The 57,671-nt window shown below is 55.1% G+C and carries 53 protein-coding genes (1 of these 53 cut by a window edge); 7 read left to right on the top strand and 46 right to left on the bottom strand.

All coding sequences use genetic code 11. The features are described from left to right. Positions 1-177, bottom strand: the 5' portion of a protein-coding gene (locus NFU03_RS10575; protein ID WP_251638501.1) for a DUF6509 family protein. The gene continues 135 nt to the left of window position 1, outside the view; the window shows 177 of its 312 coding nt (coding positions 1-177); its start codon is at positions 175-177; its stop codon lies off the left edge, out of view. A 194-nt stretch (positions 178-371) separates the two neighbouring features. Between NFU03_RS10575 and NFU03_RS10570 the strand changes: the two genes are divergently transcribed. Then, complete coding sequence (locus tag NFU03_RS10570; RefSeq protein ID WP_251638500.1) at positions 372-2,069, top strand: M3 family oligoendopeptidase; 1,698 nt, start codon at positions 372-374, stop codon at positions 2,067-2,069. Between the two features lie 45 nt (positions 2,070-2,114). On the opposite strand, the gene NFU03_RS10565 is transcribed toward NFU03_RS10570, so the two are convergent. The 21 genes from NFU03_RS10565 to citZ all read right to left on the bottom strand — a co-directional run bounded on the left by NFU03_RS10565 (position 2,115) and on the right by citZ (position 23,443). Then, positions 2,115-3,092 carry a zinc-binding dehydrogenase gene (locus NFU03_RS10565; RefSeq protein ID WP_251638499.1) on the bottom strand — a complete coding sequence of 326 codons (978 nt, stop codon included), beginning with the start codon at positions 3,090-3,092 and terminating at the stop codon, positions 2,115-2,117. 139 nt (positions 3,093-3,231) lie between these two features. Further along, positions 3,232-3,741: a helix-turn-helix domain-containing protein gene (locus NFU03_RS10560; protein ID WP_251638498.1), complete on the bottom strand. Its 510-nt coding sequence runs from the start codon at positions 3,739-3,741 to the stop codon at positions 3,232-3,234. Positions 3,742-3,840: 99 nt separating this feature from the next. After that, positions 3,841-4,329 (bottom strand): dUTP diphosphatase, encoded by a 489-nt coding sequence (locus NFU03_RS10555; protein WP_251638497.1) that lies wholly within the window; start codon positions 4,327-4,329, stop codon positions 3,841-3,843. Further along, entirely contained in the window at positions 4,320-4,658 is a 339-nt protein-coding gene (locus tag NFU03_RS10550; protein ID WP_251638496.1) for a DUF1294 domain-containing protein, read from the bottom strand. Before NFU03_RS10550 ends, NFU03_RS10555 begins: the two co-directional genes overlap by 10 nt. 121 nt (positions 4,659-4,779) lie before the next feature. Continuing rightward, positions 4,780-5,139: a 50S ribosomal protein L20 gene (rplT, locus tag NFU03_RS10545; protein WP_251638495.1), complete on the bottom strand. Its 360-nt coding sequence runs from the start codon at positions 5,137-5,139 to the stop codon at positions 4,780-4,782. 92 nt (positions 5,140-5,231) lie between these two features. After that, the gene (gene rpmI, locus NFU03_RS10540) at positions 5,232-5,432 is read right to left on the bottom strand and encodes a 50S ribosomal protein L35 (protein WP_251638494.1); all 201 of its coding nucleotides are present in this window, start codon (positions 5,430-5,432) and stop codon (positions 5,232-5,234) included. A gap of 30 nt (positions 5,433-5,462) precedes the next feature. Beyond that, a complete protein-coding gene (gene infC, locus NFU03_RS10535; RefSeq protein WP_251638493.1) occupies positions 5,463-5,969 on the bottom strand; it encodes a translation initiation factor IF-3 in 507 nt (168 codons plus the stop codon). Between the two features lie 532 nt (positions 5,970-6,501). Next, a complete protein-coding gene (gene thrS / locus NFU03_RS10530; RefSeq protein ID WP_251638492.1) occupies positions 6,502-8,436 on the bottom strand; it encodes a threonine--tRNA ligase in 1,935 nt (644 codons plus the stop codon). A gap of 349 nt (positions 8,437-8,785) precedes the next feature. Beyond that, positions 8,786-9,730 carry a primosomal protein DnaI gene (gene dnaI / locus NFU03_RS10525; RefSeq protein WP_251638491.1) on the bottom strand — a complete coding sequence of 315 codons (945 nt, stop codon included), beginning with the start codon at positions 9,728-9,730 and terminating at the stop codon, positions 8,786-8,788. Beyond that, positions 9,730-11,100 (bottom strand): replication initiation and membrane attachment family protein, encoded by a 1,371-nt coding sequence (locus tag NFU03_RS10520; protein WP_251638490.1) that lies wholly within the window; start codon positions 11,098-11,100, stop codon positions 9,730-9,732. The genes dnaI and NFU03_RS10520 overlap by 1 nt, the downstream gene beginning before the upstream one ends. A gap of 17 nt (positions 11,101-11,117) precedes the next feature. Beyond that, the gene (gene nrdR, locus NFU03_RS10515) at positions 11,118-11,609 is read right to left on the bottom strand and encodes a transcriptional regulator NrdR (RefSeq protein WP_251638489.1); all 492 of its coding nucleotides are present in this window, start codon (positions 11,607-11,609) and stop codon (positions 11,118-11,120) included. A gap of 180 nt (positions 11,610-11,789) precedes the next feature. Beyond that, a complete protein-coding gene (locus NFU03_RS10510) occupies positions 11,790-12,812 on the bottom strand; it encodes a glyceraldehyde-3-phosphate dehydrogenase (RefSeq protein WP_251638488.1) in 1,023 nt (340 codons plus the stop codon). A 125-nt stretch (positions 12,813-12,937) separates the two neighbouring features. Continuing rightward, on the bottom strand, positions 12,938-13,531 hold the full coding sequence (coaE, locus tag NFU03_RS10505; RefSeq protein WP_251638487.1) for a dephospho-CoA kinase: 594 nt from the start codon (positions 13,529-13,531) through the stop codon (positions 12,938-12,940). 17 nt (positions 13,532-13,548) lie between these two features. Next, positions 13,549-14,421 (bottom strand): bifunctional DNA-formamidopyrimidine glycosylase/DNA-(apurinic or apyrimidinic site) lyase, encoded by an 873-nt coding sequence (gene mutM, locus NFU03_RS10500; RefSeq protein WP_251638486.1) that lies wholly within the window; start codon positions 14,419-14,421, stop codon positions 13,549-13,551. Positions 14,422-14,431: 10 nt separating this feature from the next. Continuing rightward, positions 14,432-17,059 (bottom strand): DNA polymerase I, encoded by a 2,628-nt coding sequence (polA, locus tag NFU03_RS10495; RefSeq protein ID WP_251638538.1) that lies wholly within the window; start codon positions 17,057-17,059, stop codon positions 14,432-14,434. 87 nt (positions 17,060-17,146) lie between these two features. Next, the gene (pnpS, locus tag NFU03_RS10490) at positions 17,147-18,580 is read right to left on the bottom strand and encodes a two-component system histidine kinase PnpS (RefSeq protein ID WP_251638485.1); all 1,434 of its coding nucleotides are present in this window, start codon (positions 18,578-18,580) and stop codon (positions 17,147-17,149) included. After that, positions 18,577-19,287 carry a response regulator transcription factor gene (locus tag NFU03_RS10485; protein WP_251638484.1) on the bottom strand — a complete coding sequence of 237 codons (711 nt, stop codon included), beginning with the start codon at positions 19,285-19,287 and terminating at the stop codon, positions 18,577-18,579. The genes pnpS and NFU03_RS10485 overlap by 4 nt, the downstream gene beginning before the upstream one ends. Before the next feature lies 1 nt (position 19,288). Next, positions 19,289-19,768, bottom strand: a complete 480-nt coding sequence (locus NFU03_RS10480) for a MaoC/PaaZ C-terminal domain-containing protein (RefSeq protein ID WP_251638483.1) — start codon at positions 19,766-19,768, stop codon at positions 19,289-19,291. A 146-nt stretch (positions 19,769-19,914) separates the two neighbouring features. Then, positions 19,915-20,856, bottom strand: a complete 942-nt coding sequence (gene mdh, locus NFU03_RS10475) for a malate dehydrogenase (RefSeq protein ID WP_251638482.1) — start codon at positions 20,854-20,856, stop codon at positions 19,915-19,917. 127 nt (positions 20,857-20,983) lie between these two features. Further along, positions 20,984-22,252, bottom strand: coding sequence for an NADP-dependent isocitrate dehydrogenase (gene icd, locus NFU03_RS10470; RefSeq protein WP_251638481.1), 1,269 nt, complete (start codon positions 22,250-22,252; stop codon positions 20,984-20,986). Between the two features lie 75 nt (positions 22,253-22,327). After that, on the bottom strand, positions 22,328-23,443 hold the full coding sequence (gene citZ / locus NFU03_RS10465) for a citrate synthase (protein ID WP_251638480.1): 1,116 nt from the start codon (positions 23,441-23,443) through the stop codon (positions 22,328-22,330). 191 nt (positions 23,444-23,634) lie between these two features. Between citZ and NFU03_RS10460 the strand changes: the two genes are divergently transcribed. Next, complete coding sequence (locus tag NFU03_RS10460; RefSeq protein WP_251638479.1) at positions 23,635-24,609, top strand: AI-2E family transporter; 975 nt, start codon at positions 23,635-23,637, stop codon at positions 24,607-24,609. Here the strand turns inward: NFU03_RS10460 and NFU03_RS10455 are convergent. The 8 genes from NFU03_RS10455 to NFU03_RS10420 all read right to left on the bottom strand — a co-directional run bounded on the left by NFU03_RS10455 (position 24,596) and on the right by NFU03_RS10420 (position 34,473). Continuing rightward, the gene (locus NFU03_RS10455; RefSeq protein WP_251638478.1) at positions 24,596-24,979 is read right to left on the bottom strand and encodes an FxsA family protein; all 384 of its coding nucleotides are present in this window, start codon (positions 24,977-24,979) and stop codon (positions 24,596-24,598) included. The genes NFU03_RS10460 and NFU03_RS10455 overlap by 14 nt on opposite strands. Before the next feature lie 62 nt (positions 24,980-25,041). Then, a complete protein-coding gene (gene pyk / locus NFU03_RS10450; RefSeq protein ID WP_251638477.1) occupies positions 25,042-26,802 on the bottom strand; it encodes a pyruvate kinase in 1,761 nt (586 codons plus the stop codon). 33 nt (positions 26,803-26,835) lie between these two features. Continuing rightward, positions 26,836-27,807 carry a 6-phosphofructokinase gene (gene pfkA / locus NFU03_RS10445; RefSeq protein ID WP_251638476.1) on the bottom strand — a complete coding sequence of 324 codons (972 nt, stop codon included), beginning with the start codon at positions 27,805-27,807 and terminating at the stop codon, positions 26,836-26,838. A gap of 37 nt (positions 27,808-27,844) precedes the next feature. Then, complete coding sequence (locus NFU03_RS10440) at positions 27,845-28,801, bottom strand: acetyl-CoA carboxylase carboxyltransferase subunit alpha (protein WP_251638475.1); 957 nt, start codon at positions 28,799-28,801, stop codon at positions 27,845-27,847. Next, positions 28,798-29,661 carry an acetyl-CoA carboxylase, carboxyltransferase subunit beta gene (accD, locus tag NFU03_RS10435; protein ID WP_251638474.1) on the bottom strand — a complete coding sequence of 288 codons (864 nt, stop codon included), beginning with the start codon at positions 29,659-29,661 and terminating at the stop codon, positions 28,798-28,800. The genes NFU03_RS10440 and accD overlap by 4 nt, the downstream gene beginning before the upstream one ends. After that, a complete protein-coding gene (locus NFU03_RS10430; protein WP_251638472.1) occupies positions 29,655-30,317 on the bottom strand; it encodes a FadR/GntR family transcriptional regulator in 663 nt (220 codons plus the stop codon). Before NFU03_RS10430 ends, accD begins: the two co-directional genes overlap by 7 nt. 116 nt (positions 30,318-30,433) lie before the next feature. Further along, complete coding sequence (locus NFU03_RS10425; RefSeq protein ID WP_251638470.1) at positions 30,434-33,514, bottom strand: DNA polymerase III subunit alpha; 3,081 nt, start codon at positions 33,512-33,514, stop codon at positions 30,434-30,436. Between the two features lie 14 nt (positions 33,515-33,528). Continuing rightward, positions 33,529-34,473 (bottom strand): DHH family phosphoesterase, encoded by a 945-nt coding sequence (locus NFU03_RS10420; RefSeq protein ID WP_251638468.1) that lies wholly within the window; start codon positions 34,471-34,473, stop codon positions 33,529-33,531. Between the two features lie 96 nt (positions 34,474-34,569). Here NFU03_RS10420 and NFU03_RS10415 point away from each other — a divergent pair, with 96 nt between their 5' ends. Next, positions 34,570-34,890: a YtpI family protein gene (locus NFU03_RS10415; protein WP_251638466.1), complete on the top strand. Its 321-nt coding sequence runs from the start codon at positions 34,570-34,572 to the stop codon at positions 34,888-34,890. Positions 34,891-34,917: 27 nt separating this feature from the next. On the opposite strand, the gene NFU03_RS10410 is transcribed toward NFU03_RS10415, so the two are convergent. Further along, on the bottom strand, positions 34,918-36,225 hold the full coding sequence (locus NFU03_RS10410; protein ID WP_251638464.1) for a DRTGG domain-containing protein: 1,308 nt from the start codon (positions 36,223-36,225) through the stop codon (positions 34,918-34,920). A 102-nt stretch (positions 36,226-36,327) separates the two neighbouring features. Beyond that, positions 36,328-37,008: a metal-dependent hydrolase gene (locus tag NFU03_RS10405; protein ID WP_251638462.1), complete on the bottom strand. Its 681-nt coding sequence runs from the start codon at positions 37,006-37,008 to the stop codon at positions 36,328-36,330. 108 nt (positions 37,009-37,116) lie between these two features. Between NFU03_RS10405 and NFU03_RS10400 the strand changes: the two genes are divergently transcribed. Beyond that, complete coding sequence (locus NFU03_RS10400; RefSeq protein WP_251638460.1) at positions 37,117-38,211, top strand: M24 family metallopeptidase; 1,095 nt, start codon at positions 37,117-37,119, stop codon at positions 38,209-38,211. Between the two features lie 349 nt (positions 38,212-38,560). Here NFU03_RS10400 and ald read toward each other — a convergent pair whose 3' ends face one another. Beyond that, entirely contained in the window at positions 38,561-39,676 is a 1,116-nt protein-coding gene (ald, locus tag NFU03_RS10395; RefSeq protein ID WP_251638457.1) for an alanine dehydrogenase, read from the bottom strand. Between the two features lie 220 nt (positions 39,677-39,896). On the opposite strand from ald, the gene NFU03_RS10390 reads away from it, so the two are divergent. Then, positions 39,897-40,352, top strand: coding sequence for a universal stress protein (locus NFU03_RS10390; RefSeq protein ID WP_251638455.1), 456 nt, complete (start codon positions 39,897-39,899; stop codon positions 40,350-40,352). Positions 40,353-40,421: 69 nt separating this feature from the next. Here NFU03_RS10390 and NFU03_RS10385 read toward each other — a convergent pair whose 3' ends face one another. The 10 genes from NFU03_RS10385 to ezrA form a co-directional block, all read right to left on the bottom strand. Then, a complete protein-coding gene (locus NFU03_RS10385; protein ID WP_251638453.1) occupies positions 40,422-41,333 on the bottom strand; it encodes a class I SAM-dependent methyltransferase in 912 nt (303 codons plus the stop codon). A gap of 111 nt (positions 41,334-41,444) precedes the next feature. Beyond that, complete coding sequence (gene tpx, locus NFU03_RS10380; RefSeq protein WP_251638451.1) at positions 41,445-41,951, bottom strand: thiol peroxidase; 507 nt, start codon at positions 41,949-41,951, stop codon at positions 41,445-41,447. Positions 41,952-41,986: 35 nt separating this feature from the next. Beyond that, complete coding sequence (locus NFU03_RS10375) at positions 41,987-42,580, bottom strand: RDD family protein (RefSeq protein WP_251638449.1); 594 nt, start codon at positions 42,578-42,580, stop codon at positions 41,987-41,989. A 17-nt stretch (positions 42,581-42,597) separates the two neighbouring features. Continuing rightward, a complete protein-coding gene (gene sppA / locus NFU03_RS10370; protein WP_251638447.1) occupies positions 42,598-43,608 on the bottom strand; it encodes a signal peptide peptidase SppA in 1,011 nt (336 codons plus the stop codon). A 68-nt stretch (positions 43,609-43,676) separates the two neighbouring features. Then, entirely contained in the window at positions 43,677-44,609 is a 933-nt protein-coding gene (gene rarD / locus NFU03_RS10365) for an EamA family transporter RarD (protein ID WP_251638445.1), read from the bottom strand. A 126-nt stretch (positions 44,610-44,735) separates the two neighbouring features. Beyond that, positions 44,736-46,307, bottom strand: coding sequence for an acyl-CoA synthetase MbcS (gene mbcS, locus NFU03_RS10360; RefSeq protein ID WP_251638443.1), 1,572 nt, complete (start codon positions 46,305-46,307; stop codon positions 44,736-44,738). Positions 46,308-46,452: 145 nt separating this feature from the next. Further along, complete coding sequence (locus tag NFU03_RS10355; RefSeq protein ID WP_251638441.1) at positions 46,453-46,659, bottom strand: alpha/beta-type small acid-soluble spore protein; 207 nt, start codon at positions 46,657-46,659, stop codon at positions 46,453-46,455. An 85-nt stretch (positions 46,660-46,744) separates the two neighbouring features. Continuing rightward, positions 46,745-47,950, bottom strand: a complete 1,206-nt coding sequence (gene thiI, locus NFU03_RS10350; protein ID WP_251638440.1) for a tRNA uracil 4-sulfurtransferase ThiI — start codon at positions 47,948-47,950, stop codon at positions 46,745-46,747. Beyond that, positions 47,937-49,082 carry a cysteine desulfurase family protein gene (locus NFU03_RS10345; protein ID WP_251638438.1) on the bottom strand — a complete coding sequence of 382 codons (1,146 nt, stop codon included), beginning with the start codon at positions 49,080-49,082 and terminating at the stop codon, positions 47,937-47,939. The genes thiI and NFU03_RS10345 overlap by 14 nt, the downstream gene beginning before the upstream one ends. A gap of 78 nt (positions 49,083-49,160) precedes the next feature. Further along, positions 49,161-50,858: a septation ring formation regulator EzrA gene (ezrA, locus tag NFU03_RS10340; RefSeq protein ID WP_251638436.1), complete on the bottom strand. Its 1,698-nt coding sequence runs from the start codon at positions 50,856-50,858 to the stop codon at positions 49,161-49,163. A 196-nt stretch (positions 50,859-51,054) separates the two neighbouring features. Here ezrA and NFU03_RS10335 point away from each other — a divergent pair, with 196 nt between their 5' ends. Further along, positions 51,055-51,534 (top strand): GAF domain-containing protein, encoded by a 480-nt coding sequence (locus tag NFU03_RS10335; protein ID WP_251638536.1) that lies wholly within the window; start codon positions 51,055-51,057, stop codon positions 51,532-51,534. Positions 51,535-51,605: 71 nt separating this feature from the next. Here NFU03_RS10335 and megL read toward each other — a convergent pair whose 3' ends face one another. Then, positions 51,606-52,817 (bottom strand): methionine gamma-lyase, encoded by a 1,212-nt coding sequence (gene megL, locus NFU03_RS10330; protein ID WP_398290182.1) that lies wholly within the window; start codon positions 52,815-52,817, stop codon positions 51,606-51,608. A gap of 89 nt (positions 52,818-52,906) precedes the next feature. Beyond that, positions 52,907-54,763, bottom strand: coding sequence for a sensor domain-containing diguanylate cyclase (locus tag NFU03_RS10325; protein WP_251638432.1), 1,857 nt, complete (start codon positions 54,761-54,763; stop codon positions 52,907-52,909). A gap of 364 nt (positions 54,764-55,127) precedes the next feature. On the opposite strand from NFU03_RS10325, the gene rpsD reads away from it, so the two are divergent. After that, positions 55,128-55,730 carry a 30S ribosomal protein S4 gene (gene rpsD / locus NFU03_RS10320; protein WP_251638430.1) on the top strand — a complete coding sequence of 201 codons (603 nt, stop codon included), beginning with the start codon at positions 55,128-55,130 and terminating at the stop codon, positions 55,728-55,730. Positions 55,731-56,538: 808 nt separating this feature from the next. Here the strand turns inward: rpsD and tyrS are convergent. After that, positions 56,539-57,671, bottom strand: a 1,133-nt coding sequence (gene tyrS, locus NFU03_RS10315) for a tyrosine--tRNA ligase (protein ID WP_251638428.1), incomplete at its 5' end; no start/stop codon positions are given.

Genomic DNA, 57,671 nt, shown 5'->3' with positions numbered 1-57,671 from the left:
GGTGATCCGGCTGCGCCCTTCTTCCTGGATGTAGACGGTGCGGATGCCGCCCGCTTCTTCCTCCGCCAACTCGTCCTCTTCGTCGAAGTCGATAAATAGGAAAAACTCATACCTTCTGCCGTCCAGGATGCCTGTCGGGTCGATCAGTTCTGTTTTCGTGTATTGTTTGATTTCCATAAGTAAGTCCGTTCCCCTTATTGTTCATTTTTGCAGTTCCTTCTTCTGTTTTCATCATACCACGATGGCAGGGTGCTGGACACTTATACACCCTCACAAAAAAAGTGGATGATTTGCACGTCTGCCTTTTGCTTTTTGCCGCAATTTCGATAACAATAGAAGAGGTTATCCATTTTACAGAGCGGAGGTACATGATGATTCCATTTGAAGACTACCAATATGCCCGTCCCGAGATGGACGAGATCAAAACCGAATTCACTGAATTGCTGGATAGGTTCAAGAATGCGGCGACATACGAAGCGCAGAACGAGGTAATCTGCGAGATCAACGCAATCCGGAACGATTACTCGACGCAGCTAAATCTTGCATACATCCGTTCGTCCATCGATACGAACGATGAGTTCTATCAGAAGGAACGGGATTATTTCGACGAAGTGAGCCCTGAGTTCCAAGGGCTGACGACAGAGTTTTACAAAGCCCTGATTTCCTCCGGTTTCCGCAAGGAGCTGGAAGAACAGTGGGGAGCGCAGCTGTTCGCCCTGGCGGAAAACGAAATCCGTGCATTTTCACCGGAAGTCCTGCCACTGCTGCAGCAGGAGAACAAACTGACGTCGGAGTATGCCAAACTCGTGGCATCCGCCCAGATCGACTTCGATGGTAAGAAGCTGACGCTTGCGCAGCTCGGTCCCTATACGGAATCGACTGATCGCGATATCCGGAAACAGGCAATGACTGCACAATACTCTTTTTATGAGCAGCACGAAGAGAAATTTGACGGCATCTATGATCAGCTCGTCAAGCTGCGGGACGAGATCGCGAAGAAGCTAGGGTTCTCCTCCTTCACAGAGCTCGGCTACGTCCGCATGTCGCGGATCGGATACGACGCTTCCATGGTGAAGAAATTCCGTGATCAGGTGCGTGACTATATCGTTCCGGTCGCAAATAAGCTGTACGAACGCCAGGCTGCCCGGATCGGTGTCGATTCCCTGAAGTTCTATGACCAGTCGCTCGACTACTTGACGGGGAATGCCGTGCCGAAAGGGTCTCCGGACTGGATCATCGAGCAGGGGAAAGAAATGTACCGGGAACTTTCACTGGAAACCGATGAATTCTTCACATATATGACCGAGAAGAACCTGCTCGATCTTGTCGCGAAAAAAGGCAAGGAAGCCGGCGGATACTGTACGTTCATCGATAACTATGATTCGCCGTTCATCTTCTCCAACTTCAACGGGACGTCTGGCGATATCGATGTGCTGACGCACGAAGCGGGGCATGCGTTCCAGGTCTACTCGAGCCGTAACATCGGCATTCCGGAATACGTCTGGCCGACGAGCGAGGGCGCGGAGATCCATTCGATGAGCATGGAGTTCTTCACATGGCCATGGATGGAACTGTTCTTCCGGGAAGAGACCGAGAAGTACAAGTTTTCCCATCTGAGCAGCGGCCTGCTGTTCCTGCCGTACGGCGTGGCGGTCGATGAATTCCAGCATGAAGTGTATGACAATCCGGAAATGACGCCGGCCGAGCGGAAAGCGGCATGGAAACGGATCGAGCAGATCTACTTGCCGAACCGCGACTATGACGGTAATCCCTATTTGGAAAGCGGCGGCATCTGGCAACGTCAGGCGCACATTTACGAAATCCCGTTCTACTATATCGATTACACGCTTGCACAGATCTGTGCGTTCCAGTTCTGGAAGAAAGACCAGGAAGATCACGAAGCGGCATGGAATGATTATACCCGCCTATGCAGACTCGGCGGCTCCAAGTCCTTCACGGAACTCGTGGAAGCCGCGAATCTGATCTCCCCGTTCGATGACGGCTGTGTCGAATCCGTCGTCGGGACGATCGAGAATTGGCTGAACGCAGTCGACGACAAATCCCTATAATGAAGAACAGCCCGCCTCCTCGTGAAATGAGGAGGCGGGCTGTTGTTATATGGTGAAGACAATTTTGCCGAACTGACTGCTGTCTTCAAGCATTTTGAATCCTTCGAGGGCTTCCTTGAGCGGCAGAACCTCGTCGATGACAGGCCGGACCCCGTGCTGTTCCGAGAAGGCGAGCATGTCGCGCAGTTCTTCCCGGCTGCCCATCATGGAACCGATGATTTCCTGCTGTTTGTTGAACAGCGAGCGCAGATCGATATCGACGGTGTCCTCCGTCGTCGCGCCGAAGACGACGAGGCGCCCCCCGCTCTTCAACAGATCGAGCGACCGGTTGAACGTCGCCCGCCCGACACTCTCGATGACGAGATCGATCGTTTCATCTTTCAATTCTTCCTTCCAATCGGCATTCGTGTCGATCGCCCGGTCGGCGCCGAGCCTGAGAGCCGCCTTGCGCTTCGCTTCACTGCGCGATGTTACGATCACCCGCGCCCCTTTCGCTTTCGCGAACTGGATGATGAAGGTCGCCACCCCGCTTCCTGCACCCGGCAGGAAAACAGTATCACCTTTTTGAACCCGGCCCTGTGTCACGAGTGCCCGGTATCCCGTCAGTCCTGCGAGCCCGATGCACGCCGACTCTTCCCACGACAGCGATTGCGGCCGCGGTTCCAGCTGCTCCGCCGAAATGGCGATCTTCTCTGCAAAGGTCCCGTCGTCCGGCATGCCGAGCGGGCTGAAGCCTTCAGGCGAGGCGGCTGTATTTTTGAACCAGCCGATGGACGGATTGATGAGCACTTCGTCGCCCACTTTCCATCCGGTCACTTCTGCACCGACCTGTTCGATTACCCCCGCCCCGTCGGAACCAAGCACGAGGTCGTCCCCTTTATGGTTCCGCCGTGCCGGTATGTAAAGGTCCCGGCGATTCAGTCCTGCCGTTCTCAGCGAAACGACGACCTCCCCGCTGCCTGCTTCCGGATCCGGCATACTGCCGGCGCGAAGTCCTGACTCTCCATGGATTATAGCTTTCATATTGTAATCTACCATCCTTCCTGCCTGCGCACATGATTTGTGAGAATTTTCTTCACTGTCACTATCATAGCGCATCTCCGCTGAACTCCAAAACAAAACACAACAGACGGCATCATCTGTTGTGTCAGTATCTTGCGATTCAGTTTCCTGCCGGTTTCTGGCAGCGGCATTTCAGCTTGGCGAGCTCGAGCAGCTCCAGGACATCCTTTTTCGGAAGCTGCGTCATGAGATTCAGCATTTCCCGTTCTGCAAGACGGCGGCCTTTGCCGCTGCGGTAGCGGGCTTTGTTGGCTTCATCCAATTTTGAGTATAGTTCATCCGTTTCTTCGTCGGCTTCGTCAGCGAATCCGTCGACGACCAGCGTTTCGCGCAAGCGTTCATACAGCGGCTCCGCTGCGGCACTGTTCGACTGGCTGAATGCTGGTGATTTTTTGGAATCCCCCATGATCAGCTCATCCGTCGATATATTGAAGCGCTCCGAAATTTTAGCAACCCAGGCTGCTGACGGCGCGTTTTTCCCTTTTTCCCAGTCTTTGATCCGGCTGGCGGATGTACCGATTGCGGCTCCGAATGCCATCATCGACAGACCGCGCTGTTCCCTTAGTTCTTTTAACCTGTTTCCAAATGCTTCCTTACTCCACTCGTTCACTGAAAATCCTCCTCTTCCACTCTCTCATTCTATTATTTTTCATTTTTCTTAGTTTGTCAATCTATTATTTTTTCAATAAATCTGTTTCGCTCGAAGATGTCAGTAGCCTGATTTCTGACGTTCATAGTTCTTCTCGTTCTTCTCTAGATAAGACGCCATGATTTCGTCAGGGGTGAAGCCGAGTTTTCCTGCCAGCAGTCCGTACTGTGTCCAAAGTTCCACATAGCTGTCCATGTCCCGCTGTTCTCCGAAAGCGAGTACCGCGCCGTGGGTCCGGATGAACAGCGCCGTCAGCGTATCGTCCGTTCCGGATATCGTCCAGTCGCTGAATGATGTCAGGTCTTTCACGATGCCGAGCGACAGGAGGAAATGGATCGAATCGACGTATTCTTCGAGGATGACCGCCCTCTCGGAAGGTCCTTTCGTGCTCCAGAATTTGAAGCAGCGCGTCTCGTTCGCCAATTCCGACAGCTCCACGAGCAGTGCGAGCAGTTTGTCTTCGAATAATTGCGAAGCCGCCAATCCGTGCTGATCTTGGATGTATGTATCGAGTGATTTCTGCATAGTGAAAAGTTTCGTCAGTTCCACGGGATCTCCTCCTTCAGTTTAATAAGCCAGTGTACCGCCAGGACGCCATCGAGTGACGGCAGCCGCACACCGAATAACAAGAGCAGCAGTGACGCATCGATCAGCGCAAGCAGCAGAAAGCCGATACGGAACGCCGTATGCCGGGTCTTATGGCGGAACGTCTGCATGCCGAAGTACGCTCCGATCCCCCCGCCGGCCAGTGCCAGCAGCCACAGCTGTCGTTCCGGCACCCGCCATTCGCGGCGGACCGCCTGCCGTTTGTCGTAGCCCATCACCGCAAATGCACAGATGGACAGGATGGCGATCCAGCCGATTGCGATCTCTTGCATCCTCTCACCCCTTCTTCTTACTTGTCGGCCGGAATGGTTGAATCTTTACGGCAACTCAAGATTGTGCATAAAAAAATGCCGTGACCGGAAAGTTCCGGAATCACGGCATCGTCAAAGTCTATTATTTAGACAATGATTGTTTTGCTGTTTCTGCGAATTGAGCAAATGCAGCTGCATCGGATACAGCCAGGTCTGCGAGCATTTTACGGTTCACGTCAACGCCAGCCACTTTCAGGCCGTGCATCAATGTGCTGTACGACATACCGTTCGTGCGTGCTGCCGCGTTGATACGTGTGATCCACAGTTTGCGGAAGTCCCGCTTCTTCTGGCGGCGATCCCGGTAAGCATAGTTCAATGATTTCATGACTTGCTGGTTGGCTACTCGGTATAGACGGTGTTTCGAACCGAAATACCCTTTCGCTAATTTCAATACTCGTTTATGGCGCTTGCGCGTCACTGTTCCACCTTTTACGCGTGGCATAGTAATTACCTCCTGCTATTCCATAAGAATAAATTTAGTTTTGTATAGGGTCAGCCGGACTCCATTGGAATCTTCGGCCGGGTCGTGCGGAATTACTTCATGTACGTGATCATTTCACGGATACGCTTGTAGTCTCCAGATGAAATGAGGGAGCCTTTACGCAAGTGACGCTTTGCTTTTGTCGACTTGTTGGCGAAAAGGTGGCTTGTGTACGCACGGCCGCGTTTCACTTTACCAGTTCCTGTCTTCTTGAAACGTTTCGCGGATCCGCGGTGAGTCTTCATTTTTGGCATGATCTGTTCCTCCTAAATCGTTTGTTCAGCTTACTTTTTTTCGTTGATCGGTGCAAGCATCAGGAACATGCTGCGGCCTTCCATTTTCGGACGGACTTCCACAGTTCCGACCTCTTTACAAGCTTCTGCAAACTTGTCTAGGACGCGCTGACCGATTTCTTTGTGTGTGATTGCACGTCCGCGGAAACGGATGGATGCTTTCACTTTGTCGCCTGCTTCGAGGAATTTGATCCCGTTGCGAAGCTTTGTCTGGAAGTCGTGCTCATCGATAGTCGGGCTGAGCCGGACTTCTTTGACCTGGATGATCTTTTGGTTCTTCCGGGTTTCCCGCTCTTTTTTCTGCTGCTCGAACTTGAATTTACCGTAGTCCATGACGCGGGCTACAGGCGGTTTCGCTGTAGGAGCGACGAGGACGAGGTCCAAGTTGGCACGGGCAGCAATGTCAAGTGCTTCGTTGCGGGATTTAATGCCGAGCTGATCACCATTGTGGTCGATGAGTCGAAGTTCACGGGCACGAATCCCTTCGTTCACATACATGTCTTTGCTAATCGTAATCCACCTCCGAATAATATCTCGCGAATACACTGTTTGAGCAGGCTGCACCGTCCGGCACAGCATGCAGAACCGTCGGGCTCAAGCCGCAGCGGTAATGAGGCAATAAAAAAAGCAGACAAATGGTCATTTGTCTACCCGCGTATGCGCACGTGCGTATTTCGGCACGAGGCTTCACTACTGTGCTGACCTCAGCAACTGCCGGATGGCGTCGATGGGGTGAGAAGCGGGCAGCTCCTTCTTGTATCACAAACTGTATTCTTTTACCTTACCTACTTTACCATGGACTGCATTGCATGTCAAGCAGATTAAAATAAAACGAGGACACCCTGCGTATTGTGTGCAAGGTGTCCTCACTGCCAAACGTTGATCTGCGTTCCGGGCGGACGCTTTCCGGGGGGCGAGCGTTGAGCCTCCTCGGTCGCTTCGCTCTCTGCGGGGTCTCAACCTGCTCGCTAATCCCCTCGGAGTCGCCGCCCTGCACTCCGATCAACTGAGTGTATTAGCTAACTACATATCAGTTGCGGTTGGTGTCTTGTTTCAGCAGGGCCAGGAAGTTCTCGTAGGACAAGGATTCGGATTTTTGTTCGCCGTATTTGCGGACGTTGACGGTGCCGGATTCGATTTCCTTGTCGCCGAGGACGAGCATGTACGGGACTTTCTGGACTTGGGCTTCGCGTATCTTGTAGCCGATTTTTTCGTCGCGGCTGTCGAGGTCGACGCGGAAGCCGGCTGCTGTGAGCTGTTCCCGGATGCTGTCGGCGTAGTCGAAGTGGGCTTCCGGCGAAACCGGGATGACTTCGACTTGGACCGGAGCGAGCCATGTCGGGAAGGCGCCTTTGTATTCTTCGATGAGGAAGGCGACGAAGCGTTCCATCGTCGAGACGACACCGCGGTGGATGACGACCGGGCGGTGCTGCTTGCCGTCTTCACCAACGTATGTCAGGTCGAAGCGTTCAGGGAGCAGGAAGTCGAGCTGGACAGTGGAGAGTGTCTCTTCCATACCGATCGCTGTTTTCACCTGGACGTCGAGTTTCGGACCGTAGAATGCCGCTTCACCGATTGCTTCGGTGTAATCGAGCCCCATGCCGTCCATCGCATCTTTCAGCATGCTTTCCGCGCGTTCCCACATCGCATCATCATCGAAGTATTTCTCTGTATCCGCCGGGTCACGGTACGACAGGCGGAACGAGTAGTCCGTGATGTTGAAGTCTTTGTAGACGTCGATGATGAGCTGGACCGTGCGCTGGAACTCTTCTTTGATCTGATCAGGGCGGACGAAGATGTGCGCGTCGTTCAGCGTCATCCCGCGTACACGCTGCAGGCCGGAAAGTGCTCCGGACATTTCGTAGCGGTGCATTGTGCCGAGTTCCGCGATGCGGATCGGCAGTTCGCGGTAGCTGTGGATATTGTTCTTATAGATCATCATATGGTGCGGACAGTTCATCGGGCGGAGCACGAGGTCTTCGTTATCCATGCTCATGACCGGGAACATGCCGTCCTGGTAATGATCCCAGTGGCCGGATGTCTTATATAACTCAACGCTTCCGAGCACCGGTGTGTAGACGTGGTCATAGCCGAGACGTTCTTCCTTGTCGACGATGTAGCGCTCGATGACGCGGCGGATCGTTGCGCCTTTCGGAAGCCAGAGCGGAAGGCCCTGTCCGACTTTCTGGGAGTTCATGAACAAGTCGAGCTCCCTGCCGATTTTGCGGTGGTCGCGTTCTTTCGCTTCCTCGAGCATCTTCAAGTGGGCGTTCAGGTCTTCTTTCTTGAAGAAGGCCGTGCCGTAGATCCGCTGCAGCATCTTGTTGTTGGAATCACCGCGCCAGTAGGCACCGGCGATGCTGAGCAGTTTGAATTCCTTCAGTTTGCCGGTATACGGAACGTGGACGCCGCGGCACAGGTCGAAGAATTCGCCTTGTTCGTAGATTGTCACTTCTTCGTTTTCAGGGATCGCTTCGAGCAGTTCCTGTTTGTATTCGTCGTCGATCTCCTTGAAACGTTTTTGTGCTTCGGCACGAGTGACGATGTGGCGGACGACGGGCAGGTTCTCCCCGATGATCCGTTTCATTTCCTTTTCGAGTTCCGGCAGGTCATCGGCTGTGATCGGCGTCGGTGAGTCGATGTCGTAATAGAAGCCGTTTTCGATTGCCGGTCCCACTCCGAGTTTCGCATCCGGAAATTTGCGTTTGACCGCCTGGGCGAGCAGGTGGGCTGTACTATGGCGCAGGATCTCAAGCGCTTCCGGTGACTGGGACGTGATGATTGCAATGTCCCCATCATGGTCAATCGGTGTCTTCAGGTCGATGAGCTGGTCGCCGAGCTTTCCTGCAAGTGCATTCTTCCGCAGCCCGGGGCTGATCGATGCGGCGACGTCTTCTGTCGTTGTGCCGGCCGGGAACTCCTTTACGGCCCCATCCGGGAATTTCAACTGTACTGATTCTGGCATGTCGATGCACTCCTTTTCTATTTTTGAGAACAAAAAAAGACCCATCCCATAAAGGGACGAGACTTGTTCTCGCGGTTCCACCCTTCTTCCTTCCATCCGGACGCAGCCGGAAAGATGAAGCTTCAAGCGGCTAACGGGCCGGGTCCGTCAGCAGGTACTGCAAGTTCCCTGCTGCTGCTCCAAGGGGGTCGATCGGTGTCGGTTCCTGCAAGGGTCTCAGCTGTTCCCCCGCTCTCTGTCGGCCGTCCAGACGATCGCTGTCCTTTTCTGCGCATTTGTTTCATGTATGGTGATTAGTATAGGGAAGTCACCCGCAAAAAGCAAGTGTTCCGTAAAAAATCTGTCAACTTCACTTGCCGCGGCGGTTTTCGCCGGAGAGGCGGACTGGTGTGCTCGTCATGTGGATCCGTTCCATGATACGGGCGGCTTTGATCGGTTCTTTTTCGCCGCGCTGTGTATACGTCAGGTGGTGTTCGAGCTCGGACATCGTGAAATTCGAAGTAAAGAATGTCGGGAGCTGTTCGGCCATCCGGTATTGCAGGATCGTGCCGAGCACTTCGTCCCGTGTCCAGGCCGACATCGATTCGGCGCCGATATCGTCAAGCATGAGGACGGATGCCCTTTTGACGAAATCGATCTTCTCGTTCAGCGACTGGTCCTGGATCGATTGTTTGATCTCCCTCAGGAATTCAGGCAGATAGACGGCGACGGTGCGGATCTGGCGGCTTGCCAGTTCGTTCGCGAGGGCGCCGAGGATGTAGGACTTCCCGGTTCCGAACGGTCCGTGGATGTATAGCCCTTTCTCCGGCAGCTTCCCTGTCGATTCGTATTCGGTGATGAACCTGCCGGCCTGGTCGACGATATCCAGCCGGCTGTTATCATGGTACAGGTCGATGTCCGGCAGTTTTGCGGCCATGACGTCGCGCGGCATGTACAGGCTGTCGAGCATCTTGCTGACTGCGCGCTTTTCGTCGTCTAGTTCCTTCCGCGGACAGCGGATGTACGTCACGTCGATCATCCCCTGGTTCATGATGAGTGTCGGCTCGAACCCTTTCATGACGTTGATGCAGCCGTCGAGGCTCGGGCAGTCGGCGCATTTGTGGGACGCCGTCGTATATTCGTACAGTTTGTTCAGGCTCCGATCGATGACCTGTTTGTCGATTTCGCCGGAATGCTCCTCGATGAATCGCTGGATCCGTTCATCGGCCAGCACTTCGTTCCGCAGCTGTTCGTAGCGTGCAGCGAGGGCCGGGGCGTTAATGACCCGTTTCATGGCATCTCCTATCCGTTCCATCAGTTCACCTCATTCCGCATCGATTCGAGTCTTGCCATCAATGCTTTCCGTTTGTTCTCGATTTCTTCATCATCTTCAGCGGGCTCCGTTTTCACCGGTTCCGGAGTTGCGTCTTTCTTGCGGAACCAGTCGGGCACTTGTTCTTCCCGTGCCGGCTTGCGGCTTCTGACGGATGTCTGGCTGCCTTCTTTCTTGCGCTGTTCGGACTCATCCAAGCCTTTCCGGGAGAGTTCCATTGCTTTCTCAGCCGAATCGACCTTTTTCACCGCCCAATGGGACGCGATCCGTTCCGCGAAACCGCTCGTGATCTTGCCGTCATTGTTCAAAACGATGTAATGCAGGAGGACATTCACGACCTCAAATGGCAGCTTGTGGACGTTCATAAGCCGTTCGGCCAGTTTGACATCCACCGAAAACGGTTCGGAGCCGATCAGATCATACAGCAGTTCCCTCGGGGATACACGTTTGAAATAGGCGAGGAGTTCCTGCTGTTTCGACATCGGCGGCTGAGAACCTGCCGGCTCGGGTGCGTCTTCCGGTATGTAGGATCTGTTCAATTTCGGTGCCGTATTTGAGATGTTCATCTTATAAAAATCAGTTGCCGCCCGGCGCAGCCGGTCTTCAGGCACTTCCAGCTTGTCATCGAGCGCCATCATGATCACTTTCTGCATATCGAGCGGGCTGAGTGAATAAAGGAAAGCCAGCTTTGCAATGAGCTGCTGCGGAATTCCGGCGACCGCGCTGCGCGGCACCATCTGTTCGGACAGGCCGCTCATCATCAGGCTGAAATCGAAAAAGCTGTCGTCGAACGGCACACCCTCCGATCCGGTTTTTTGGCGGAGCGGCTGGTCGTTAAGCAGCTCGTGGGCATTGCCGTTGACGGGTGTGTAGACGTCGAGGAAGTTCCGGGACACTTCCTTGTATTTTGTCATGTCCAGCTTGTCGACCGCAAAACGGGCACGGAGCTCCCGGTAGGAAGTCTCCCCGATTTTGCTGAACAGGAACGTCGCAAGAAGCGGGTCATGGAAGAACTGATCGGCGTCAAGCGGCGGCAGCAGCTCATAGACGAACGTGCGGCTGTCCCCTTCCATCCTCATATATGATCGAAGAAGGCCGATCGCTTCCAGCGAAATCCGCGCTTGGAAGACGGCGGGCAGCGACATGCTCAGGTGGTTCATCAGATGGTAATGGTTGAATGTACGCGGGATATTCGTCTCCGCATCGGCCCAGAGCGTCAGGAACAGACTGATCGGTTCCGGTCCGGTCAGCGGCTGGTAGAACAGCGAGAGGAGCTGCCGGTCATACTCCGAAAACGAAGCGGACTGCTTCAGCGTATAGGCATCGACTGGCTGTAATTCTTGGTATAGCATGTGTTCTCACCTTCCTGCTAGTTGGACTCTTCCTGCGGCCGGTTCTTCTCGCGCAGCGGTCCTTTCTGCAAGTTCTTCAATTCGTCGATGAACATCGTGATGTTCTGGTAATCGCGGTAGACAGATGAAAACCGGACATAGGCCACTTCGTCAACGTCCGCCAGCCGCTCCATGACCATTTCACCGACATCATGGGAAGCGATCTCCGTGATGCCGCGGCTTTTCAGTTCCTTCTCGATCGAGCGGACGATGTTCTGCAAGTCTTCCAATGCCACCGGACGTTTCTCACAGGCACGGACAAGGCCGCGGAGCAGTTTTTCTCCCGTGAACTCTTCCCGTGTCCCTTCTTTTTTCACGACGATGAGCGGGGCTTCCTCCACTTTTTCGAATGTCGTAAACCGGTACGTGCAGCGTTCACATTCCCGCCGCCTCCGTATCGAACTGTTCTCTTCAGCGGGCCTTGAGTCGATGACACGCGTTCCGTTGTAATGGCATGCTGGACATTTCATGATTCGTTCCTCCGGTTTCCGTTAGTTCATATAGTATAACAGACAGCGCGCTCCGGGAACACCCGGGAAACGTCACCCTTGCCGGGTGGGTCTGCCGCTGTTTCCGTACAGAGGCGACAAAAAACTGCCCTGCCGGCTGCTAGTCTGCAGACGGAAGGACAGTTCACCAGTTGTATTCGATTATGCGCGGACTTCTGCGCGGAGCTCTTTAGCAACTTTCTTCGTCAGGTCGACGACACGGGCAGAATAGCCCCATTCGTTGTCGTACCAGGCGAGCACTTTCACTTTGCGGTCGCCGATGACCATTGTCGACAGGCCGTCGATGATCGCCGAGTCCGTCGTATTGTTGAAGTCGATCGACACGAGCGGTTCTGTCGTGAAGCCGAGGATTCCGTTCAGCTTCCCTTCGGATGCTTTTTTGAACGCTTCGTTCACTTGTTCCGCAGTGACGTCCTGTTTCAGATCGACGACGAGGTCGACGAGCGAGACGTTCGGTGTCGGAACGCGCAGCGCCATGCCGTGGATCTTCCCTTCGAGTTCAGGGAGGACGAGGGACAGCGCTTTTGCTGCTCCGGTCGATGTCGGAATGATCGACTGGCCGCAAGAGCGGGCGCGGCGCAAGTCTTTGTGCGGGTTATCCAGGTTTTTCTGGTCGTTCGTATATGCGTGGACGGTCGTCATGAGACCGTTCTCGATGCCGAATTCGTCATTCAGCACTTTGACGACAGGCGCCAGGCAGTTCGTCGTGCAGCTGGCGTTCGAAATGACATCGTGCTTCGAAATGTCGAGCTTTTCATCGTTTACGCCGATGACGATCGTGATGTCTTCGTTTTTGCCGGGTGCCGACAAAATGACTTTCTTCGCGCCTGCATCCAGATGGAGGGCTGCTTTGTCACGTGCGTTGAAGACTCCGGTCGCTTCGATGACGATGTCGACACCGAGCTTTTCCCAAGGGAGTTTGGAAGGATCCCGTTCTGCAACAAGTTCAACACGCTTGCCGTTCACGATCAATGCATTGTCCGCAATTTCCACTTCTCCGTCGAACGTGCCGTGAGTTGTGTCATACTTAATCAAATGTGCTAACGTTTCCGGCGGGTACAGTGCGTTGATCGCGATCGCGGTTACTTCTTCTTCTGCAATCAGCTGGCGGAATACCATACGGCCGATGCGGCCAAATCCATTAATCGCTACTGATGTTGTCATGAGAAAGTCCTCCCGTATGTATGATGTTATACTGTTTACTCGAATATCCGTAATTAGTATAACACATTTTTCAGACGTGGGAAGACTTTGTGCAGCACTGAACAATGTTCGACTTTTCTGAATGGTCAGCGGATGTTCCAAGCGGCGAGGACGGCATCCACTTGCTCTTCGGTTTCATCTAAGGTGCCGTTATTATAGATGACAGCATCTGCACCAGCTTCCTTCTCCGCCACAGGCAGCTGCGAGGAGATGCGGGCTTCGGCCTCCGCCTTCGTAAGCGCATTGCGTTCCATGAGCCGCCGCAGCTGCACGTCAGGTGATACCGAGACGACGAGGATCTTTTCTGCGTAACTATGGAGCTTATTTTCAAACAGGAGCGGGATATCGAGGACGACGGTTTCGGCACCTGCTTCGATGAATGCCTCTTTCTGGGCGGTCAGCTCTTTCCGGATGGCGGGATGGATGATCGCATTCAGCTGCAGACGCTTGTCTTTGTCGCTGAATACAAGTTTACCGACGTATTCCCGGTTCATGGACCCGTCGCCACGCAGCGATTCCGGTCCGAATGCCTCTTCGATTTGCTTCAGCACCGGGCTTCCCGGTTCGACGACGAGACGCGCAATTTCGTCTGCATCGACGATCGGGAGGCCTCTGGCTTTCAGCATGCGGGCGACGGTGCTTTTACCACTCGCAATACTTCCTGTCAGGCCGATGATCATAGTATCCTGCCTCCTCCTCAATGCTGGCATTTTTTGCAATACGTCGACGTCCGTCCGGCAATCTGGACAGACGCGGTTTCAGAGCCGCATGCCGGGCACGTTTTCCGGCCGTACATCCGGAGCCGGTCCTGCATCGTGCCGGCTTCCCCGTTGATGTTGCGATAGTCGGAGATGGAACTTCCGCCGGCCCGGATGCTTTCCTGCAGCACATCGACGATTTCGCGGAACAGCTGAAGCTTCCGGGCTGCGCTCACTCTGCCTGCGGCCCGCTTTGGATGGATGCGCGTGCGGAACAGTGCTTCGGTCGCGTAAATATTGCCGCAGCCGGAGATGACCCGGCCGTCCATGATGACTTCCTTGATCGGCTTTTTCGAATAGGCCGCCGATCCTGCTTTCGCGAGAAAATACTCTTCCGCTCCGTCGTCGAACGGCTCAGGTGCCATCTGACCGAGCGGCGGGTAGTCTTCCGCACAGCCGAGAAGCCGGAGCTCCCCGAACCGGCGGATATCGGAATAGACGAGCAGCCCGCCGTCTTCCATTTCGAACACGGCATGGATATGGTTGCGGAATTTCTGTTCGTGGATGTCCTCGATCCCGCTCACAGCGAACCAGGCGCCCGTCATGCCGAGGTGGCTGACGAGCAGCAGGCAGTCACCCTCTTTGAGGAGATGGATGTAAATATACTTGCTGCGGCGCTCGATACGGTCGATCGTACAGCCTGCGAGCTGACGGGCGAACTCATCGACGGACAGTCCTTTGACGATTGCTTCTTTTCCTGCTTCTTTCGATCGGATCACCGTATCGGATATGGCGACACGGCGGATGGTCCGGCCGCTTGCTGCGGGTGCCAGCGCCCGGACGACACCTTCGACTTCCGGCAGTTCAGGCATAGCTTCCACCTCACTTTGTTTCGTACCAGCTCGCTCCGTAGGCGGAATCGACTTTCAGCGGAACGTCGAGCTCCAGCGCGTGTTCCATGACGTCCGGAACGAGTTCTTTCAGTTTTTCAAGTTCGCTTTCCGGTGCTTCGAAGATGAGTTCATCGTGCACTTGCAGCAGCATGCGTGCCTCCAGGCCTTCCTCCGTTATCCGGCTGTCCATGTCGATCATCGCTTTCTTGATGATGTCTGCGGCGGTGCCCTGAATCGGCGTGTTCATCGCCGTCCGCTCGGCGAAGCCTCGCAAGTTGAAGTTCGAGCTGTTGATGTCCGGCAGATAGCGCCGTCGGTTCATCATCGTCGTGACATAGCCCCGTTTTTTCGCCTCTGCAATACTGTCATCCATGTACTGCTGGACCCCCGGGAAGCTCGCCAGGTAGGTCTCAATGAAATCGGCGGCTTCCTTGCGCGGGATATCGAGACTCTGGGACAGGCCATAGTCGCTGATCCCGTAGACGATCCCGAAGTTGACCGCTTTTGCAGCACGCCGCATGTTCGGCGTTACGCCGTCTTTGCCGACACCGAACACTTGCATCGCTGTTTTCGTATGGATGTCCTCCCCCGCACGGAACGCTTCGATAAGCTTTTCGTCTTGGGAAATGTGGGCGAGCACCCGTAATTCGATCTGCGAATAATCGGCGGCGAACATGATCCAGCCTGGCTCGGACGGAACGAACGCTGCCCGGATCTTACGTCCTTCCTCCAGGCGGATCGGGATATTCTGCAAGTTCGGATTGATGGAACTGAGACGGCCGGTCTGGGTCAGCGCCTGCTGGTAGCGTGTATGGATCTTGCCGTCTTCGTGGATCTCTTTCGACAGGCCGTCGATATATGTCGACTTCAGTTTGCCGAGCTGGCGGTACATGAGGATATGCTCGATGATCTCGTGTTCAGGCGCCAGTTTCTCCAGCACATCCGCCGCTGTCGAGTAGCCGGTCTTCGTCTTTTTGATAGGCGTCAGACCGATCTTTTCGAACAGGATGACCCCGAGCTGTTTCGGGGAGTTGATATTGAACGGCTGGCCAGCCAATTCGTAGATCGTTTTCTCAAGCTTATCGAGACGCCCGGACAGTTCGCTGCCGATTTTCTGCAGCGTGCCGAGATCCGCTTTCACACCTGTCGATTCCATTTTTCCGAGAATCTTGGCGAGCGGCAGTTCGAGACCGTGATAAAGGTCGTATTGGCCGTTCTCTTCCAGCTGCTTCGAGACCGGCTCACGCAGATTCCATACAGCGGCCGCTTTTGCCCCTGCGTGCTGTGCGAGACGGTCGTCGTCAGGCCGTGATTTCTTAGCCCCTTTGCCGTAGACCGCTTCGTCCTTGTCTATCTGCGACCAGCCGACGGATGCCGCCGCTTCGGACACATCATCGAACGATAAGGACGGATTGACGATATAGGCGGCGAGCGTGAGATCGAAATCGATGCCTGCAATCGGTATGCCGAGACGGGCAAGTGCAGCAAACAGCGCTTTCGCGTCCGTCGTGTATTTCTGTTTATCCGGTGCGGCGAGCCATTGCTGCAATACGGCGCTTTCCTGCAGGACATCGAGCGGGACATAGCTGACGCGCTCCCCGTCCGTCAGTGCAAGGCCGAACAGTTCAGTTGTGAAGTAGTTGTCATCCATCATTTCGAGGTGGACTGCCATTTGATCGGCGATATCGGTTTCCGAGACTTCCCGCAGTGTTTCAACCTCGATTGCCCGCGCAGGCTCCGCGGCTTGCGCCGGCTCTCCCATCTTGTCGAGGAGGGAAATGAATTTCAGTTCCTTGAACACCGCTTTCACCTGTTCGTCATCGGCTCCGTCATACGCGAGTTCGTCAAGACCGATCGCAATCGGTGCCTGGACGTCGATGGTCGCGAGCTGCTTGCTCATGAATGCCTGGGCTTCGTTCTCTGTCAGGTTCTCCTTCAGCTTCTTGCCGCTCACTTCGTCCAGCGACTGGTAGACATTTTCGACAGAGCCGAATTGCTTCAGCAGTTTTAGCGCCGTCTTCTCACCGACCCCCGGCACACCCGGGATGTTGTCGGATGCGTCGCCCATGAGCCCTTTCATATCGATGATCTGCAGCGGTTCGATGCCGTACTTCTCTTCGATGTGGGCAGGTGTGTAGGCTTCCATGTCGGTGATCCCTTTCCTCGTGATGCAGACAGTCACGGAATCGGTCGCGAGCTGCGTCAGATCCTTGTCCCCCGAAATGACGACCGTCTCCGCAGCCTGTTCGCCGGCGGTCCGGCTCAATGTCCCGATGATGTCATCGGCTTCGTAGTTGTCGAGCTCGTACTGTGGGATCTGATACGCCTCAAGCAGCTTGCGCAAGTACGGGAACTGCTCGGACAGCTCGGGCGGTGTTTTCTGACGGCCGCCTTTATATTCACTGAACGTAGTGTGCCGGAAAGTCGTCTTCCCCGCATCCCACGCGACCAGAATATGTGTCGGCTGCTCTTCCTTCAGGATGTTCTGCAGCATCATCGTGAATCCGTAGACGGCATTCGTATGGATGCCGTTGTCGTTGGTCAGTAAAGGCAAAGCGAAAAACGCCCGGTACGCAAGGCTGTTGCCGTCCAGCAATACAATTTTCTTGTTTGTCACGTCACTCGTCCACTCCTTCGTCAAAAAAACGTCGTCTCCTTTCATCTTACCATGCGGGCAGGATGAAAAGAAAACGACGGGGTTCTTCTATTTTGCTGTATTGCCGGCCTGATGGACAGGCAGCCGGACAGAGAACTCGGATCCGCGGCCGACCTTGCTCTCGACATGGATATCGCCCCCGTGGGCTTCTACCAGGTGCTTGACGATAGCGAGACCGAGACCCGTTCCGCCCGAGTCTCTGCTCCGGGCGAGGTCGGCTCTGTAGAACCGCTCGAACAGACGCGGTATCTTTTCCGCTTCGATGCCGATGCCTTCGTCAGCTACGGAAAGGATCAGGCTGTCCGCCTCAAAACGGGCACCGATACGGACAGTCGTCCCTGTTTTCGAATAGGCGATCGCATTGGCCAGTAAATTGACAAGGACCTGCATAAGGCGGCGGCTGTCCCCTTCTATGTTGGCTTTCGCCGGTGCCTCGACTGCCAGGATCATCTCTTTTTCTTCCAGCCTTTTAGAAACGAGCTTTTCCGCTTCACGGATGATGCTGACGACATCTACCTGTTCGACGTCGAGCGTGAAGCTGTGCTGTTCAATTCCCGAAAGTTCCAGCAGATCACTTACGAGCGAGTGCAGCCTCGCACTCTCCTTCTCGATGATCCGGACGAACTCCCTTGCAATGTCAGGCTGGTCAAGCGCGCCGTCCAGCAGCGTCTCTGCGAAGCCTTTGATGGATGTGACGGGTGTTCTCAGCTCGTGAGACACATTCGCCACGAAGTCTTTGCGGATCTCTTCCAGGCGTATGATCTTTGAAATATCATGGAATACGACGATGATGCCGAGCCAGTTGCCGTGCCTGCCGATGACGGGGGCCCCGTAAACATTCAGATGGACCGGCACCCCGTTCTTCTGCAGCCTGATCGGCTGTTCGTGCACCTGTTCGGATAGGAAGACATTCTCGATCAGCTGTTCGGCATCCGGCGGCAGGCCGATCTCCTTATATGATTTGCCGACCGAATCGGAAGACGACGTATGGAACGTCTGTGCGAACACGCCGTTCATAAGGTTGACGGTACCTCCCCTGCCCAGCATGAGGAGGCTGCTGCCGATACTTTCGATCAACGTTTTCAGCCGCTCCTTCTCCATCAATCTCACGACCTGTGTCTCCTGCCCTGCCTGCGCGATCTTGTTGATGGAACTGGCGAGACTGCCGAGATCGCTGAATTCGCTGACGGAGGCACGTGCCTTGAAGTCCCCTTCCGCAAGCTTTCCTGCGACCAGAGCAAGCTCATCGACCGGCTTCGTGAAATGATAGAGGATCCGGGAGACGATGAACAGGCTGACGAGCAGGAACAGCAGGAGGACGACCGTGATAAACAGCAGATAGCGGCGCTCAAGGGCGATGTCGTCCGCCGGTGCGAATATATTGAAGAATTGGCTCAGGACGACCCACAGGACGACTGTGAAACCGATCAGCATGGCGCACGCGGTCAGCAGGATACGTGAAGTATGCCCTTCCGTCTTCATAGGCTTTCCTCGAACTTATAGCCGACGCCGCGCAGTGTTTTGATCGACCTCGGTTTTTTTGAATCGTCCTCAAGCTTCTCCCGAAGACGGCTGATATGGACATCGACGATGCGGGTGTCCCCGTTGAAGTCATAGTTCCATACGTCCTGCAGGAGCTGATCACGGGAGACGGCCCTGTTTTTGTTTTTCATCAGACAGACGAGGAGCTCGAACTCCTTCGGCGTGAATTCGAGCGGCTCCCCGTTGCGCTCCGCTGTATAGCGGCCGGGGCGGACCGTAATTCCGTTCATTGTGATGGCGCTGTCCTGAATGGTGCGGCCGGACGTACGGCGGAGCACCGCTTTCACCCGGGCGGTCAGTTCCCGGGGGCTGAACGGCTTCGTCATATAATCATCCGCACCGATCTCGAGGCCGAGCACTTTGTCGTGTTCGTCCGAGCGGGCGGTGAGCATGATGATCGGTATGTCGATCCGCTGGCGTCGCAGATTACGACACACGTCCGTCCCGTCCATGCCCGGCAGCATGATGTCGAGAAGGATGAGGTCAGGGTGTTGTTCCGCAGCCAGTTCAAGCGCGGTCGTGCCGTTCAGCGCGGTAAGCGCCCGGTAGCCCGCCTGTTCTAGGTTATAACGGATGAGCGTCGAAATCGAAGGGTCATCTTCCACGATCAGGATCGTCTGAGTGGGCTGTTCCGCTGGCGTTTCCATATCAGAAGTTATCCAGCGTCTGTGAGGTGAGCTGGCGGTTCTTCAATGCAGGCGGTGCGATGACCACACTTCCTCGGACGACAGCGGCCCCCGCTTCGTTCTCGGCGATCACAGAAATGACCGCGCGGTTCTCTTCGGGTTCGGTCTGTGTGATCTCCAATGTGACTTCGACGGTTTCGTAATGATGGACAGGGACAGGGAACTCGAGGTTCTGCGCCAGGATGTACGTTCCCGGGCCGGGCAGGTATTTCGAGATCGCGGACGTGATGATGCCGGTCAGCATGAGGGTCGGGACGATCGGACGCTCGACTTCCGTCTGGGCGGCGAAGTCATGCTGGATATAGATCGGATTCGGATCATTCGTCAGACCGAGATACAGGAGCAGATCACGGTCTTCGATTTTTTCGGTAAGTTTCAGTTTTTCCCCGATTTTAATGTCGCTGACGGATCTGCCGACTCGTCTTTTTTTACCAAGTATCAAAAAAAGTCCCCCTTAGTATGTTCTGTCAATCTGGGTTCTGCTCATTCAGGTTCATAGCAGTCCATGTACTCAATAGTGTAGTTAAAGTTTATCATAATGCGGAAAAAAATCGAGCAGCATCCCTCACCGCTGCCCGACTTTTTCAATTACTCTGCCAACACGGCCATGACCTTCCTCACTGACTCCGCAGACTGCTCAAGCGACCTTTTCTCGTCATCGGTCAAATCGAGTTCGATCACTTTCTCGATACCGCCGGCTCCGAGGACGACCGGCACGCCGAGGTAGATTCCTTCCATGCCGAACTCGCCTTCCAAGTATGCGATGGCCGGGACGATCCGTTTCTGATCCTTCAGGACGGCTTCCGCCATCTCGACGAGCGCGGCTGCCGGTGCATAATACGCCGATCCATTGCCGAGCAGGTTGACGATTTCAGCGCCGCCTTTGCGGGTGCGTTCTACAATTTCGCCGATCTTTTCCTGCGTCAGCAGTGATTCAAGAGGAACACCGCCGGCAGCTGAATATCGGATGAGCGGAACCATATCATCGCCGTGGCCGCCGAGTACGAAACCGGTGACGTCTTTTACGGAGACACCGAGTTCCTGCGCAACGAACGTCCGGAACCGCGCTGTATCGAGTACACCTGACTGTCCGATGACCCGTTCTTTCGGAAGGCCCGACTCCTTGAACACCGTATACGTCATCGCGTCCACCGGATTGGTGAGGACAAGGACCGTCGTCTCCGGTGAGTGCTTGACGATCTCCTTCGTGACCGACTTCATGACCTTCTGGTTCGTCTGCACGAGATCGTCCCGGCTCATGCCGGGCTTCCGTGCGATGCCAGCAGTGATGATGATGAGATCGGAATCTTTCGTCTCTGCGTAATCCGACGTGCCGATGATGCTTGCGTCATACCCCTGTACAGGCCCTGCCTCAAGCATATCGAGCGCTTTTCCTTTCGCCGGGTTTTCCATCGCCGGGATGTCGACGAGCACGACATCCGCCAGCTCTTTCTGGGCGATCAGGAACGCTGTTGTCGCTCCTGTGAACCCTGACCCGATCACTGATACTTTCTTCCGTTTCAACGCCATGATGGATGACTCCCTTTCCTTTGTGGAATGACTGAATCTGCATATAGACAAAAAGCAGAGGCTGCCGTAGGAGCTTCTGCTTTTTGTCTGTTACTTATAGTGTACCTGCAGTATCCTTCTCGTAAACTTACAGGTTTTTGATAAGCTCGTCTGCGAACTCGGATGTCTTCACTTCTGTCGCACCGTCCATGAGTCGGGCGAAGTCATACGTGACCACTTTCGAAGCGATCGTCTTCTCGATCGATTTCGTGATCATTTCAGCCGCTTCTGTCCAGCCGAGGTGTTCGAGCATCATGACACCGGAAAGCAGGAGTGATGACGGGTTCACTTTGTCGAGACCTGCATATTTCGGTGCTGTACCATGAGTCGCTTCGAAGATTGCATGGCCTGTATCGTAGTTGATGTTCGCTCCAGGAGCAATCCCGATACCGCCGACTTGCGCAGCAAGTGCATCTGAGATGTAGTCTCCGTTCAGGTTCATCGTCGCAACGACGTCGAACTCTTTCGGACGTGTCAGGATCTGCTGGAGGAAGATATCCGCGATGGAATCCTTCACGATGATCTTGCCTGCCGCTTCAGCATCCGATTGTGCTTTGTTCGCTGCATCTGCGCCTTTTTCGTCCTTGATGCGGTCGTATTCGTTCCATGTGAACACTTTGTCGCCGAATTCCTGTTCAGCCACTTCGTATCCCCAGTTTTTGAATGCGCCTTCTGTGAACTTCATGATGTTCCCTTTGTGCACGAGGGTTACCGATTTGCGTCCTTCTTTGATGGCATAGTTCAGCGCACCGCGGACGAGACGCTTTGTGCCTTCTTCGGATACAGGCTTGATGCCGATACCTGAAGTTTCAGGGAAGCGGATGTTTTTCGCGCCCATTTCGTTCTGGAGGAACTCGATGACTTTCTTCACTTCCGGTGTACCTTCTTTGTACTCGATCCCTGCGTAGATATCTTCTGTGTTTTCACGGAAGATGACCATATCACAGTCTTCCGGATGTTTTACTGGCGAAGGCACTCCTTCGAAGTAACGGACCGGACGCAGGCACGTATAGAGATCCAGTTCCTGACGGAGGGCAACGTTAAGGGAACGGAAGCCGCCGCCGATCGGAGTCGTCAATGGTCCTTTGATAGCGATCAGGTATTCTTCGATCGTATCCAATGTTTCCTGCGGGAGCCATTCACCAGTTTCGTTGAATGCTTTTTCCCCTGCGAGTACTTCTTTCCATTCGATCTTGCGCTTGCTGTCATATGCTTTGTCCACTGCGCTTTCAAGGACGCGGGAAGCCGCATGCCAGATGTCAGGGCCAGTTCCGTCACCGATGATGTACGGAATTACTGCGTGGTCGGGTACGTTGAGAACACCGTCTGTTACTGTGATTTTTCCTTCGTTAGCCATTACAATTCCTCCTTGGGTCATAAGTAGAGGGCCGGTATGAAAGTATACCGCCCCGATCGTTTCTGTTCTTTCCGCTTATCGCTCTTCGATTGGCACGTATTTCTGCATACCCGGTCCGACATACTCTGCACGCGGACGGATCAGACGATTATTTTCGTACTGTTCCAGGATGTGTGCAATCCAGCCGGAAATACGGGATACCGCGAAAATCGGCGTGAAGAGATCATGGTCAATCCCAAGTGAATGATATACCGATGCCGAGTAAAAATCAACATTCGGCGGCAGGTTCTTTTCCCCTGTCACGATCGATGCGATCTCTTCGGACATGCGGAAATATTTACCTTCGCCGCGCAGTTCTGTCAGTTTTTCTGACATTTCACGCAGGTGTTTCGCACGCGGGTCGCCTTTGCGGTAGACACGGTGGCCGAAGCCCATGATCTTCTCTTTGTTCGCGAGTTTGTCGTGGATATACTTGTCCACGTTCTCTTCGCTGCCGATTTCCATGAGCATCTTCATGACCTGCTCGTTCGCACCGCCGTGCAGCGGTCCTTTGAGCGCGCCGATAGCGGCTGTCACGCCAGAGTACATGTCAGAAAGAGTAGCGACACAGACGCGGGCTGTGAATGTGGAAGCATTCAATTCGTGGTCGGCGTGAAGGACGAGCGCCTTGTCGAACGCTTCGATTTCCACGTCTTCCGGCTTTTCGCCTTTCAGCATGTACAGGAAGTTTGCTGCGAAGCCGAGTGTTGTGTCCGGCGCAACCGGCTCGAGTCCTTTACGGATTCGCGCGAAGGCTGTCACGACAGTGGCGATCTTCGCCTGGAGCTTGATGGCCTTCAGGTAGTTCGCTTCCTTGGACATATCTTCGGCTTCGTCGTCATATAACCCTAACATGGAGATCGCTGTGCGCAATGCTGCCATCGGATGCACTTTTTGGATAGGATACGTTTTAAAGTGAGCGAGAACTTGTTCAGGCACGGACATGTTATCCGCCAATTGCTGTTTCAATTCAGCAAGCTCATCTTCTTTTGGCAGACGCAGGTGCCATAGAAGATAGACAACCTCTTCGAAACTCGCATTGTTCGCCAGATCGTCGATGTCATACCCGACATATGTAAGGGTATCATCGATGATGGAGCTGATCGAGGACTGTGTCGCCACGATTCCTTCTAAACCTTTAGTAGATGTCATGAAACTCTCTCCTTCAGTCAGCAGCCGCTGCATCCTCGGTTTTACCATCCGCCGGTTGGGAACTACGGCTGTTCTGAGTATATTGGTTCCGCCTAAAACGCTTACATCTGTCATTATAGTAAACTTTGTCGGTTTTGTGAATGATAATGCACACAATTCACTGGAAATCTATGCAACAGGAGTGGTCGATGATGCAAAAATGGAGTGTTTCCAAGGTCTTTTCACAATACGTCGTCCCGTTCCTGCCTGCTCTGGCGGCGGGTGTTTTCCTGTTTGCTGTGCCGCCTGCGGGAATCGCTATCATTTTAGCGTATTTCGCTGCGCCGCTGATGAGGCTGTTCCATGACGGGTTCAAAATTCCGAGGACGCTTTCGACCCTTCTTTCGATGGGGGTGATGATCGGGGCGATTGCCGGGCTGTCGTTCATGGTGACGCAAAGCCTGATGGATACACTGGCGGCGGCTGAGCGGCACCTCGAGCCGCTGACAGGAAGCCAGGACTGGTCGGGCGTGGCGATCTCGTTCCTGAGGGATCATGTGCTCACTGCGGGCTATGCGCTCGTCGAGCATGCCGTCTCATTTTCTGCGCTGCTGTTCCAGCAAGTGTTCACGCTGTTCATCTTCCTGGTGGCGTTTTTCTTTGCGCTGCGGGAAACAGGAAAAGACCGGTTCTGGTTCCTCGTCTACTTTCCGAAGACGATGCGCTGCCAAGCGCACCGCCTGTTCAAGAAAGCAGGGGAACTGGCCGGCCAGTTCTTTTCGATAGAGGTCAGGCTGTTCTGTCTGACCTTCCTGCTGCTGGTGATCGGTTTCTTCGCCCTGTCGTTCTCCTCCCCGGTCGGCACGGCGTTCTTCATCGCGCTGTCCGACAGTCTCCCCTTCCTCGGGATCGGTCTGTTCCTGTTTCCGATGATCCTGTTCTACTTCTACACAGGTGATCTGCTGTACGGGTCCGCACTGCTTCTGCTGTACTGCCTGGCTTTGCTGAGCCGGCAGTTCGGCGAGTCGTACTTATGGGCATCCGCTTTCAGGGTGCAGCCTGTCCATGCTTTCCTGATCACGGCGAGCTCCTTTTACCTGTTCGGTCTTCCCGGTATCCTGCTGACCCCGTTCCTCATGCACATCGCCATGAAAGTGAAAGGCCACCCGGGGTTCACCGGACGATGAGAGTTCCTTTTTTCATCTTCCTGTAGATCAGGCGGATGATGAGCGGACGGATAAAATGGCGCGGCCAGCTGAACAGCAGAAGGAGACCTGTAATATCGGTGATGAACCCAGGCATGAGCAGGAGGATGCCGCCGAGGAAGATCAGCAGTCCGTCGATGATCGCAGGACCCGGGGCATCCCCCATTGCTAGACGCTGGCGGAATTCGGTGATCGCCCGGAAGCCCTGCCGTTTCGCCAAGTACGCCCCGCCGATCCCGGTGATGAAAATGATCGCGATTGTCGGGACGACCCCTAGATGGCTCCCGGCCGTAAGCAGCAGTGCGAGCTCAGCTGCCGGCACTGCGATGAATAGAAGTATCAACCATTTCATGAGCTTGTCTCCTCTTTTGCGAAAAACCGCTGTCCCTGCATGAAGGGAAGCGGTTTTCATAATTATAGGACCTTTGCATGCCCTTTATAGATGACGCCAGTTTCGGCATCCATCGTGATCTCTTTGTTGTGCTTGATGATATCTGTGGCATTGTGGACACCGACGATGACAGGAATGCCGAGGTTGAGGCCGACGATGGCCCCATGGCTCGTCAAGCCGCCTTCTTCTGTGATCAGGCCGGCACATTTCTCCAGCACAGGAAGCATATCACGATCAGTCGAATTCGTCACGAGGATCGCTCCCTCGAGATTGTTCGCTTCCGCTTCTGCTGCCGTCCGGGCGACGACTGCCCGTCCGTAAGCGACGTCCTTGCCGATCCCCTGGCCTTTAGCCAGCATGTCACCGATGACATGGATCTTCATGAGGTTCGTCGTTCCTGCCTCACCGACCGGGACGCCTGCTGTGATGATGACGACATCGCCGTGTGTGACGTATTTGTGCTTCACACTCTGTTCGACCGATTCGTCAAGGATCGAGTCGATTGATGTGACCCGGCTGCCGACGATCGGATACGCCCCCCAGACAAGGGTCAGGCGGCGGGCAGTCGCTTCGGAAGAAGTCACGGAGATGATCGGGCATCCCGGACGGTATTTTGAAATCATCCGTGCCGTCGTGCCGCTCTCCGTCGGGGCGATCACTGCATTGACTTTCAGGTTGATGGCCGTATAGGCAGCTGCCTGGCCGATCGCATCCGTCATATTACCGTGTTTTTCACGACGGCGTGTCGTGATGAACGAACGGTAGTCGAACGATTCCTCGATTTTCCGTGCGATGCGGTCCATCGTCTCCACGGATTCCACCGGATACAGCCCTGCAGCTGTTTCCCCGGACAGCATGATTGCATCGGAACCGTCGAAAATGGCGTTTGCCACGTCACTCGCTTCGGCACGTGTCGGACGTGGGTTGCGCTGCATCGAGTCAAGCATCTGCGTCGCCGTGATGACAGGTTTACCAGCCCGGTTGCACTTTTCGATGAGCTGTTTCTGGATGACCGGGACTTCTTCCGGCGGGATCTCGACTCCGAGGTCACCGCGCGCCACCATCAGGCCGTCAGATACTTCGATGATCGCATCGATGTTGTCGACGCCTTCCTGGTTCTCGATTTTCGGTATGATGTGCAGCGAGCCGCCGCCGTTATTCTCCAGCAGTTCGCGGATCTCGAGCACATCTTCAGGACGTCTGACGAACGAAGCGGCGATGAAGTCCAGACCGTGTTCGATGCCGAACAGGATATCCTGCTTGTCCTTTTCCGTGATACCCGGAAGCTGGACGGAAACCCCCGGGACGTTGACGCCTTTTTTGTTCTTCAGTTCACCTGAATTAACAACGACGGTGTGGATCAGACCGTTTGCGTTATCTTTTCCCGTCACCCGCAGCATGATGAGACCGTCGTCGAGCAGGATCGTGTCATCCTTGTCCACGTCGTCGATGAGCTGGTCATACGAAATCGAGAACCGTTCATTCGTGCCCACCACTTCCGTCATCGAAACGTCGATCGAATCTCCGGTCTGCAGCTCGATTCGTCCGTTCTCCATCGTATGTGTCCGGATTTCAGGACCTTTCGTATCGAGCAGGATGCCGATCGTCTTCTTCTTGGCCGCGGCAGCTTTCCGGATTGCCTGGATGCGGTTCAAATGTTCTTCATGATCACCGTGTGAAAAATTCAGCCGTGCGACGTTCATGCCGGCGTCGATCAGCTGCTCCAGCTTTTCAGGTGACTCACTGGCGGGTCCGATAGTACAGACGATTTTCGTTTTTCTCATTGTGCATGACCACTTCCTTTTCAAATGATAGCGTTAGATCGATAGTTCTTTCGACAGTGTATACATGCCCTTGTCAAAGTCACTGAAACCGTCGTCCGTCTTTTCGAAGACGTGTTCAAGTGCGTATTCGATCACCTGGTGGTTTTTCATGCCGATTGCGGTTTTGACATTACCGCGCAGCAGGGATTCGACCGCGCGCGCGCCGAACTGGCTCGCAAGCACCCGGTCCCTCGCTGACGGGGAGCCGCCGCGCTGGATATGGCCGAGCACGGAAACCCGTGTGTCGACTTTCTCTTCTGTGATCAGCTTTTCTGCCAGCTCCGCCGCGGACATCACGCCTTCCGCAACGATGATGATGCTGTGCTTCTTGCCGCGCTCCGTCCCGCGCCGCAGCCGGTTGAGAATCTTCGGCATATCATATTTCTCTTCCGGGATCAGGATGGTCTCCGCGCCTCCGGCAAGTCCTGCCCAAAGCGCCAGATCCCCTGCATTCCTGCCCATCACTTCGATGATGAAAGTCCGCTCATGCGAGGTCGCGGTGTCCCGTATCTTATCGATGGCGTCGATGACCGTATTGAGCGCCGTATCGAAGCCGATCGTGAAATCGGTACCGTTGATATCATTATCGATGGTGGCAGGCACGCAGGCGACAGGCATGCCGAGTCTGCTGAGTTCGAGCGCCCCTCTGAATGATCCGTCGCCGCCTATGACGACAACACCCTCCACTGCATGGCGTCGCAGCTGTGCCATCGCCTGTTCGCGTCCTTCCGCTGTCAGGAACTGAGGACAGCGGGCTGAGCGGAGCATCGTCCCGCCGCGCTGGATGATATCTCCGACCGAGCCGAGCTGCAGCAGTTCGATCTTGCCGTCGATGAGACCTTGATAGCCGTTGAATACACCTGCCACTTCCAGTCCTTCGTAAATCGACTTCCGGACGACTGCACGCAGGGCCGCGTTCATGCCGGGGGCATCACCGCCGCTCGTCAGTACTGCAATCTTCTTCATAAGATCCGCTCCTTCCATCATGATGCGTCAAACTGTGTCACTGTTCAGTAAATACCCCGATTTTCCGGAATTTATCATATCGGTCCTGCACGAGGGCATTCCTGCCGAGACTCTTCAGTTCGTCAAGACCCGCCTTCAGTGTTTTCCGCATAGACTCCGCCTGCTGCTTCGCGTCACGATGCGCACCGCCGAGCACTTCCGGGATGATGTCATCGATGATACCCATCTTCAGGAGGTCGGGTGCGGTGATCTTCATAGCGACAGCTGCTTCTTTTGCGTATGCTGCGTCCTTCCAGAGGATCGAGGCCGCGCCTTCCGGTGAAATGACCGAGTATGTCGAGTGTTCGAGCATGTAGATCCGGTTCGCAACGCCGAGCGCAAGGGCGCCGCCGCTGCCGCCTTCACCGATGACGATCGAAATCACAGGCACAGTCAGGCCTGCCATTTCCACGAGATTGCGGGCGATCGCCTCGCTCTGTCCGCGTTCTTCAGCGGCACGGCCGGGGTAAGCCCCTTTCGTGTCGATGAAGCAGACGACGGGGCGGCCGAATTTCTCGGCTTGTTTCATGAGCCGGAGCGCTTTCCGGTATCCTTCAGGATGTGGCATGCCGAATGTCCGCTTGACGTTCTCTTTCGTATCTTTTCCGCGCTGGTGGCCGATGATCGTCAGCGGTTCGCCGTCGAACAGCCCGATCCCGCCGACGATCGCAGCATCGTCGCCGAATACACGGTCGCCGTGCAGCTCGATGAAGTCCTCAAATAGCGCGCCGATGTAGTCGTACGTCGTCGGCCGTTCCGGGTGGCGCGCCACTTGTACGCGCTCCCACGTTTCCATGTTGCCGTATATTTCGTTCTCCAGGTTTTCGAGCCGGCTGTTCAAGTTCCGGATTTCATCTGAAAGGTCGACTTCGTTCGTTTCCGTGAATTCCTTCAGTTCCTGGATCTTCTCACGCAGTTTGATGATCGGTTCTTCGAATGACAGCGTCTTCTTCATAGCGCTGCTCCCCCCTTCGTATGCAGCCGGAGTATCCGGGACAGCATATCTTGGAGATCGACCCGGTGGACGACCGCATCGAGCTGGCCGTGATCCAGGAGGAATTCGGCTGTCTGGAAGTTTTCAGGCAGTTTTTCGCGGACGGTCTGTTCAATGACACGCCGTCCTGCAAACCCGATCAATGCTTTCGGTTCGGCGAGGTTGATGTCACCGACGGACGCGAAACTTGCGGAGACGCCGCCTGTTGTCGGATAGGTCATGACCGATACATAAAGCAGCCCTTTTTCGGCATGGCGGTTCAGCGCCACACTAGTTTTGGCCATCTGCATGAGGGACAGGACACCTTCCTGCATGCGTGCACCCCCGCTGGCTGAGAAGATGAGCATCGGTACGCCGAGTTCCGTCGCCTTCTCTACTGCTCTCGTAATCTTCTCACCGACGACAGATCCCATCGAACCCATGCGGAAATAGGAATCCATGACTGCGATGGCGATCTCGCAGCCGGCGATCTTGCCCGTGCCTGTCAGCACCGCTTCGTTCAGTCCCGTCGTTTCAGCGTCTTTCTTCACTTTCGCGGTGTACGCCGGAAACTCGAGCGGGTTTCCAGTGGCGAGATGATCGTCCATCGATACGAATGTCCCTTCATCCAGCAGGGAGTCGATCCGCTCGTGAGCTGTCATTTTGAAATGGAAATCGCATTTCGGGCAGACTTTCAGCAGTTTCCCTAATTCTTTCGTCGGGATCACATGCTTACATTCCGGACATTTCGTCATGATCCCTTCAGGTACATCACTCTTGGATTTGGCGTTCGGCATGATCGCCTGCTGTTTCTTCGTATTTGTAAATAGATCCCTTAGCATTCGTGTTCGCCCCTTCTTTCTGCATTTACAAGGTCCAGCCAGTCATCGTAATGACCGATGGCCGTCACGCTGCTGCCGTCCATCAGTCCGTCCAGCATCCGTGTGACATAGCCTTGCTCCCCAGCGGTAATTTCGTATTGCGTCGGAACGCGGCTGTATTGTTTCAGTAAAAACCAGATTTTCAAGGAAAGGCGGTTTCCGGCAGCGACGAGCAGCTCTTTCAGCACGTCCTCCCGGATGACCGGCTCCCCCAGTTCCATCTTGCGTAAGAATCCCTGCCATACCGGCAGTCCGCGCAGTTCTGCGTCGGCTGCAATACTTTCGATCGCTGCTGTTTCGTGGATCCGGCGTGTCGCATCTACGTGCTGTAAGGATTGAGGATGCTGCATGATGAAAGCGGACAGGATCTCAACGAGCTGATGTTTTTTGTAATCCGCGAGAAACGTGCCTTCCCCCCGCCTTGTCTCGATCAGGCCTAGCAGTTCCAGGCTCCGTAAGGCTTCCCGTACTGTCGACCTGCCGACTTGCAGGCGTTCTGCGAGCACACGCTCGGAAGGGAGCTTATCTCCGATGACGGCACCCTCTTCTTTAATGATCGTGCGCAGATCATGCACGATATCCAAAAAACGCTTCGATGACGGACTTGATTTTTCCATAGCCGGACTCCTTCTGCATTCTCTGCTTAAGTGGTCAGACCACTTCCCTGTATAAGCATACAAAAAAGGGGGCGCCGCGTAAAGTGATATCTGGGGATCGGCAAATTCCAGTCTGCTCAACCGGGAACGTACAGTTCATCCGCCACGAGCTGGGGGATGCCGTTCCTCAGTTCCGTTTTCCCCCGGCAGACGATCATGACCTGTCCGTCCAGCGCGTGGCTGGAAGAGGCGTACACTTTCGGGAAGAGGGTGACGGACAGGCTTCCGGTTTCGTCTTGCAGTTCGAGGAATGCCATCGCTTCCCCTTTTTTCGTACGGATCCGTTTGCATTCCGTCAGCAGCCCTGCCACTGTGACACGTGAACCGGGAGCTGTTTCTGCGGCCTGACTGAGCGGCAGAGCCGGTTCTTCGAGCGTTTTCCGGAACGCACCTGCCGGATGTTCGGACAGGTAGAATCCGAGCACTTCCTTTTCGGACTCCAGCCGCTCCATCTCGGGCATCGTCCCGGCCGGACTGTATTTCGGACTCGCGATGCTGCCCATCATGCCTGCAAACAGGTCTGCCCCGTCGGTGGGACGGACGAACAGTGCGTGTTTCTTCGCAGCTTCAATCGATGCGAGCAGCACTTCGCGGGGCTGTCCGAACTCATCGAGCGCGCCCGACTTGACGAGCGGCGGGACGGTTTTGTCATTGAACTGCTCGGCGCCGGAAGCTACTGCCAGATCGAAGAGGGTTTTCAGCGGTGCTTTCTGATCTGCAGCTTCGCGCACCGCTTTATAGAACGAATACGGTACGCCTTTCACTGCGTTCAGTCCGAGGCGCACCGCCCCGTTTTCCGTCGAAGCGGACCATTTGCTCTTCGTGATGGAAGGACCGAGCAGCCGGATGCCCTTCGTTCTCATCTCCCCGATGTATTCCATCATCTTTTCAGGCGAGCCGGCGAGTACACTGAGGCACGCTGCGTAAAACGGGGCTGGGTAGTTCGCTTTCAAATACGCGAGCTGGTAGGAGATGAGGGAATAGGCGACCGCATGGCTTTTCGGAAATCCGTAGTCCGCAAACTTGACGATCAGCTCGTAAATACTTGCAGCGGCCTGTTCAGGGAAACCGTTTTTCACCGCGCCAGCCGTGAAATGGGCCTGTTCCTGTTCAAGGATATCCCGTTTCTTTTTGCTGATGGCGCGCCGGAGAAGATCGGCCTCCCCCATCGTGAACCCGGCAATCTGCACGGCAATCTGCATGATCTGTTCCTGATAGACGATGATGCCGTACGTTTCCTTCAGGATCGGTTCAAGTGCCGGATGCGTATAATGGACAGGCTCCCGGCCTTTTTTACGCCGGCTGTAGAGTGGGATGAACTCCATCGGACCGGGACGGTAGAGTGCGTTGACGGCATAGATATCGCCGAACGAATCCGGTTCGACTTCGCGCAGCGCCCTTCTCATTCCCGGTGACTCGAACTGGAACACGCCGAGCATGTCCCCCTGCCGGAACAGTTCGAGCGTCGGTTCGTCCGTCAGCGGCAGCTGGTCAAGCAGTACGTTCCTGCCAGTGTCACGGCGTACATTCCGCCGGATCCGGTCGAGGAGTGTGAGGTTCCGCAGACCGAGGAAGTCCATTTTCAGGAGACCGGCTTCTTCCGCGTCATTCATCGCCCATTGGGTCAGGTAGACGGAATCCCCGCCGCTCTGCAGAGGAACCGTTTCGACGAGCGGGTTCGGGGACAGGATGACACCTGCCGCATGGGTCGATGCATTGCGGGGCAGCCCTTCGAGTGCCAGGGAAGCCTGGAGCCACTTCGATCTGACTTCGTCTGCCTCGATCCACTTGCGGAGGGCGGGCGACTGATCGATCCGTTCGCTCAGTGTCCTGCCATGCGCCGCGGCGAGGTTCTTCGAGACGAACGACAGGTCTTCATTCGAGAAACCGAACACCCGGGCCGTATTGCGGGCCACGGATTTCGCCGACAGCGTGCCGAACGTGATGATCTGGGCGACATGGTTCCTGCCGTATTTCCGGGCGACGTATTCCACGACTTCAAGACGCCGGGTGTCCGCGAAATCCACATCGATATCGGGCATCGTCACGCGGCTCCTGTTCAGGAACCGTTCGAAGATGAGGCCGTATTTCAGCGGATCGACCGCTGTGATGCCGAGGGAGAAAGCGACGAGAGAACCGGCGGACGAGCCGCGTCCCGGACCGACTTCGATCTCGTTCCCTTTTGCATAGTCAATGAAATCTTCAACGATGAGGAAGTAATCCGCATACCCCATCGACGAGATGACGTCCAGCTCGTAACGGAGCCGTTCCTCGTACTCGCCGGTCAGCGTTCCGATCTTGTCCTGCAGACCTGCCCGGCAGCGCCGTTCCAGCAGCGCAGCCGGTGTGTCCTCGTCAGCTACGGGGAACCGGGGCATGAGGAGCCGTTTTTCAGGCAGCTGCACCGTGCACGACAAAAGAAGGTCCGCGGCTCGCTGCAGCCACTCCTCTTTTCCGGTGAACCATGCTGCTAGTTCCGATTCCTCCGGTACGTAACTGTTGCCATGCATATTCACCGGACGTGCCGGGTCGTTCAGCTTGTATCCGTCCCGGATCGCCTGGGCCGTCTCATAACTGAACGCGTCTTCCGGATCGATGAATCTCGCTTCGCTGCAGGCGATGATCGGCAGGCCTGCTGCATCCGCCGCTTCCTCGATCTGCTGTTCCTCCTCTTGGACTTCACCCGCCGGCCTGGCGATGCCGATGTACAGGTCGGCAGTGCCGCAGTGCTCCGTGAATCTTTGGATGTCATCGGGTGAGCGGAATCCTTCCCACGTCGGCGAGGTGAGCGACAGGACGACAGCGCAGTTTTCCGTATATGGCTTGAGCCACTTCTCAGGCAGCGTGCCGGACTCCCGTGTCGCGGCTGCACTGCTCGCCTTCAGGAGCTGCCGGAAGCCTTCGTCATTTTTAGCGTATATGTAAATGAGCGGTTTCCCGCCCGCTTCCGTTTCGACGTGCAGGGACAGGCCGATCACCGGATGGATGCCGTATTTCGTCATCACTTTCCAGAACGATCGGACACCTGACAGCGAAGAATTGACGATCGCAGCAGAAACAGCCCCTCTTCGCTGAAGAAGAGGAGCCAGCCGGTCCAGTTTGATAATGCCGTTCAGGAAATCAGCACCAGTGATCAGCTGCGGGTAAACAAGCGTCATGGTCTGCCCCTCCCTCATTTGTGTTGCGCGCACATCGCTTTCAGCCTGCTGATGACCTCATCGGCTTCATCCCACGAATGGACGGAAGCGCCTGCTGCAAGTGGATGTCCCCCGCCGCCATAGTCAGCCGCCAGTTCATTGATGACCACTTTTTTCGAACGGAGCCGCACGCGGATCTGATCCGGCTCCTCAACGAATATGAGCCATGCACAAATGCCTTTCACGTCTCCGAGGGAGCTGACTAGGGAAGACGTCTCTTCCGGGCGCACGCCGAACTGCTGAAGGATATCCGTTGGGAGTTTGATGTAGGCGGCGCCGTTTTCATCCATCTGGAAGTTCTGATAGACGTACCCCTGCAGATTCAGCATGCTGCGTTCCACTTCGTACATCCCCGCGAAGATCTGCTGACGGTCGAAATCGTGCTTGATAAGCTCGCTTGCGACTTCGAATGTCGTACCGGTCGCACTCGGATACATGAACCGGCCCGTGTCCCCGACGATGCCGGCGAACAGCAGACGAGCCGCTTCGTCCGGCATCGTCCAGCCCTTGTACTCCCGGCCTTCTGCGTACAGGCCGAAGATCATTTCCGAGCAGGAACTCGCATCGGTGTCGACCCACAGGACATCACCGTACGGATCGACGTTCGGATGGTGGTCGATCTTGACGAGGAAATCACCTTTTCCGTAGTCTTGGCCGTCGATACGGTCGGTGTTCGCCGTATCGGTGACGATGACGAGCGCTCCGCTGTACATGTCGTCGGTTACAGCGTCCTGTGATGCGAGGAAGGCGAGCTGCCCGTCGTCGCTTCCGGCGGCATGGACGGTTTTACCGGGGTAGTTCGCTTCGATCAGTTTCTTGAGGCCGACTTGTGATCCGAAAGCGTCGGGATCCGGACGCACGTGCCGGTGGATGATAATTGTGGAATAGCGTTCAATTGTGTCGATGATTTGTCTTTTCATGGTCCGTTCCCCCATTGTTCAAATAATTGCGTTCGCATTTGTATGACGAAGCCGCTACAATAGAAGACGTGTACTATTCTTCTGGAGGGCTGTACTATGCAGACAGTGAATTTCATACTCGTGTTCCTCATCATTGCTTCGGCAGTGTTCTACTTTTACTTCAAAACACGCCAGTTCCGGACGAGCCAAGTGTTCCCGATCCGCAAAAAGATGTTCGCTTCGAAAGCCGGGATGTTCCTCGGCATCATGCTCGTCGTGTTCGGCGTCAATCAGCTGCTGCTGTTCGACGGTGCTATCACTTATGCGGTCGTCGCTGTCTTCGTCGTCCTCGGCGGTTACGTCTCCATCTTCAACTGGAGAGCGATGAAGCATTACAACCGATTTGTCGATGAAGAGACGGAATTGAATACACGCTGATGCCCCGGCATCAGCGTTTTTTTCTGTTCAGCGTTCCAGCAGCTGGTATGTAACGAGCGCTTTGCCGACCATTTCGCCTTCCGCGAAAATGGAGATGTCCATTTTTACGACACGGCGGCTCATGTGAAGAATATCCGGCGTAACTTGGACAGTACTGCCGAGCTGGACATGCTTCATGAAGTAGATGGTGATGTTTTCCGGCACACTTTCCCCTCGCTTGACGAGTTTGATGGCGCGGTTGCCCGTTTCAGCAAGCAGTGTCGTGAGCGCGCCGTAGGACAAGGTGCCGAACTGGTTCGTCAGCTGCGGTATCACATCGAAAGTGATGTTCGGTTTGGTTTCATCATCCGCATGCATCTGGCTCTTGACGATATCGTCGATCGTCTGGCCGTGCTGCGGCTGGCGCTGGGTCATCTGGAACGCTTTCAGTACGTCCTGGCGGCTGAGGACTCCGTCGAGGATCCCCGATTCCGTCACGACAGGCAGCAGATCGATCCCTTCCCAGACCATGCTGTGGCCGGCGGAGGCGACGCTCATCTTGCGGGTCGCCGTTATTGGTGAAGATGTCATGACTTTGCCGATCGGCTCCGTGTCGTGCTTGCCGACGATATCTTTCGACGTCACCATGCCGACGACTCTCCCGTTCCGCTCGATGACCGGAAAAGCCGAGTGCGACGTTTTGCGGCTCACTTCGTTGAACCGTCCGACCGTATCCTGGATGGACAGAGCGATCGTGTTCGCGAGCGGATGCTGGATATCCTCGACGAGCAGAATATCCTTTTCGATCATCTGGTCGGAGATGGCACGGTCAAGCATCGTCGCGACGGTGAACGAGTCATAACTCGTCGAGATGACCGGCAGGCCGAGTGAGTCGGCAAGCTCCTTCACTTCGTCAGCCGTATCAAAACCGCCCGTAACGAGGACAGCCGCCCCTGCACTGAGTGCAAGACGGTGTGCCCTTTGCCGGTTGCCGACGATCAGGAGGCTGCCGGGCTGGATATAGCGGCGTATATCATCCACCTGCATGGCGCCGATCAGGAACTTGGTCAGGGTCTTGTGCAGGCCGCCCATCCCGCCGAGCACGCTCCCATCCACAATATTGACAACTTCCGCAAATGTCAGCCGTTCAATATTCTCCTTCTTCTTCTTTTCGATCCGGATTGTCCCGACACGCTCGATCGTATTGACGAGCTTATTGTTTTCGGCTTCTTTGATGGCCCGGTAGGCTGTGCCTTCGCTGACCGCGAGCGCGCGGGCGATCTGCCGGACCGAGATCTTCTCACCGACGGGCAGTTCTTCGATATGGCGCAGAATCTGCTCATGTTTTGTCGACATGTCGTTCACCTTTTCCTTATGGTTGCCTTAGAGTCTCAGTTTACCATAATTTCACGAAAAAAACCGTGCCGCCCGAGAAATCGCCCAGGCGGCACAGCCATGTTACAAAGTGATCGATTCTCCCGGTGCCATCACTCTCGCCTCCGTGCTGTCCGCGAGGCTGCAGAACGTCTCGGGATCCTGTCTGATTGCAGGGAAAGTATTGTAATGGACAGGTACCGCAAGCTTCGGCTTCAGCAGGCCAGCTGCATACGCCGCGTCTTCTGGCCCCATCGTGAAATTATCCCCAATCGGCAGGAACGCCACGTCGATTGTGTTCCGTCTGCCGATCAGCTCCATATCGCCGAACAGTGACGTGTCGCCGGCATGGTAGATCGTTTTGCCTTCCGCCGAAAACAGGATTCCCGCCGGCATCCCGGTATAGATGATCTGCTTATCCTCCGTCGTATAGGACGAGCTGTGGAACGCTTTTGTGTATTTTACCGTTCCGAAGTAGAACTGATGAGCCCCGCCGATGTTCATGCCGTGCGTGTCGAGTCCCTGCCAGCCGAGCCAGACGGCCAGTTCGTTCGGCGCGACGACGAGCGCACCGCTCGCTTTCGCGATATCGACCGTATCCCCGACGTGGTCGTTATGTCCGTGCGTGAGCAGGATGACATCCGGCTTCTGTTCTTCCGCTATCAGATCCGTCAGTTCGTTCCCTGTGATGAACGGATCGATGAGTATTTCATAGCCCTGTGTCTTCACTTTGACGATCGAATGTCCATGATATGAGATTTGCAATTTATCCGGCACCTCCACTTTGACTTCTTTCCTCATAGACGGATTCACGAAACCTGCCGCAAACCCTCTTTTTTGGTATGATGAAAGATGTAAAGAGGAGGAATTCACTTGAACAGACTTGAAACGATCCAGCAATTTCTAACAGACCACAAGACGGATGCAGCACTCGTCACGACACCTGACAACATCTTCTATTTATCCGGTTTCAGCAGTGATCCGCATGAGCGGCTGCTCGGTGTGATGATTTTCAAGGACGCCGATCCGTTCATCATCTGCCCCCTCATGGAAGTGCCTGATGTGAAGGCAGCCGGCTGGGAATACGAAGCGGTCGGCTACGAAGATACGGACGACGCGTGGGAATTCGTGAAGGAAGCGGCCGGACGCCGGATGGATGGCATCCAGTCGATTGCCATCGAGAAGTCCCATCTGACGGTCGAACGCCTGGAGCGGCTGGAGACGCTGTTCGCAGGGGTTTCGATCAGCCGGCTGGACGAGCAGCTGAATGCAATGCGCAGCCGGAAGGACGAGCAGGAGCTCGGACTTCTCCGTGAAGCGGCAGCCCTTGCCGACTATGCGATCGAAGTGGCGTGCGATCATATTGCGGAAGGCGTGACAGAGCTCGAACTGCAGACGGCGATCGAACTTGCGCTGAAGAAGAAAGGCGTACAGAAGATGTCGTTCGATACGACGGTCCTGACCGGGACGAAAACAGCTTCCCCGCACGGCACACCGGGTGACCGGAAGATCGTCCAAGGCGATTTCGTCCTGCTCGACCTCGGTGTCGTCCATAAAGGCTACTGTTCGGACATTACGCGTACGCTTGCATTCGGCGAACCGTCCGATGCACAGAAGGATATTTACGAAGCGGTCCGACGTGCGAACCAGGCGGCGATCGATCTCGTGAAACCTGGCGTGAAAGCGAAAGACCTCGACAAGGCGTCCCGCGATGTCATCTCGGAAGCGGGATACGGGGAGTATTTCACACACCGTCTCGGACACGGCCTAGGGATTTCCGTCCATGAATTCCCGTCGATCCACGGAGCGAACGACTTCCAGCTGGACGAAGGCATGGTGTTCACGATCGAACCTGGTATCTATGATTCATCGATCACAGGCGTGCGGATCGAAGACGATGTCGTCGTCACCGCGGACGGCGTTGAAGTGATGACGAAGTTCCCGAAAGAATTGACGATCATCCGATGATGCTGCGCAGTCCCCTTTTTAATGGGGACTGTTTTTTGTTGGGGTTAGGTCGATGGCAGGCGATGGGAATTGAGCGGTTGGCTGTGGGAATTGAGCGGTTGGCCGTGGGTATCGAGCGGTTGGCCGATGGTATCGATCGGTTAGCCGTGGGTATCGATCGGTTAGCCGCCAGAATTGAGCGGTTAGCCGATGGTATTGATCGGTTAGCCGATGGTATTGATCGGTTAGCCGCCGGTATTGATCGGTTAGCCGATGGTATTGATCGGTTAGCCGCCGGTATCGAGCGGTTAGCCGTCCTTACAGATACCAAAAAAGCCCTTCCGACTTTTCACGGAAGGGCTTTTCATATTTATCCGAGCAAGGAATCTGCAGAGACGTATTCCAGTGACTGTGCTTCCGCCACCGCTTTGTATGTGACGTGACCCTCGATCGTGTTGAGGCCTTTGCGCAAAACTTCGTTGTCGAGGCATGCCTGCTTGTAGCCTTTGTTCGCGATCTGCAATGCATATGGCACAGTGACATTTGTCAGCGCCATCGTCGATGTGCGCGGAACAGCGCCCGGCATGTTGGCGACGGCGTAGTGGACGACGCCGTGCTTGACGTACGTCGGATCGTCGTGCGTCGTCACGCGGTCTGTCGTCGCGAAGATGCCGCCCTGGTCGATTGCGATATCGACGAGCACGGAGCCCGGTGTCATCGATTTCACCATCTCCTCGCTCACGAGCTTCGGTGCACGGGCGCCCGGGATGAGGACGCAGCCGATGACGAGATCCGCTTCCTTGACGGAATTCGCAATGTTGAACGGGTTCGACACGAGTGTCTGGACGTCCTTGCCGAAGATCTCATCGAGCTGGCGGAGGCGTTCCACCGACAGGTCGAGGATCGTGACGCGTGCGCCCATACCGATTGCGATGCGCGCCGCGTTCGTGCCGGCCTGTCCGCCGCCGATGATCGTCACGTTGCCGCGATCGACGCCCGGTACGCCGGACAGAAGGATCCCCTTGCCGCCTTCCATCTTCTCTAAGTACTGGGCACCGATCTGGGTCGCCATACGGCCGGCCACTTCACTCATCGGAGCCAGCAGCGGAAGGAGTCCGCTTGGCAGCTGGACAGTCTCGTAGGCGATCGACGTCACCTTATTGTCGACGAGCGCCTTCGTCAGTTCCTCTTCGTGCGCCAGGTGCAAGTACGTGAACAGAATGAGCCCTTCGCGCAGGAAGCCGTATTCGGAAGCGATCGGCTCCTTCACTTTCATGACCATCTCCGCCCCCCAGGCTTCCGCAGCGGACTCGACGATCGTCGCGCCGACTTCCCGGTAATCCTCGTCCGAGAAGCTCGAGCCGACGCCCGCACCGGTTTCGATGAGCACTTCATGGCCGGCAGTCTTCAGGTTGAAGACTCCCGCTGGTGTCATCGCGACACGGTTTTCGTTGTTCTTGACCTCTTTAGGTACTCCAATACGCATAGTTAGTTCCCCCTTAGTAATAGTGTCCGGCTGTTCAGTATGTACCGTTCAGACGTTTTCTCAACAAGTGTAGCAGATCGGCCGGCCGTTTGCCGAATATTTTCAACTCACAATTGCTGTTTCAACATTCCGTCTTTTGGCAGTTCAGCAGGAATTCTGCCGAATGATGGCGTATACTAGAATCAGAACGATAAATTCAAAGTGTAGGAGAGTGATCACGATGTCATTAGTGTATAACCAAATCATCGTCGCCGTCGACGGATCGAAAGAATCGGAATGGGCGTTCAAAAAAGCGGTCGCCATTGCGAAGCGGAACGATGCGACCCTCAATCTCGTCAACATTATCGATACCCGATCGTACTCGGCGGTCGAAGCGTACGACCGGTCCATCGCAGAACGCGCACAATCTTATTCGGTCGATCTGCTGGAGGGCTACAAGGAGCACGCTATTGAATCCGGCCTGACACACGTCAATGTCATCGTCGAATATGGTTCTCCGAAAACGATGATTCCGCGTGAGATCCCGAAAAAGATCCAAGCCGACCTGATCATCTGTGGCGCAACCGGTCTGAATCCTGTCGAACGTTTCCTGATCGGCAGCGTTTCGGAGAATATCGTCCGCGCTGCGAAATGTGATGTACTCGTTGTCCGTACTCCTGAGAGCGAAGACAAGTAATCCGGAATCCAAAGAAAAGCTGGCTGCCCACGGGAGAATCCCGTGACGCAGCCAGCTTTTCTGTTCATATTATTCCGCGGCCCACTGTTCCATGTTCGCGAAGAAGGAGACCATCGCCTGCTTGTCCGTCATGTCCGGCACAGCAGCCAGCAGGACGTCAGGGATGGGTGCCTTGTCGCCAGAAGGCTTCTGCAGGATGAGGATGCTCTTCGACTGCGCGGCGTTTTTGAAGAGTGTCCCCGGCAGCTGCAGAACTGCCCGGATGATCGTATGATTTTTCAGGAACGTGTGCAGATTTCCCGACTGGGCCGATTCGAACAAGCCTGACGGCACGAGGAAGATGCCATGGGCGCCCGGCTTCAGGTGCTGCAGCGTCTGTTCGATGAACAGGTGGTGCGCGTAAGCATGGCCTTCAGCAGGCATCATCTCGAAATTCATCCCATTCTCATCATCAGGATAATAGCCGACAGGCAGATCGCACACTGCCAGATCTGCCGGATCCAGGAGCAGCGGACGGAGGGCATCCTGTACGAAGATGCGCACTTCCTGTTCAAGCAGATCCGCCGAAACCGCCATCAGACGGGCGAGCACATCGTCTATCTCAACAGCCGTCGCAGAGGACAGGCGGCCCAGATGGTTCATGACCGTGAACAGCAGGTTGCCTGTCCCTGCTGCGAGGTCGGCAACTTGCACTTCCTCTTTTTCTGACACGAGGAGTGCCGCGATGCGGGCGATCAGCATCCCGATCGCATCCGGTGTCATCTGGTGGTTCGGCTGGACGTTCTGCCGCATCCCTTTTAAGATTGCGAGCTGCAATCCGCGGCGGATCTCTTCTTTCGTGACCGTCCCGTTCGAATCGGGTGCTGTCCTGCCTTCTGCCCAATCACGGCACGCAGTGATGAGCTGTTCCAGGTAGAGCTGGTCCCCGCTGTCGGCAGCTGTATCTAAATACGTGAAGATCTGTTCTGTATTGCTTGTCATCGTCATCCCTCTTCCTGATTATTGCATGTATGCTGCAGACCGGCGGCCGTACCCGCGAAAAACCCATCCGGCGGACGGATGGGTTTTTACACGTTCGGTGCCGGCCTTCCCTTACGCTTTCAGTCGGTTCACGGCGTCGAGCGCTTCCATGTAGTCCGGGTGATCCGTCACTTCACTGACATACTCCGAATACACGACGGTGCCGGTCTGATCAATGACGAAAATCGCCCGCGCCAGGAGCCGCAGTTCCTCGATCACGACTCCGTACGCCTTGCCGAACGACAAGTCGCGGTGGTCGGAAAGGATCTGCATATTGCCTATTTCCTCGGCTGACCGGTATCGTGCCTGGGCGAAAGGCAGATCGGCGGAAATCGTCGTCACTTCGACTTCATCCCCGAGTTCCCCCGCCTCTTCGTTGAACCGCTGGGTCTGCTTGGAACAGACACCTGTGTCGATCGACGGCACGACACTGATCAGGCGGATTTTTCCGTCTGTTGCGTCGAACGTGACGGGCAGCAGATCGTTCCCGATGACTGTGAATCCGGCTGCTTTGTCACCGGCTTTCAGCCGGCTTCCGAGCAATGTGACCGGCTTATTCTGAAATGTTACAGTTGTCATGGTGATTCCGCTCCTTCCATTGTCCATCCATCTTACTAGATGGACTGACCCTCTGGCAACTGATGGCGACCGGCAACTGCCGGCCGATCCTGCAACGGGATTGCTTCGTACAGCCGCTCATGGATCACTTCCGTATCGGCAAACAGATCATGGAGCGCTTCGTTCCGCGGCATGAATACGACGAGCAAGTAGGGGACGACGAGTGTTTTCGAAATATAACGGCCAATCACCTCACGGAAGAGCAGACTGACCCAGCCGAGTGGTCCGCCCGATTTCCGGACGACCCGGATTCCGCAGATCATCTTCCCTGCCGTCTGACCGAAGAACTTCGTCATGAGCAGGAAGTACGCAAGGAAGATGACGAGCAACACTGCTTTGTACGGACTGTACAGCAAAAAGAAAGGATCCGTGATCGGCCAGCCGAAGATCCGGAAGACCGGTTTGACGATCAGACCGCTGATGGCCCCGATGACGATCAGGTCAATGATATACGCCCAGAAACGGATCCAGAATCCGGCTGGTTTGTGCCGGAACCCGGGCTCCCGTGCATCAGGCTCTGCCGATCGGAGGCTCACCGATTCCGCCGGCGGCTGTCCGCTCACGACGGATGTTTCCAATTCATCAGACATACTGCTTCCTCCTTTCCTTACCGCTCACCATACAGATACATCATGCGTGGGGCCTGATATTCCGTCAGCATCTTCTCGATCAGTTCCGTTTCGGCACTCCGTTTAACGAGATCCGATAATTTCATGCCGAACAGCGAAGTCAGGCTGTCCGTGGACGCATACTCAAAGATTGTCGGATTTCTCAGATCCAGGTCGGCCTTCAGCGTCTCAACGACGTCTGGCAACTTGCCGAAATCATCAGCAAGTCCTGCTTCAATCGCCTGCCTGCCGTTCATAATCCTGCCGTCCGCCACTTTTTTGACAGCGTCCGTCGTCATACCACGGCCATCCGCAACGATGCCGACGAACCGCTCATACGAGTCGTTGATCATTGACTGCAGCATGTCACGTTCCGTTTGTGTCATTTTCCGGTTCGGGCTCATGATATCCTTGTACGGTCCGGTTTTGATCGTATTGAAATCGATGCCGAGCTTATCGGCGAGTTCCGCGTAATTCAGGCTTTCCATGATGACACCGATCGAGCCGGTGATCGTCTCAGGATGCACGAAGATCTTCTCAGCCGGGGCTGAAATGTAATAGCCGCCTGAAGCAGCCATGGACCCCATCGAAACGTAGATCGGAATGCCGCGCGCTTCCTGGATGGCGGTCAGTTCGTCGTAGATATCCGACGATTCCATGACACCGCCGCCCGGCGAGTCGACGTGAAGGACGATCCCTTTCACTGATTCGTCATCATAGATATCCGCCAGCTGGCTCATGAATAGCTGATGATTGTAGCCGGGTGCTGCGAACGGAGATGCCGGACCCGTGTCCTGTATGACTCCGCTGACGTCGAGCACCGCGATCCGTTCGGCTGAACTGCCGCTTTCCAATACATTCTCTTCATACATCGGACCGTTCAGCGCAAAGTTGTCTTCGAACAGCGAACTGAAATCCCGGGTGAACAGATAGGATAGCGAGTTGACGCCGATCGAGATGATGACGAGTGCAGCGGCGCAGACGAGCGCGATCCATCGTTTTGCTGTCATTATGAAACCTCCTCCATTTCTCCACTCTTATACGTATGATTCCCGCGGATGTTTCATCAGAATTTCAATCAGTGGGAATGCTGCTGCTGTTTCAGCCGGGCCGCAATCCTTCTGTTTTTCAAATACCGGAAAATCTGCGGCACCGTGAACAGCAGTAATGCCGCCCATATGAATGCAAAGCTGACCCACTCGAACGTCCCGAATTGCTCGCCATACATCGACACACCGATGATCAGCATGAGTGTCGGTGCAATGTACTGCAGGAAACCGGAGACATACAGCGGAATGGCGACCACCCCTTTCGAGAAGAAGATAAGCGGCAGTGCCGTCGCAATCCCTGTCAGGACGAGAAGCACGACTGTCAGTGCGTCGGTATGGAATAATACTGCGTCGCCGGTGCTGAACAGCCATCCATAGGCGATTAGCGCGAGCGGCACCGTGAAAGCTGTTTCGATGGCGAGCCCGCGTGCTGCGTCCAGGCGGATCTGTTTCTTGATAAGGCCGTATAGCGCGAACGAAAATGCCAGGACGAACGCCACCCACGGGAAGACGCCGTAATGGATCGTCAACACCGTCACGCCGATTGCCGCAAGGAGGAAAGCCCCCTGCTGGCTCCGGCTGAGCGACTCTTTCAGGAACAGGATGCCGAGCAGCACCGACACGAGCGGGTTCATGTAATACCCGAGGCTCGCCTGGACGATGAAGTCGTGGTTCACGGCCCATATGTAGGTTCCCCAGTTCGCTGTGACGAGCAATGAGGCGGCACAGAGACTCCAGAATTGTCGTTTATCGGCCCATAACTCTTTTATGTCTGCAATCAGTTTCTTCCCCTGTCCGGCGATCAGCAGGACAGCCACGGTCAGCACGAATGCCCAGATGATCCGGTTCATCAGGATCTCGCTGCTGCCGACATGGTGAAGGCTCTTCCAGTAGATCGGCATGAACCCCCATAGAAAATAGGCTGTAAATACCCAAAACGCTCCCTGTTGCGGTGATTGCATCGTATTCCCCCTTGGTTCCGAGCATTTAGCCGCTCGAAATATCCCTCAATTATACGGGGAGACTTCACTGGCGTAAAGCGTTTCCGAAAGAAAAGGGCTGAGATCCGCCTCTCAGCCCTTTCCTGATCAGTCCATTTCCATTTTGCGCAGCTGGACCCGCATGATCTTCCCGGATGCCGTTTTCGGGAGTTCATCGACAAATTCGATCTTCCGAGGATATTTGTAAGGAGCCGTCGTTTCCTTCACGTGATTCTGCAAGTCAGCGATGAGGCCCTCTTTGTCCGCTGCTTCCGGGTTGCGGAGGACGACGAACGCCTTCACGACCGTCCCGCGCACTTCGTCGGGAGAAGCGACGACTGCACATTCACGGACTGCCGGATGCTTCGTGAGCGCATCTTCGACTTCGAACGGTCCGATCGTGTAGCCGGAGCTGATGATGATATCATCCCCGCGGCCTTCGAACCAGAAGTATCCGTCTTCATCCTTCTTGGCACGGTCTCCTGTGATATAATAGTCGCCCCTGAACTGCATCGCAGTACGCTCGGGATCCTGTAAGTATTCCTTGAAGAGGGCTGGTGTTGACACGTGAACGGCGATGTCGCCGACTTCCCCGGCTGCTGCGATTTCCCCTTCGTCATTGACGATCTCCACCCGGTTGCCGGGCGTCGGTTTGCCCATTGAACCGGGACGCGCTTCCATTCCGAGCATCGTGCCGACGAGCAGCGTGTTCTCCGTCTGCCCGTATCCGTCGCGGACCTGGAGGGAGAAGACATCCTCGAACCGGTCGATCACTTCCTTGTTGAGAGGTTCACCCGCAGAGACTGCACTGCGAAGAGACGACAGATCGTAGTCCTGCAAGTTGTCCGCTTTCGCCATGAAACGATATTCCGTCGGCGTGCAGCAGAGTACGTTCACTCCGTATGTGCTGATCATCGTCAAATACGTTTCCACGGCGAACTTGCCATTATAGACAAGGCCCGTCGCTCCGCTGCCGAGCACGGCGAGGAACGGCGTCCAGATCCACTTCTGCCAGCCGGGTGCAGCTGTCGCCCACACTGTGTCGCCTTCTTTGATGCCGAGCCAGTTCTCACCGGTCGTCCGGAGGTGCGCATATCCCCAGCCGTGGGTATGCACGACTCCTTTCGGCTTGCCGGTCGTTCCGGACGTGTACGACAGAAACGCCATGTCCTCCGCCTTTGTCCGGGCCGTTTCATGTTCAACCGGCGCGGATGCCATCTCTTCGGTGAGTGAAATGGCGCCTGCAGGGGCCTTGCCGATGATGAACCGTTTAATGTTTTCGATGCCGGATACGTCCGCGAGCTGTTCCGTGAAGGCTTCGTAGGCGATGATCGCTTTCGCCCCGCTATGGGCAAGCCGGTATTCGATGTCCGAAGCCCTGAGCATTTCCGATGAAGGGATGACGGCGATCCCGGCTTTCAGGGCGCCGATATACGCTGTATAGGCTTCGATTAGCCGCGGCACCATGACGAGGACGACATCGCCTTTTTGAAGTCCGTGTGCTTCGAAAACGGAGGCAGCCCGCCCCGCGTCTTCCATCAGCCGGTCATATGTATAATCCTTTTTGTTTCCTTCCGCGTCCACGTAGATGAGCGCCTTCCGATCCGAACCGTCCGCATACCTTTCAATTTCCGACGTGACGTTATACATTTCCGGTGCAATCAATTCTTCCCGATTCATCTGGACTCCCCCTTTTCACGATGTAATCAGTATACAGGTAAAATTTCGCCAATTCAAAAAGAAAAACTTATGTATGCACAATGAAACATGTGGAAAACTAAAAAAACTGCCCCTCGAATTGAGGGACAGTCCGGTTTCCTGATGATTATTGGAAGCCTTTCATTTGCTCTTGAGCTTGACGTACCAATCGCTTAGTGATTTCTCCGCCGACGGATCCGTTGGCACGCGATGAAGCGTCTCCTCCAAGCTGAACACCGAATTCCTGAGCGATTTCGTACTTCATCTGGTCAAGCGCCTGCTGTACACCTGGTACTAGAAGCTGGTTTGAGTTACCGCTGTTTGAGTTTGACATGTCTTTCTCACCTCCTTGTGCATATAGAATGGTCCGTTTCGGAGAATTCATGCACAAAGGAAATGTGGTAATTTTTTCATGGCTCTTACAGCAGGCTGCTGAATGGCGCTTCGGGTTCTTCCTCAAGCGAACATTCGATGATCTGGCGGTCCCGGACAGCCTCCGCTATCATCGGTTCGAAGTCGATGAAGCTCTCGTAATACTCGACCTTGTCCAGCCGCGGCTTCGTCTTCGGACTCGCCGGTGTGAAGATCGTACAGCAGTCTTCATAAGGCTGGATCGACGTTTCGTATGTGCCGATTTTTTTGGCGATATCGATGATCTCCAGTTTGTCCGTTGCGATGAGCGGCCGGAGGATCGGTGTGGACGTCACGGCATTGATCGCCGTGAAGCTCTCGAGCGTCTGGCTGGCGACTTGTCCGAGACTCTCGCCCGTGATGATCGCAAGTGCACCGATCTCTTTACGGACCTGATCGGCGATGCGCAGCATAAGGCGCCGCGTTGACGTGATCGACACATTTTCAGGCACTTGTTTGACGATCGCCTGCTGGATATCGGTGAACGGGATGATATGCAGGTTGACCGTACCGCCGTAAAGGCTCAGCTTCTTCGCCAGTTCGACGACTTTTTCCTGCGCCTTTTCACTTGTGAACGGCGGGCTCGCGAAGTGGATCGCTTCGATCGTCACGCCGCGTTTCATCATTAGATAGCCGGCAGCCGGACTGTCGATCCCTCCGGACAGCATGAGCAGCGAGCGGCCGTTCGACCCGACCGGCATTCCGCCGGCACCTTTGTAGCTGCGGGACGACAGGAAAGCGCCGTCTTCCCGGATGTCGATATGGAGGAGGATGTCCGGCTTGCGCACATTCACGGTCAGCTCAGGATATGCCCGCAGCACCGTCCCCCCGATTTCTTTCTGCAGCTCCCCGGTGACGAGTGGGAACTTCTTATCCGTGCGTCTCACTTCAACCTTGAATGTCCTGCCTGCTGTTTCTTCCTGGTCGAGAACCGCCACCGCCATTGAACGGATCGCCTCCACGGTCGATTCGCACTTCGCAATCGGACTGAATGACTGGATCCCCGCAACGTCCTTTAGCAGCGGGATGGCCAGCTCCAGTTCTTCAGGGGATGCGTAGACAAACATCCGGTCGCGCTCCGCCTGCAATTTGACTGTCGTCAGGCCGTCCAGCGCCCTCCGTATGTTCTGGTTCAATTTCTGGATGAATACTTTCCGGTTCCTGCCTTTCAGCGACATTTCCCCATAGCGGATGAGAAGCTCATTCCATATCATGCTGCTTCAGCCCTTTCTTCGTCATCTGTAAAAATTGCCGTGTCACTTCCAGGATGCGCTCTGCATCCCGGACAGTGTTCTCCTGTCCGAAGCTGATCCGGACGGCGCCTTTCCTGAAATCATCGGGTAGTTTCAGCGCTTCGACGACATGGCTGACCCGGCTCGATTTCGAGGAGCACGCGCTCGAAGTGGAGATGAGGAGACCTTGTTCCTGGAAGTAATTCACTGCCACTTCCCCCGTCACTCCCTGGAAGGCCATCGAGAATATATGAGGCGCGCCATCTAACGGCGACAAAATCCGCACTCTCTTCTCCTCTGCAAGCCCGTCGTGCAGCACTCGTGTCATGCTGCGGAAAGCGGAAGTATCGGTATCGGTCAGCGCAAGACGGAACGCTTTCGCGAACGCCGCCGCTCCTGCAACATTGACAGTCCCGCTCCGCAGTCCGTCTTCCTGTCCGCCGCCGAACGAAATCGCTGCCGGCAGCGTGAACCGCTTCGTGATCAGGCAGCCGGTCCCTTTCAATCCGCGGATCTTATGGCCCGAAACCGTGACCGCATCCGCATAGTCAGGGAACGGAAGCGCCAGTTTCCCGACGCTCTGGACGCAGTCCGAATGGATGACCGCCCTCGATTTCCTCCGGATGACCGGTGCACATTCTTCAAGCGGCATGACGGTGCCGATTTCGTTATTGACATGCATGATGCTCACTAAAATCGTATCCGACCTCAGTGTCCGGGCAAGTTCATCTGTATCGATCCGGCCGTGTTCATCCACAGACAGCCAATCGACTTCGAACCCTTGCGTCTCCAAATACTCGAATGCTTTCCGGACAGAGTCATGCTCCGCAGCCGTCGTGATGAGATGGTTCCCCCGGTAGCGGTATTTCTTAGCGAATCCGATGACCGCCAAGTTGTTCGCTTCCGTCCCGCCTGAAGTGAACACCACTTCAGCATCCCCGTCGCCGGCGAGCCGTGCAATTTGGCTCCGGGCGCTTTCCAGCAGCTGCCCTGCCCGGCTCCCTTCATTATGCAGGGAGGCGGGATTCGCAAAATACGACCGGCTCGCCTCCGTGAAGGTGCGGAGGACTTCGTCGGCAGGCATCGTTGTCGCACTGTTATCTAGGTAGATCATATCCTGTACTTCCTTTCCGTCCGGCAAACGTGCACAAAGCCACCTGCACACTTGTGCGGGTGGCTTTTGCGTAACCGTTTAGCGGACTCGTTCCTGCATGAGGTCCTGGATCCGTTTCATCGCTCCGGGTTCCACGTCCTCGACAGCGGTTGCCGCCTCTTCGAGTGCTTTTGCATAGCGGAACTGACGGAAGGCCATTTCCGCTTCCAGCAGCCGCGCGTGCATCGCAGGATGGGCAGCCCGGTACCGGTTGCCATACTGGATGATCTGCTCGGTCAGCTGGGCGTTTTCGAGCATCTCGCTGATTTTACTGACGGACTCGCTCACTTCTTTTTCGGCATGCGTGATGTAGTCCTCGACGAGCGCCATGTTCAGCGGAACTTCTTCCAGACCGTTCTGGACGATGAACAGCTGCTCATCCGCTTCTTCAAGACGCACTTCTATATCTTCGGGGATACCCGGGAGATTCGCTTTCTGCAGCCTGCGCTCCGCGTGCTGGAGCGTGCGTGCGAGCTCTTCCAGCCTGTTTCTCACGGACAGCTCATCGGTGCGCAGACTTTTCATGCGCCCTTTGAATTCCGCTGCTTCCTCTTCCACACGGTCCACGACTTCGTTAACGGCACGGATATGATCAGCAAGGACGGAGAATGCAGTCTGCCCCTCTTCCCCCTGGCTTGTCATAAGGCCGAACCGGTCAGCGGCCCCCTGCATATCGCTCATGAATTGTTTCGGGATGGACGCTTCCTTCTCATCCAGACGGTAGCTCTGCTGGACGAAGAGGGCTTCATCGGCCACTTCCTTCGCGAGTCCCTGCACGTCATACAGCCTATGCGCAGTTTCCTCATATGTCTGTTCAACGAACTGGCGCTCCCGCACTTCGTTTTCCAGTGCTATGTAGAATCCGTCGATCGTCTCCTCGATCTCCCCGAGCCGCTGCTGGACAGGTTCCGCCTCCAGATGCTCGATCTGCACGAGCATGCGGTCCGTCTCTTCTTCGATGGAAGCAAGTTCGGATTTCAAGTTAAGGTCAGTCAAGCAGTAGCCGTCCTCTTCCATTTCACTGACGCCATTCCGTAATTCGCGGAGGGTGGCCGGCAGTTTCGTCTGCAGCTCACTCAGCAGTTCCGGGATCGTTTCGACGAGCGGGAACAATTCGTCCGCTTTCGCCGCAACGGCAATGACATTCTCCCTCGCCTGCAAGTAATTCCCGTTATCCGTCAGGTCGTCGTATTCTTCGAAGGCGGGCTGGAAGTACTCCAGCTCCTTCTCGAGCGCCGGAACGGCACGTCCGTAGGCATGCTGACGGGCGAGTACCGCTTTCCTCGCTTCCCGGTATTCCTCTTTCAGCGTATCCATTTCCATCCGGTTCTTTTCTTCACTGCCGATAAGTTCGTTCAATTCGCGGAGGATTGCGTCCTTCCGCTTATCGCACACGTCGAGCTGCTGTTCGATCTCTTTCTCGATGATGCCCGCTTTCTTGAAACGGAACCGATCCACCATTTCTTCCGTATCAAATAGCAGCGAATCGATCTTCGGGACGAGCACGTCGACGACTTCCGTCCATTCGCTGCGCCACCGTTCGAATTTCTCCTCTGTTTCGCCAGTCATATTCAGCTGTTTCACTTTAGTCATTTCTTCAAATATCGGTTCATGCTGGATGTGCAGTTTCTCATGCTCCAGTTTGCTGATCACTTGTATATGCTTCCGTCTCATCAGAAACACGGCAACCGCCAGCACTATTATTATGATGATTGGAATGATGAAGTAGTTCACCATCGTCCATCCCCCTATTCCGCAGCCACTCTACAGATGATAATACCTTATATAGTAACACGTTTAAAGGAATTTCGTGTTGAATAAGGGCGAATCTTTGACGGAATTTTGTTTACTTGTCGAAACGAGGACGGAAATTGTATGATGCATGTATCGATTGTACGGTCTGCAACGGCCGATACAGATGGGAGAGATGGAAATGTACATGGGGATCGAGTATTCCAAAGAACCTGCTGAAGCGTATGGACAGCTGACGGATCAGCTGCGTCTCCTGTTGGAAGGGGAACCGAACCGGATCGCGAACTTGAGTAACGCCTCTGCGCTGCTCAGCAACTTCCTGGACCGGACGAATTGGACGGGCTTCTATCTGATGGAGGACGGGGAGCTTGTGCTCGGTCCTTTCCAGGGGCTGCCGGCCTGCATCCGCATCGCAATCGGCAGGGGGGTCTGCGGAACGGCAGCAGAGAAACGCGAAACGATCGTCGTTGAAGATGTCAACGCATTCCCTGGCCATATCGCATGCGACGCAGCATCGCAATCCGAAATCGTCGTTCCGCTCGTGAAAGACGGAGAACTTCTCGGTGTGCTCGATATCGACAGTCCGGAAATCGGACGGTTCTCCGATCAGGATCGTCTAGGCATTGAAAAATTCGCTCATGTGCTTGTCGGTTTTTTATAAACAGCGGCCATGGAGCAGGAAAAGCGGCACCCGCAGTCGGACGACTGACAGGTGCCGCTTTTTGCATGATGTCATTTCGCGAGAGGCTGTTCGGCACAGGCAGCTGCTTCAAACGCCTGCGCCAGGTCCGCAATGAGATCCCCTGCATGCTCGAGACCTGCCGAGAGACGGAGCAGCCCTTCTCCGATACCCATACGGAACCGTTCTTCTTCGGGGACTCCCGAGTGTGTCATCGTCGCCGGATGCTGGATGAGCGTTTCGGCGTCACCGAGACTGACGGCGATCTTGATGAGCTTCAGCTCGTTCATGAGCCTCTGGGCAGCAGGCCGGCCGCCCCTGACTGTGAAGGAGACGAGTCCCCCGCCTGCGGTCATCTGCCGCTTTGCCAGATCAGCCTGCGGATTGTCATCATCGAACGGATAAAAGATCCGCTCGACCAGAGGCTGTTTTTTCAGGAATGCGGTGAGCGCCTCCGCGTTTTCCGTATGCCGCTGCATCCGGACGGCCATCGTCTTCAGACCGCGGATGAGCAGCCAGGCGTCGAACGGCGAGATGATACCGCCGTAATCTTTCTGCACTGTCGCGCGGATCTGACGGATGTCCTCCGCATCCCTGCCTGTCAGCAGCCCGGCGATGACGTCGCCATGCCCGTTGATGTATTTCGTCGCACTATGCAGGACGTAATCTGCGCCAAAGTCGATCGGGTTCTGTAAATAAGGGGAAGCGAATGTATTATCGACGACGATTTTCAGCTGGTGGCGTTCTGCTACTGCCTTCGCTGCCGACAGATCGACGAGCTCCATCGTCGGGTTGACGGGTGATTCGACGTACAGGCAGACCGTTTCCGGTGTTACCGCTGCTTCGATCTCCTCCTCCGTCCCCATCGGTGTCAGCGTATGGGTGATCCCGTATTTCTCTTCGAGGATCTTCAGCAGGCCGAACGTGCAGCCGTAGATGCCGCGGGAGCAGACGACATGATCGCCTGTTTTCGTCAGATGGGTCAGGATTGCACTGACTGCAGCCATTCCGGAGCCAAACGCGAGTGTGCCGGCTCCCTTTTCAAGGACGGTCATCCGTTCTTCAAGCACCCTAACGGTCGGATTGCCTAGCCGCGAATAGATGCCGCCTTCTTCCTCACCTGCAAAACGGCGGGCGCCCTGTTCGGCCGTAGCGAATTCGTATGTCGACGTCTGGTAAAGCGGAACAGCCAAGCTGTCATGATGCCCGCTGCTTTCGTATCCGGCGTGGACTGCCGCCGTATCTTTATGGACATTTTCCGTCATCCTCATCTGCCGCCTTTCGTATGGAACTAACCGCTTCCTTCCATTGTATGCTGAACTGTTTGATAATTCAATGAAAAAAGATACTTGCCTCACTTGGCAAGTATCGATTCGCTGATCACCATTCTGTTCTTCCCGCCCGCTTTCGCTTTGTAGAGGGCGTCGTCTGTTGCTTGGAAGAGCTGCTGGTACGTCTCCCGGCTGGCGGACGGCGCCCAGATGCTCATACCGACGGAGATCGTGACGGAAGGATCGGTTGCAGCAGGCATTTCGTCCAGCAGCCGCTGTGCCAATTCCTTACCCCGTTCCAATCCCGCACCCGGCAGAAAGACTGCGAATTCCTCACCGCCCCAGCGGCCTGCAATGTCCCCGCCTGCAGCCGCAGCCTGCAGGACGCGGGCTGCCTGGATGAGGACCTGATCGCCGACAGTATGTCCGTACTGGTCATTGACCTGCTTGAAGTCGTCCACGTCCAGCAGGATGAATGCTCCGCCGATGCCTTCCCTGAAAGACTGGGACATGTGGCGGTCCAAGTACCCGCGTGCGAAAAGGCCTGTCAGCTGGTCCTTGTTCGCCAGTTCCTGCAGCTTATCCCGCAGCATCAGATTGGACAGTGCGAGTGAGGAATGGGAAATGATCGCTTTCACCAGTTTGAAGTCATCGAACGAAAAATAGTATTTATCCGTGTGCAGCAGCATCGTGTAACCGGATAGTGAATCCGATATCGTGATCGGCGCGATGATCATCGACCGGTACGGGGAGAACCCGTCAATCTCTTCAGGCGCCAGATCTGCAGCGAATAGCGCATCCTGTTCTTTCCGCAGTCTGTTTTCCGCATATTCCATGTACCGTTTTCCGGCATCGGTCAGGAAGTAGTCCGTCGTCGTGTCGAGGAGGATCGGTGACTTCTGTTTGTCGAAATAGACGAAGGCGATCTCTTCCGGCTCGAATGCCGCTTTCAGCCGTTCCGCCAGGTAGGTTTTCATCTCAAGGAACGTGAGGCGGCCCGTCAGCTTCTTGGATACTTCATTGACAAGCTGGAGGTCGCGGATCAGACGGTGCGACTGGCTGTACAGACTTGAGTTCTCGATCGCATGGCCTGCACTTTCGCAGATGCTGCGGACGAATCCCTGCTGCGCATCAGAAAACGACGAATCGACCGGCGCTGTGATCTGCAGCACGCCATAGGTCCCCTGCATCCCCTTGACGGGGGCTGTCAGCCAGGCTGCGCCGCGTTTCAGGTCCCGGCTGACCCGCAGTTCGCCGGAGAGGAAAGCGTCGATCGTCGCGTCCTGTTCGTTGGCATAGTCGAACAAGCGGTACCTCGACGAGTTGGAGTGTTCCTCGTGGGAAACGATAAGTTCCACGTCAAAAGGCGCCAAGTTCGAAGCGACCGTTTCCACCAGCTGGTCATAGATGACGTGCATCTTCATCGTCGAGTTGAACTGCTTGGTCGCCTGAAGGAGGTCCAGATAATTGCCGGCCTGTTTCTCCGATGCACGGCCAGCCATGATGATATCGACCATCTCGCCAAGCAGCTGCTGGAGTTGTCTGAAGTTGGATGACATCGAAAACGCATCCCATGCATCGGTCGATTTGAGGAGGATCATTGCGACGGGTTCCCGTTTCGTGTTGCGGAGCATCACCGTATCATCCGCAAAGTCTCCTGTCTCATCGAAAGAGTCAGGATCCGACTGAAAAACAGGGGCCGCCAGCAAGTCAATCTCCGTCACACGCCTGGCTGCCTTCCCTTCCTCACAGGCTGAGCTTAAATGGAACTGGTTATCGGTATATAGGAAAAATTCGAATTTAGCAATGCCAAAGTACTTCGAGAACAAGGTCTCCAATCCATGGATGCCGTCCGTATGCCGGTGATCTTTCAAAACGTCTATCAGCAAATCCAGCAAGTCGCCTTTCAGCGAACTGAACAGCTGCTCATTTGTCTGCATTCACTCACCCTCTATATCATTAAAGCCTTTGTAAATCTTCTCCCCTCAGTTTATACCACCTTCGTCTTCAATGCAACTTTATAACTAGTACAAATTATTCATTCGGATATTTTGTACTTGACGGGCCGGAAGTCTTTGTTTGTCAATACTTGACGCAGCGTGCGTTACTTGGTATGATAGTCGTTGTGTAAAATAATTGCAGCAGTTGTGTGTTCGCTGTGATCCAGTCTGTTCCTCATATGAGGTGCATCTTGTAACCCCTTGGCTGCAGTGGCGAAGGTGCATGAAAATGGAATGGAGCGGCGATTGAACGCATCTGGTCTTATTTTACAACAAAATAAAACCAATAGAGGAGGAGTCATTCATGGCTCGTTATACAGGTCCATCTTGGAAACAATCACGCCGTCTCGGAATTTCCCTGACAGGCACAGGTAAAGAAATCGAAAAGCGCCCTTACGCTCCGGGTCAGCATGGACCGAACCAGCGTAAAAAACTTTCTGAATACGGAATGCAGCAACAAGAAAAGCAAAAACTCCGTTTCATGTACGGTGTCAATGAGCGCCAGTTCCGCACATTGTTCAACAAAGCCGGCAAAATGCAGGGTATCCACGGTGCAAACTTCATGATCCTTCTTGAAACTCGCCTGGACAACCTCGTGTACCGCATGGGTCTTGCACGCACACGCCGTGCAGCTCGTCAGCTCGTCAACCACGGTCACGTTCTCGTGGACGGCAAGCGCGTCGACATCCCTTCTTACAGCGTAAAACCAGGTCAAGAGATCTCACTCCGCGAAAAATCTCAAAACCTTGATGTGATCAACGAATCCATCGAAATCAACAACTATGTTCCAGAATTCGTATCGTTCAACGCTGACACTAAAGTCGGTACGTTCGTACGCCTTCCAGAACGCAGCGAATTGTCTGCAGAAATCAACGAAGCACTTATCGTTGAATTCTACTCACGTTAATAAGCTGTTCCATCCCTTCCGGATTATCCGGGAGGGATTTTTTGTGCCCGGATGTTTGCGTATGCAGTGGAACTGGCCGCTGCGCATTCCGTTTGGTATGGTGACGGGCTATATGAAGGTTCCTAGTGACCGGTGAGTTACGGGTTTCGAGGTGTTGGGCAATTGGGACGGCACCTAGTGACCGATATCGCCTGCTTTTCATCTTTCCGGTCACTAGGAGTGATCCTTTGTGATCGGACACAGCTGATGGTGACACTTTTGGTCACTAGGAGTGTTTCCTAGTGACCGGTGTGTGCCAGAATACTGGTTTCCGGTCACTAAGGGCGTTGCCTCCCGAACGAAATCCGATCCGACTAAGGCGGGCAGTTGGCGACAGGTTTCTGGCCCGCGGCATGCTGCTCTGCACCGAAAAAACACAATGCTCGCGACCATTTAGGCTTTCCCCGGTTGAAGACCGAGACTGAATGGCGGGCTGCGCCTTTTCTGTTTGGGATTCGTCGTTCCGAAGGGTGTCCTCGCAGGAATACGTTTCCCTTGTTACCGGACGCGACTTGTTCAGAATCTCCCGGGCGATAGGGACAACTCCTAGTGACCGGCATCGCCTGCTTATCACCTTCCCGGGCACTAAGCGCGATCCCTAGTGACCGATATGTACCGACATACACGCTCGCGGTCACTAGGGACGTTCCTTAGTGACCGACGACCCTCCTGCTTTACACTTTTGGGCACTAGGCACACCCTCACACTCCACTCCCCACAAAAAAAGCAGCACGCCCGGAGATTCCTTCCCCGGACGTGCTGCTGCCTATCATTTAAAAGAAATCATCGTATATTTCTTCTTACCGCGCCGCAAAATCGCGAACGCATCTTCGAGCCGGTCGTCAGCGCCGAGCGTATACTCCGTCTCGGTCACTTTATCACCATTCACAGAAATAGCCCCGTTCGTCACGTCTTCGCGTGCTTGGCGCTTGGACGGTGAAATACCGGCTGCAACGAGCAGTTCGACGACGTTGTGGTCTTCTTTCGCCACTTCAAACGTCGGTACGTCCTTGAACGCATCTTTCATCTCACTAGCGGTCAGTTTCTTCAAGTCGCCGCTGAACAGGGCAGCTGTGATACGGACTGCCTGGTCGAGCGCGTCCTGGCCGTGTATGAGCCGTGTCATCTCTTCCGCCAATGTCTTCTGCGCTTTCCGCAAATGCGGTTCGTCCGCAACGGACTGCTCGAGCGCCTCGATCTCCGCCCGCTCCAGGAACGTGAAGATTTTCAAGTAGTGGATGACATCTGCGTCCGTCGTGTTCACCCAGAACTGGTAAAACTCATACGGCGACGTTTTCGCCGCGTCAAGCCATACGGAACCGCCGGCAGTCTTGCCGAATTTCGTGCCGTCCGACTTTGTTACGAGCGGAATCGTAATACCGAACGCTTTCGCCTCTTCATCATGTGTCTTGCGGATGATCTCGAGCCCTGTCGTGATGTTGCCCCATTGATCCGATCCGCCAATTTGCACGCGGCAGCCGTAATGATTGTACAAGTGATTGAAATCGATCCCTTGTATGAGCATGTAGGTGAACTCAGTGAAGGAGAGACCCGTTTCAAGCCGTGACGAAACGTTTTCCTTGCCGAGCATGTAGTTGATATTCAGCAGTTTTCCGTAGTCGCGGAGGAACGCAATTGCGCTCATCGGTCCCATCCAGTCCTTGTTGTTCACGAGGCGTGCGCCGTTTTCATCCGTGAAATCGAACAGCCGCTCGAGCTGGACTTTCAAGCCCTGTACGTTCCGGTCAACCTGCTCTTCCGTCTGCAGCTGGCGTTCGTCCGCCCGGAACGACGGATCCCCGATCATCCCAGTCGCCCCGCCGATGAGCAGGATCGGACGGTGGCCGTGCAGCTGGAAGCGGCGCAGCGTCAGCAGCGGCACGATGTGGCCGATGTGCATGC

The sequence above is a fragment of the Sporosarcina sp. NCCP-2716 genome (genome assembly GCF_023707985.1).
Classification (GTDB): domain Bacteria; phylum Bacillota; class Bacilli; order Bacillales_A; family Planococcaceae; genus Sporosarcina.
The sequence above is the reverse complement of the archived record's forward strand: the minus strand, read 5'-3'. Positions and strand labels throughout refer to the sequence as shown.

Excerpts from the sequence above, each read along its gene's own strand:
- NFU03_RS10430 (WP_251638472.1), bottom strand. The coding sequence starts at position 30,317 with ATGGAAAAATCAAGTCCGTCATCGAAGCGTTTTTTGGATATCGTGCAT.
- ezrA (WP_251638436.1), bottom strand. The coding sequence starts at position 50,858 with ATGGTGAACTACTTCATCATTCCAATCATCATAATAATAGTGCTGGCG.
- accD (WP_251638474.1), bottom strand. The coding sequence starts at position 29,661 with ATGCTAAGGGATCTATTTACAAATACGAAGAAACAGCAGGCGATCATG.
- NFU03_RS10415 (WP_251638466.1), top strand. The coding sequence starts at position 34,570 with ATGCAGACAGTGAATTTCATACTCGTGTTCCTCATCATTGCTTCGGCA.
- pnpS (WP_251638485.1), bottom strand. The coding sequence starts at position 18,580 with ATGAAGACGGAAGGGCATACTTCACGTATCCTGCTGACCGCGTGCGCC.
- NFU03_RS10550 (WP_251638496.1), bottom strand. The coding sequence starts at position 4,658 with ATGCAAGAGATCGCAATCGGCTGGATCGCCATCCTGTCCATCTGTGCA.
- NFU03_RS10485 (WP_251638484.1), bottom strand. The coding sequence starts at position 19,287 with ATGGAAACGCCAGCGGAACAGCCCACTCAGACGATCCTGATCGTGGAA.
- NFU03_RS10335 (WP_251638536.1), top strand. The coding sequence starts at position 51,055 with ATGTACATGGGGATCGAGTATTCCAAAGAACCTGCTGAAGCGTATGGA.
- pyk (WP_251638477.1), bottom strand. The coding sequence starts at position 26,802 with ATGAGAAAAACGAAAATCGTCTGTACTATCGGACCCGCCAGTGAGTCA.
- thiI (WP_251638440.1), bottom strand. The coding sequence starts at position 47,950 with ATGATATGGAATGAGCTTCTCATCCGCTATGGGGAAATGTCGCTGAAA.
- NFU03_RS10425 (WP_251638470.1), bottom strand. The coding sequence starts at position 33,514 with ATGACGCTTGTTTACCCGCAGCTGATCACTGGTGCTGATTTCCTGAAC.
- NFU03_RS10390 (WP_251638455.1), top strand. The coding sequence starts at position 39,897 with ATGTCATTAGTGTATAACCAAATCATCGTCGCCGTCGACGGATCGAAA.
- rpsD (WP_251638430.1), top strand. The coding sequence starts at position 55,128 with ATGGCTCGTTATACAGGTCCATCTTGGAAACAATCACGCCGTCTCGGA.
- NFU03_RS10345 (WP_251638438.1), bottom strand. The coding sequence starts at position 49,082 with ATGATCTACCTAGATAACAGTGCGACAACGATGCCTGCCGACGAAGTC.
- NFU03_RS10385 (WP_251638453.1), bottom strand. The coding sequence starts at position 41,333 with ATGACAAGCAATACAGAACAGATCTTCACGTATTTAGATACAGCTGCC.
- dnaI (WP_251638491.1), bottom strand. The coding sequence starts at position 9,730 with ATGGAACGGATAGGAGATGCCATGAAACGGGTCATTAACGCCCCGGCC.
- NFU03_RS10510 (WP_251638488.1), bottom strand. The coding sequence starts at position 12,812 with ATGACAACATCAGTAGCGATTAATGGATTTGGCCGCATCGGCCGTATG.
- mutM (WP_251638486.1), bottom strand. The coding sequence starts at position 14,421 with ATGCCTGAACTGCCGGAAGTCGAAGGTGTCGTCCGGGCGCTGGCACCC.
- NFU03_RS10570 (WP_251638500.1), top strand. The coding sequence starts at position 372 with ATGATTCCATTTGAAGACTACCAATATGCCCGTCCCGAGATGGACGAG.
- NFU03_RS10410 (WP_251638464.1), bottom strand. The coding sequence starts at position 36,225 with ATGTCGACAAAACATGAGCAGATTCTGCGCCATATCGAAGAACTGCCC.
- rarD (WP_251638445.1), bottom strand. The coding sequence starts at position 44,609 with ATGCAATCACCGCAACAGGGAGCGTTTTGGGTATTTACAGCCTATTTT.
- coaE (WP_251638487.1), bottom strand. The coding sequence starts at position 13,531 with ATGATCATCGGCCTGACAGGAAGTATTGCGAGTGGTAAAAGCACCGTC.
- NFU03_RS10455 (WP_251638478.1), bottom strand. The coding sequence starts at position 24,979 with ATGAAATGGTTGATACTTCTATTCATCGCAGTGCCGGCAGCTGAGCTC.
- megL (WP_398290182.1), bottom strand. The coding sequence starts at position 52,817 with ATGACGGAAAATGTCCATAAAGATACGGCGGCAGTCCACGCCGGATAC.
- NFU03_RS10325 (WP_251638432.1), bottom strand. The coding sequence starts at position 54,763 with ATGCAGACAAATGAGCAGCTGTTCAGTTCGCTGAAAGGCGACTTGCTG.
- NFU03_RS10355 (WP_251638441.1), bottom strand. The coding sequence starts at position 46,659 with ATGTCAAACTCAAACAGCGGTAACTCAAACCAGCTTCTAGTACCAGGT.
- NFU03_RS10420 (WP_251638468.1), bottom strand. The coding sequence starts at position 34,473 with ATGAAAAGACAAATCATCGACACAATTGAACGCTATTCCACAATTATC.
- icd (WP_251638481.1), bottom strand. The coding sequence starts at position 22,252 with ATGGCTAACGAAGGAAAAATCACAGTAACAGACGGTGTTCTCAACGTA.
- tpx (WP_251638451.1), bottom strand. The coding sequence starts at position 41,951 with ATGACAACTGTAACATTTCAGAATAAGCCGGTCACATTGCTCGGAAGC.
- NFU03_RS10440 (WP_251638475.1), bottom strand. The coding sequence starts at position 28,801 with ATGAAGAAGACGCTGTCATTCGAAGAACCGATCATCAAACTGCGTGAG.
- infC (WP_251638493.1), bottom strand. The coding sequence starts at position 5,969 with ATGTATGTGAACGAAGGGATTCGTGCCCGTGAACTTCGACTCATCGAC.
- NFU03_RS10520 (WP_251638490.1), bottom strand. The coding sequence starts at position 11,100 with ATGCTATACCAAGAATTACAGCCAGTCGATGCCTATACGCTGAAGCAG.
- thrS (WP_251638492.1), bottom strand. The coding sequence starts at position 8,436 with ATGCCAGAATCAGTACAGTTGAAATTCCCGGATGGGGCCGTAAAGGAG.
- NFU03_RS10565 (WP_251638499.1), bottom strand. The coding sequence starts at position 3,092 with ATGAAAGCTATAATCCATGGAGAGTCAGGACTTCGCGCCGGCAGTATG.
- nrdR (WP_251638489.1), bottom strand. The coding sequence starts at position 11,609 with ATGAAATGTCCAGCATGCCATTACAACGGAACGCGTGTCATCGACTCA.
- rpmI (WP_251638494.1), bottom strand. The coding sequence starts at position 5,432 with ATGCCAAAAATGAAGACTCACCGCGGATCCGCGAAACGTTTCAAGAAG.
- NFU03_RS10375 (WP_251638449.1), bottom strand. The coding sequence starts at position 42,580 with ATGTCTGATGAATTGGAAACATCCGTCGTGAGCGGACAGCCGCCGGCG.
- mdh (WP_251638482.1), bottom strand. The coding sequence starts at position 20,856 with ATGGCGTTGAAACGGAAGAAAGTATCAGTGATCGGGTCAGGGTTCACA.
- sppA (WP_251638447.1), bottom strand. The coding sequence starts at position 43,608 with ATGACAGCAAAACGATGGATCGCGCTCGTCTGCGCCGCTGCACTCGTC.
- ald (WP_251638457.1), bottom strand. The coding sequence starts at position 39,676 with ATGCGTATTGGAGTACCTAAAGAGGTCAAGAACAACGAAAACCGTGTC.
- NFU03_RS10460 (WP_251638479.1), top strand. The coding sequence starts at position 23,635 with ATGCAAAAATGGAGTGTTTCCAAGGTCTTTTCACAATACGTCGTCCCG.
- mbcS (WP_251638443.1), bottom strand. The coding sequence starts at position 46,307 with ATGAATCGGGAAGAATTGATTGCACCGGAAATGTATAACGTCACGTCG.
- pfkA (WP_251638476.1), bottom strand. The coding sequence starts at position 27,807 with ATGAAGAAGATTGCAGTACTGACGAGCGGCGGTGATGCCCCCGGCATG.
- rplT (WP_251638495.1), bottom strand. The coding sequence starts at position 5,139 with ATGCCACGCGTAAAAGGTGGAACAGTGACGCGCAAGCGCCATAAACGA.
- citZ (WP_251638480.1), bottom strand. The coding sequence starts at position 23,443 with ATGACATCTACTAAAGGTTTAGAAGGAATCGTGGCGACACAGTCCTCG.